General features: G+C 66.3%; 51 protein-coding genes and 1 tRNA gene (2 of these 52 cut by a window edge). 35 read left to right on the top strand and 17 right to left on the bottom strand.

Translation table 11 applies throughout. The features are described 5' to 3' along the window. A protein-coding gene (locus LFM09_RS03580) for an LLM class flavin-dependent oxidoreductase (RefSeq protein WP_414094785.1) crosses the window boundary here: on the bottom strand, positions 1-762 show its 5' portion. Its footprint begins 702 nt before the window's first position; 762 of the gene's 1,464 nt are visible here — the first part of the coding sequence; the start codon lies at positions 760-762; the stop codon falls past the left edge of the window. Between the two features lie 64 nt (positions 763-826). Between LFM09_RS03580 and LFM09_RS03575 the strand changes: the two genes are divergently transcribed. Both LFM09_RS03575 and LFM09_RS03570 read left to right on the top strand, forming a co-directional pair. Beyond that, positions 827-1,312: a MarR family winged helix-turn-helix transcriptional regulator gene (locus LFM09_RS03575; RefSeq protein ID WP_414094784.1), complete on the top strand. Its 486-nt coding sequence runs from the start codon at positions 827-829 to the stop codon at positions 1,310-1,312. Positions 1,313-1,474: 162 nt separating this feature from the next. Then, positions 1,475-3,646, top strand: coding sequence for an esterase-like activity of phytase family protein (locus LFM09_RS03570; RefSeq protein WP_414094783.1), 2,172 nt, complete (start codon positions 1,475-1,477; stop codon positions 3,644-3,646). Here LFM09_RS03570 and LFM09_RS03565 read toward each other — a convergent pair. Together LFM09_RS03565 and LFM09_RS03560 are read right to left on the bottom strand one after the other, a co-directional pair. Next, positions 3,643-4,215: a GNAT family N-acetyltransferase gene (locus LFM09_RS03565; RefSeq protein ID WP_414094782.1), complete on the bottom strand. Its 573-nt coding sequence runs from the start codon at positions 4,213-4,215 to the stop codon at positions 3,643-3,645. The genes LFM09_RS03570 and LFM09_RS03565 overlap by 4 nt on opposite strands. 308 nt (positions 4,216-4,523) lie before the next feature. Next, positions 4,524-5,837, bottom strand: coding sequence for a metallophosphoesterase (locus tag LFM09_RS03560; RefSeq protein WP_414094781.1), 1,314 nt, complete (start codon positions 5,835-5,837; stop codon positions 4,524-4,526). A gap of 165 nt (positions 5,838-6,002) precedes the next feature. Between LFM09_RS03560 and LFM09_RS03555 the strand changes: the two genes are divergently transcribed. Further along, positions 6,003-6,362, top strand: a complete 360-nt coding sequence (locus LFM09_RS03555; protein WP_414094780.1) for a hypothetical protein — start codon at positions 6,003-6,005, stop codon at positions 6,360-6,362. A gap of 125 nt (positions 6,363-6,487) precedes the next feature. On the opposite strand, the gene LFM09_RS03550 is transcribed toward LFM09_RS03555, so the two are convergent. Then, positions 6,488-7,084: a TetR/AcrR family transcriptional regulator gene (locus tag LFM09_RS03550; RefSeq protein WP_414094779.1), complete on the bottom strand. Its 597-nt coding sequence runs from the start codon at positions 7,082-7,084 to the stop codon at positions 6,488-6,490. Between the two features lie 123 nt (positions 7,085-7,207). On the opposite strand from LFM09_RS03550, the gene LFM09_RS03545 reads away from it, so the two are divergent. The 4 genes from LFM09_RS03545 (at position 7,208) to LFM09_RS03530 (ending at position 11,463) form a co-directional block, all read left to right on the top strand. Continuing rightward, on the top strand, positions 7,208-7,756 hold the full coding sequence (locus LFM09_RS03545; RefSeq protein ID WP_414094778.1) for an SDR family NAD(P)-dependent oxidoreductase: 549 nt from the start codon (positions 7,208-7,210) through the stop codon (positions 7,754-7,756). A gap of 1 nt (position 7,757) precedes the next feature. Next, the gene (locus LFM09_RS03540; RefSeq protein ID WP_414094777.1) at positions 7,758-8,762 is read left to right on the top strand and encodes an NADP-dependent oxidoreductase; all 1,005 of its coding nucleotides are present in this window, start codon (positions 7,758-7,760) and stop codon (positions 8,760-8,762) included. Between the two features lie 17 nt (positions 8,763-8,779). After that, on the top strand, positions 8,780-9,373 hold the full coding sequence (locus tag LFM09_RS03535) for an alpha/beta fold hydrolase (RefSeq protein WP_414094776.1): 594 nt from the start codon (positions 8,780-8,782) through the stop codon (positions 9,371-9,373). A gap of 422 nt (positions 9,374-9,795) precedes the next feature. After that, positions 9,796-11,463: an SWIM zinc finger family protein gene (locus LFM09_RS03530; RefSeq protein WP_414094775.1), complete on the top strand. Its 1,668-nt coding sequence runs from the start codon at positions 9,796-9,798 to the stop codon at positions 11,461-11,463. A gap of 27 nt (positions 11,464-11,490) precedes the next feature. On the opposite strand, the gene LFM09_RS03525 is transcribed toward LFM09_RS03530, so the two are convergent. Continuing rightward, positions 11,491-11,814, bottom strand: coding sequence for a WhiB family transcriptional regulator (locus tag LFM09_RS03525; protein ID WP_414095151.1), 324 nt, complete (start codon positions 11,812-11,814; stop codon positions 11,491-11,493). Positions 11,815-11,962: 148 nt separating this feature from the next. Here LFM09_RS03525 and LFM09_RS03520 point away from each other — a divergent pair, with 148 nt between their 5' ends. The 6 genes from LFM09_RS03520 to LFM09_RS03495 all read left to right on the top strand — a co-directional run bounded on the left by LFM09_RS03520 (position 11,963) and on the right by LFM09_RS03495 (position 20,574). Beyond that, positions 11,963-12,100, top strand: a complete 138-nt coding sequence (locus tag LFM09_RS03520) for a hypothetical protein (protein WP_414094774.1) — start codon at positions 11,963-11,965, stop codon at positions 12,098-12,100. A gap of 8 nt (positions 12,101-12,108) precedes the next feature. After that, the gene (locus tag LFM09_RS03515) at positions 12,109-12,693 is read left to right on the top strand and encodes a hypothetical protein (protein WP_414094773.1); all 585 of its coding nucleotides are present in this window, start codon (positions 12,109-12,111) and stop codon (positions 12,691-12,693) included. Between the two features lie 148 nt (positions 12,694-12,841). Further along, a complete protein-coding gene (locus tag LFM09_RS03510; RefSeq protein WP_414094772.1) occupies positions 12,842-14,320 on the top strand; it encodes a hypothetical protein in 1,479 nt (492 codons plus the stop codon). Continuing rightward, entirely contained in the window at positions 14,317-15,111 is a 795-nt protein-coding gene (locus LFM09_RS03505) for a hypothetical protein (protein ID WP_414094771.1), read from the top strand. The genes LFM09_RS03510 and LFM09_RS03505 overlap by 4 nt, the downstream gene beginning before the upstream one ends. Before the next feature lie 307 nt (positions 15,112-15,418). Beyond that, positions 15,419-19,555, top strand: a complete 4,137-nt coding sequence (locus LFM09_RS03500; protein WP_414094770.1) for a hypothetical protein — start codon at positions 15,419-15,421, stop codon at positions 19,553-19,555. A gap of 56 nt (positions 19,556-19,611) precedes the next feature. Continuing rightward, positions 19,612-20,574: a hypothetical protein gene (locus LFM09_RS03495; RefSeq protein WP_414094769.1), complete on the top strand. Its 963-nt coding sequence runs from the start codon at positions 19,612-19,614 to the stop codon at positions 20,572-20,574. Here the strand turns inward: LFM09_RS03495 and LFM09_RS03490 are convergent. Both LFM09_RS03490 and LFM09_RS03485 read right to left on the bottom strand, forming a co-directional pair. Next, positions 20,571-20,777, bottom strand: coding sequence for a DUF397 domain-containing protein (locus tag LFM09_RS03490; protein ID WP_414094768.1), 207 nt, complete (start codon positions 20,775-20,777; stop codon positions 20,571-20,573). The two genes, LFM09_RS03495 and LFM09_RS03490, sit on opposite strands and share 4 nt — an antisense overlap. 19 nt (positions 20,778-20,796) lie before the next feature. Beyond that, complete coding sequence (locus tag LFM09_RS03485; protein WP_414094767.1) at positions 20,797-21,657, bottom strand: DUF5753 domain-containing protein; 861 nt, start codon at positions 21,655-21,657, stop codon at positions 20,797-20,799. A gap of 129 nt (positions 21,658-21,786) precedes the next feature. Between LFM09_RS03485 and LFM09_RS03480 the strand changes: the two genes are divergently transcribed. From LFM09_RS03480 to LFM09_RS03445, 8 genes are all read left to right on the top strand, one after another. After that, on the top strand, positions 21,787-22,134 hold the full coding sequence (locus LFM09_RS03480; protein WP_414094766.1) for a hypothetical protein: 348 nt from the start codon (positions 21,787-21,789) through the stop codon (positions 22,132-22,134). Continuing rightward, on the top strand, positions 22,131-22,517 hold the full coding sequence (locus tag LFM09_RS03475) for a hypothetical protein (RefSeq protein WP_414094765.1): 387 nt from the start codon (positions 22,131-22,133) through the stop codon (positions 22,515-22,517). Before LFM09_RS03480 ends, LFM09_RS03475 begins: the two co-directional genes overlap by 4 nt. Positions 22,518-22,712: 195 nt before the next feature. Then, positions 22,713-23,324, top strand: coding sequence for a restriction endonuclease subunit S (locus LFM09_RS03470; RefSeq protein WP_414094764.1), 612 nt, complete (start codon positions 22,713-22,715; stop codon positions 23,322-23,324). Between the two features lie 238 nt (positions 23,325-23,562). Continuing rightward, entirely contained in the window at positions 23,563-24,834 is a 1,272-nt protein-coding gene (locus LFM09_RS03465) for an AAA family ATPase (RefSeq protein WP_414094763.1), read from the top strand. Beyond that, positions 24,831-25,511 carry an RloB family protein gene (locus LFM09_RS03460; protein WP_414094762.1) on the top strand — a complete coding sequence of 227 codons (681 nt, stop codon included), beginning with the start codon at positions 24,831-24,833 and terminating at the stop codon, positions 25,509-25,511. Before LFM09_RS03465 ends, LFM09_RS03460 begins: the two co-directional genes overlap by 4 nt. Before the next feature lie 13 nt (positions 25,512-25,524). Continuing rightward, positions 25,525-28,029, top strand: coding sequence for an N-6 DNA methylase (locus LFM09_RS03455; RefSeq protein ID WP_414094761.1), 2,505 nt, complete (start codon positions 25,525-25,527; stop codon positions 28,027-28,029). A gap of 20 nt (positions 28,030-28,049) precedes the next feature. Beyond that, complete coding sequence (locus LFM09_RS03450) at positions 28,050-31,454, top strand: type I restriction endonuclease subunit R (protein ID WP_414094760.1); 3,405 nt, start codon at positions 28,050-28,052, stop codon at positions 31,452-31,454. After that, positions 31,451-32,179 (top strand): M48 family metallopeptidase, encoded by a 729-nt coding sequence (locus tag LFM09_RS03445; protein ID WP_414094759.1) that lies wholly within the window; start codon positions 31,451-31,453, stop codon positions 32,177-32,179. Before LFM09_RS03450 ends, LFM09_RS03445 begins: the two co-directional genes overlap by 4 nt. A 14-nt stretch (positions 32,180-32,193) precedes the next feature. Here the strand turns inward: LFM09_RS03445 and LFM09_RS03440 are convergent, their stop codons facing one another. After that, positions 32,194-32,586, bottom strand: a complete 393-nt coding sequence (locus LFM09_RS03440) for a hypothetical protein (protein ID WP_414094758.1) — start codon at positions 32,584-32,586, stop codon at positions 32,194-32,196. A gap of 128 nt (positions 32,587-32,714) precedes the next feature. Here LFM09_RS03440 and LFM09_RS03435 point away from each other — a divergent pair, with 128 nt between their 5' ends. Continuing rightward, complete coding sequence (locus LFM09_RS03435; protein ID WP_414094757.1) at positions 32,715-32,924, top strand: hypothetical protein; 210 nt, start codon at positions 32,715-32,717, stop codon at positions 32,922-32,924. A 193-nt stretch (positions 32,925-33,117) separates the two neighbouring features. Beyond that, positions 33,118-33,255 (top strand): hypothetical protein, encoded by a 138-nt coding sequence (locus tag LFM09_RS03430; RefSeq protein ID WP_414094756.1) that lies wholly within the window; start codon positions 33,118-33,120, stop codon positions 33,253-33,255. 178 nt (positions 33,256-33,433) lie between these two features. On the opposite strand, the gene LFM09_RS03425 is transcribed toward LFM09_RS03430, so the two are convergent. The 3 genes from LFM09_RS03425 to LFM09_RS03415 all read right to left on the bottom strand — a co-directional run bounded on the left by LFM09_RS03425 (position 33,434) and on the right by LFM09_RS03415 (position 34,291). After that, positions 33,434-33,508: transfer RNA gene (locus LFM09_RS03425), tRNA-Arg, on the bottom strand. Between the two features lie 82 nt (positions 33,509-33,590). Then, on the bottom strand, positions 33,591-34,076 hold the full coding sequence (locus tag LFM09_RS03420; protein ID WP_414094754.1) for a DUF6346 domain-containing protein: 486 nt from the start codon (positions 34,074-34,076) through the stop codon (positions 33,591-33,593). Beyond that, positions 34,076-34,291, bottom strand: a complete 216-nt coding sequence (locus tag LFM09_RS03415; protein WP_414094753.1) for a hypothetical protein — start codon at positions 34,289-34,291, stop codon at positions 34,076-34,078. Before LFM09_RS03415 ends, LFM09_RS03420 begins: the two co-directional genes overlap by 1 nt. Before the next feature lie 176 nt (positions 34,292-34,467). Here LFM09_RS03415 and LFM09_RS03410 point away from each other — a divergent pair, with 176 nt between their 5' ends. After that, on the top strand, positions 34,468-35,376 hold the full coding sequence (locus LFM09_RS03410; RefSeq protein WP_414094752.1) for a cation diffusion facilitator family transporter: 909 nt from the start codon (positions 34,468-34,470) through the stop codon (positions 35,374-35,376). 271 nt (positions 35,377-35,647) lie between these two features. On the opposite strand, the gene LFM09_RS03405 is transcribed toward LFM09_RS03410, so the two are convergent. After that, a complete protein-coding gene (locus LFM09_RS03405) occupies positions 35,648-36,277 on the bottom strand; it encodes a hypothetical protein (protein WP_414094751.1) in 630 nt (209 codons plus the stop codon). A gap of 128 nt (positions 36,278-36,405) precedes the next feature. On the opposite strand from LFM09_RS03405, the gene LFM09_RS03400 reads away from it, so the two are divergent. Further along, the gene (locus tag LFM09_RS03400) at positions 36,406-37,092 is read left to right on the top strand and encodes a hemerythrin domain-containing protein (RefSeq protein ID WP_414094750.1); all 687 of its coding nucleotides are present in this window, start codon (positions 36,406-36,408) and stop codon (positions 37,090-37,092) included. A 46-nt stretch (positions 37,093-37,138) separates the two neighbouring features. Here the strand turns inward: LFM09_RS03400 and LFM09_RS03395 are convergent, their stop codons facing one another. Further along, positions 37,139-41,323: a GH92 family glycosyl hydrolase gene (locus LFM09_RS03395; protein ID WP_414094749.1), complete on the bottom strand. Its 4,185-nt coding sequence runs from the start codon at positions 41,321-41,323 to the stop codon at positions 37,139-37,141. A 199-nt stretch (positions 41,324-41,522) separates the two neighbouring features. On the opposite strand from LFM09_RS03395, the gene LFM09_RS03390 reads away from it, so the two are divergent. Beyond that, positions 41,523-42,692, top strand: coding sequence for an ROK family transcriptional regulator (locus LFM09_RS03390; RefSeq protein WP_414094748.1), 1,170 nt, complete (start codon positions 41,523-41,525; stop codon positions 42,690-42,692). Between the two features lie 219 nt (positions 42,693-42,911). Here LFM09_RS03390 and LFM09_RS03385 read toward each other — a convergent pair whose 3' ends face one another. From LFM09_RS03385 to LFM09_RS03375, 3 genes are all read right to left on the bottom strand, one after another. Next, positions 42,912-44,786, bottom strand: a complete 1,875-nt coding sequence (locus LFM09_RS03385) for an acyl-CoA dehydrogenase family protein (RefSeq protein ID WP_414094747.1) — start codon at positions 44,784-44,786, stop codon at positions 42,912-42,914. Between the two features lie 138 nt (positions 44,787-44,924). Then, positions 44,925-45,614 (bottom strand): DUF305 domain-containing protein, encoded by a 690-nt coding sequence (locus LFM09_RS03380; RefSeq protein WP_414094746.1) that lies wholly within the window; start codon positions 45,612-45,614, stop codon positions 44,925-44,927. Next, complete coding sequence (locus LFM09_RS03375) at positions 45,614-46,438, bottom strand: DUF3105 domain-containing protein (protein WP_414095150.1); 825 nt, start codon at positions 46,436-46,438, stop codon at positions 45,614-45,616. Before LFM09_RS03375 ends, LFM09_RS03380 begins: the two co-directional genes overlap by 1 nt. A gap of 169 nt (positions 46,439-46,607) precedes the next feature. Here LFM09_RS03375 and argS point away from each other — a divergent pair, with 169 nt between their 5' ends. From argS to rho, 6 genes are all read left to right on the top strand, one after another. Then, the gene (gene argS / locus LFM09_RS03370) at positions 46,608-48,242 is read left to right on the top strand and encodes an arginine--tRNA ligase (RefSeq protein WP_414094745.1); all 1,635 of its coding nucleotides are present in this window, start codon (positions 46,608-46,610) and stop codon (positions 48,240-48,242) included. Continuing rightward, positions 48,242-49,660 (top strand): diaminopimelate decarboxylase, encoded by a 1,419-nt coding sequence (gene lysA, locus LFM09_RS03365; RefSeq protein ID WP_414094744.1) that lies wholly within the window; start codon positions 48,242-48,244, stop codon positions 49,658-49,660. The genes argS and lysA overlap by 1 nt, the downstream gene beginning before the upstream one ends. Then, on the top strand, positions 49,657-50,958 hold the full coding sequence (locus LFM09_RS03360; protein ID WP_414094743.1) for a homoserine dehydrogenase: 1,302 nt from the start codon (positions 49,657-49,659) through the stop codon (positions 50,956-50,958). Before lysA ends, LFM09_RS03360 begins: the two co-directional genes overlap by 4 nt. Beyond that, positions 50,955-52,010 carry a threonine synthase gene (gene thrC / locus LFM09_RS03355; protein WP_414094742.1) on the top strand — a complete coding sequence of 352 codons (1,056 nt, stop codon included), beginning with the start codon at positions 50,955-50,957 and terminating at the stop codon, positions 52,008-52,010. The genes LFM09_RS03360 and thrC overlap by 4 nt, the downstream gene beginning before the upstream one ends. Further along, complete coding sequence (gene thrB / locus LFM09_RS03350) at positions 52,007-52,852, top strand: homoserine kinase (protein ID WP_414094741.1); 846 nt, start codon at positions 52,007-52,009, stop codon at positions 52,850-52,852. The genes thrC and thrB overlap by 4 nt, the downstream gene beginning before the upstream one ends. A 321-nt stretch (positions 52,853-53,173) precedes the next feature. Next, complete coding sequence (rho, locus tag LFM09_RS03345; RefSeq protein ID WP_414094740.1) at positions 53,174-55,159, top strand: transcription termination factor Rho; 1,986 nt, start codon at positions 53,174-53,176, stop codon at positions 55,157-55,159. Positions 55,160-55,388: 229 nt separating this feature from the next. Here the strand turns inward: rho and LFM09_RS03340 are convergent, their stop codons facing one another. After that, positions 55,389-55,775 (bottom strand): hypothetical protein, encoded by a 387-nt coding sequence (locus tag LFM09_RS03340; protein ID WP_414094739.1) that lies wholly within the window; start codon positions 55,773-55,775, stop codon positions 55,389-55,391. A 255-nt stretch (positions 55,776-56,030) separates the two neighbouring features. Here LFM09_RS03340 and rpmE point away from each other — a divergent pair, with 255 nt between their 5' ends. From rpmE to LFM09_RS03325, 3 genes are all read left to right on the top strand, one after another. Continuing rightward, on the top strand, positions 56,031-56,243 hold the full coding sequence (rpmE, locus tag LFM09_RS03335) for a 50S ribosomal protein L31 (protein WP_086664588.1): 213 nt from the start codon (positions 56,031-56,033) through the stop codon (positions 56,241-56,243). Positions 56,244-56,331: 88 nt separating this feature from the next. Further along, a complete protein-coding gene (gene prfA, locus LFM09_RS03330) occupies positions 56,332-57,396 on the top strand; it encodes a peptide chain release factor 1 (protein ID WP_414094738.1) in 1,065 nt (354 codons plus the stop codon). 22 nt (positions 57,397-57,418) lie between these two features. Continuing rightward, a protein-coding gene (locus LFM09_RS03325; RefSeq protein ID WP_414094737.1) for an acyl-CoA thioester hydrolase/BAAT C-terminal domain-containing protein crosses the window boundary here: on the top strand, positions 57,419-57,671 show its 5' portion. 956 nt of this gene lie beyond the right edge of the window; only the first 253 of its 1,209 coding nucleotides appear in the window; the start codon lies at positions 57,419-57,421; its stop codon lies beyond the right edge, outside the window.

The following is a 57,671-nucleotide window of genomic DNA, read 5'->3' as shown; positions in this document are numbered from 1 at the left end:
GACCATGAGGATGAACCCGCTGATGCCGTGCGTCAGCGCGAGTTCCGCGAGCTGCTCGGCGTTGAACGTGGGAGCGATGTTGTAGAGCCGTCGGACGTCCGCGGGCGATCGGCCGGCCTCCAGCGCGGCCTCGTCGATGATCGCGTTCATCCCGGCCAACTGCTCCGGCGGCGCGTACGGGCTCGACGGCAGCCACCCGTCGGCGCTGCGGCCGGTGAGCTGCAGCATCCGCTTCTTGTACGCCCCTAGCCAGATGCCGATGTCGTGCGCGGGCAACGGTCCGGGCTTGGCGCCGTTGAGCGAGTAGTGCTTGCCGGGCAACCGGATCCCGCGGCCGGGCGTCCACAGCGCCCTGATCACCGCGATGGCTTCCTCCAACGCCTCGACGGACTCCGCCGGCGTGCGATGAGGCCCGTCCATGGCAGCGATGGCGTCCCAGAACGCCCCGGTGCCGAGCCCGAGCTCGACCCGGCCGCCGGTGATGACGTCGAGACTCGCCGCCGCGCGCGCAAGCATCGCCGGTGGTCGTAGCGGCAGGTTCGCCACGTTGGGGAACACACGGACGTTGGTCGTCGACGCTGCGATGACCGACAACGACGTCCACGTGTCGAGGAACGCCGCGTTGTAGGGGTGGTCCTGGATGCTGACGAGCTCCAGTCCCAACGCGTCAGCGTCCTGCGCGAGCCGCAGCGTGTCGGCGAACCGGTCGGCGGCGGGCGGCAGGAACACACCGAACTCGAGCGAGTGGCCGTAATCTGGCATGCCGAAAGTATGCCACACAGATGTTCTGTGTTGCAGACGTTCTGCTCGGGCTATCATTGGCCTGGTGACCGCCCTGGACGAAGACTTCGGCTGGACCCTCGGTGTGGTCTTCCGCGCCTACATCAAGGCGACCAACGTGGCGGTCGGCGACCTGCCCGGCGGCCACCGCGGCTACCAGATCCTCACCGCCGCCACCCGTGACCAGCCAGAAAGCCAGTCCGCGCTCTGCCAGCAGCTGGGCATCGACCGCACGGTCATGACCTACCTGCTCGACGACCTCGAACGCGCGTCGCTGGTCGAACGCCGACCGGCGCCGACCGACCGCCGCACCCGCCTCGTCGTGGCGACCGAGACCGGTCGGACCCGCTTGGCCGAACTCGACCGGCGGCTGGCACTGGCCGAGGCGCACGTGCTGGCCGGGTTGGCGCCAGACGAGCAGGTCGGCTTGAAGGCGTTGCTCTGCAAGCTCGCCGCGCACGCCAACGCCGCGGACCCGGTGGGCGACGCCTGCCAGGTCGTGCAGGACATCGCCGCCAGCACGCCGCAGTAGTCCCTGCTCCGCATCGCCCAGCGCCGCGGCGTCCTCATCGGCCGTTGCGACCTCGCCACGGCACATCAGGTGACCACCGACTACCTGGAAGCCACCTTCGCCTCGTAGAACGTTCATCTCCGCCAGTCACACTGCGCGCCTCCAAGCCCCTGAGGAGGACCAGTGGTCCGGTTGTGCGCAGGCCTGGTGGCCTCCGTGTTGATCCTGTCGGCCGCACCCGCCGCGGCGACGGGATCCGCGCGGTTCCAGCGTTTCGACACGATGCCGGTGTTCCGGAACAGCGCGGCGGCCGAACACACCGCCGCCGAGATCGCCGCCGCCACCGCGGACGGCAAGCTGGTCGTCTACACCGACTCGCCCGCGCGCCGAATCGGGTTCGCCAAGGCAGGCCAGAAGCTCACGCCGGACGGCGTCCTGCCGATGCCCGGCGAGCCGACCTCGGTCGACATCCTCGGCGGCCTCGCGCTGATCGCGGTCAACACCTCGAAGTCGCACGCCGAACCGTCCGGCCAGCTGGTCGTCGTCGACCTCGGCAGACGCGCGATCGTCGCCACACACGACCTCGGCGGCCAGCCGGACTCGATCGACATCTCCAAGGACGGCCGCTACGCCGCCATCGCGATCGAGAACGAGCGCGACGAGGACGTCAACGACGGCGAGATCCCCCAGCTCCCCGCGGGCTATCTGACGATCGTCGACCTGGCCGGCCGCACGCCGTCCGCCTGGCAGCTGCGCGAGGTCGAGCTGACCGGCATCACCCAGGTGGCGCCGTCCGACCCGGAGCCGGAGTACGTCAGCATCAACGGCCGCAACCAGGTCGCCGTCACGTTGCAGGAGAACAACCACATCGCGATCGTGGACCTGCGCTCCGGCAAGGTCGTCCGTCACTTCTCCGCAGGCACCGCAACGGTTCGCGGCGTCGACACGAAGGACGACGGCAAGATCGCGCCCACCGAGACCATCACCGCCGCCCGCGAGCCGGACGCCGTCGCCTGGCTGGACGACCGCACGCTGGCCACCGCCGACGAGGGCGACCACGTCGGCGGCTCCCGCACGTGGACGATCTTCGACGCCTCCTCCGGCGACGTCGTGTTCTCCTCGGGCAACGAGCTCGACCAGATCGCGATCAAGCAGGGCCAGTACCCGGACGGCCGCTCGGACAACAAGGGCGTCGAGCCGGAAGGCCTGGCCGTGGCCACCTTCGGGCACGACCGATACGCCTTCGTCGGCATGGAACGCGCCAACCTCGTCGCCGTGTACGACGTGAACAACCCGCGCAAACCCCGCTTCCTGCAAGCACTGCCCACCGGCGTCGGCCCCGAGGGCCTGCTGCCGATCCCCGCGACCGGCACCCTCGTGGTCTCCGCGGAAGAAGACGCGGCCTCTGACGGCATCCGCTCGTCGCTCAGCGGCTACCGCCTGACCCGCAAGCCACTGGCGCTGTCGTTGGCACACAACCAAGGCACGCCGTCGATCGTGTCCGACGGCATCGGCTTCGGTGCCCTGTCCGGACTTTCCGGCATCCCGGGCAACTACCGCGACGTCGTCTCCATCACTGACGCCGCCTACAACCCGACCCGGATCCTGACCATCGACACCGTCTCCGCACCCGCGCGAGTCCGCCGCGAGCTCACGCTGACCAAGGACGGTCAGCCCGTCGGCTACGACGGCGAAGGCATCGCCGCACGCAAGGGCGGCGGCTACTGGCTCGCCGTGGAAGGAGACGGCAAGCAGAAGCCGAACCTGCTCGTCGAAGTGGCTGCCTCAGGCGCCGTCGTGCGCGAGGTTCCGTTGCCGGAAGCTGTCGCGAAAACCGCTACCAGCAACGGTTTCGAGGGCGTGACCGTGGCCGGGGAGCAGGTCTGGCTGGCCGTGCAACGGGAGTGGAAGGCCGACAAGCCCGGCCAGGCCACCCTGGCCCGCTACACCCCGGCGACCGGCGAGTGGGCTTTCGTCGCCTACCCGCTCGACACCCCACAGGCAGGCGCCTGGATCGGTCTGTCCGAGGTGACCGCGCTGAACGACCACACGTTGCTGATCCTGGAACGCGACAACCAGCGCGGCGACGCGGCCAAGTCGAAGAAGGTCTACCGCGTTGATCTCCGTGGCGTGACGCCGGTTGCCGCCGGCGCCGAGAAGCCGTTGGTGTCCAAGACCTTGGCCAAGGACCTGCTGCCTGCCTTGAGGGCAGACGGCGCCACCGCGCACGACAAGCCGGAAGGCCTGGCCGTGCTGGGCCACGGCCCGTTCCAGCGCCTGGTGGGTGTGGTCGACAACGACGGCCTGGACGACGCGCCCGGCGAGTCCGTGTTCCTGAGGCTCGGCCGGATCTAGTCGGTGCGCAGCCGCGCGTGCGTGTGGACGTCGTGCCACCCGTCCGCGTGAAGGAACGCGCTCCGGTGCGTGCCTTCGAGGCGAAACCCGAGCTTGGCGGCAACGCGGCACGACGCCGCGTTGCCCGTCGAGTGCTGCAGGAACATCCGGTGCAGGCCCACGACGTCGAACGACCACCGCGTCACGGCCAGTGCCGCGCGCACCGCAACCCCTGTTCCGCGCGCCTCGGGCAGCACCCAGTACGACAGCTGCGCCGAACCTTCTGACAACGAGATCGTGCGCAGCCCGACCTGGCCGACCGGTTCGCCCTCGTCGGTGATCGCCCAGCTGGCGTCGGTCTCGTCGTGCCAGGGCTTTTCCCAGCCAGCGGTCCACTCGCGGGCCTCGTCCCGGGAGTCCATGCGCCGCACGTGCCAGCGCTGGATTTCGGGGCAGTCGAACGCCTTCTGCACCGCCTCGGCGTCGCTCTCGCGCCACGGCCGCAGCACCAGGCCGTCAGCGTCGAGGTCCGGCTGCTTCAGGCTCTGCAGCGCACCGGCGGGGACAGCGGGTCCGACCAGGGAAGGCACCCGTTCATGATCGCACCGTCCCCGGAAGAGCGACCGACAAGCGCCTGGTCAACGCGCGACAGGCGTTTGTCTGCTTGTGCCCCAGGCAAGGCACCATGCAGACCTGACGGCGCGCAGTCGGTACAACCAAGGCCGGCCGAGCGGTCCGGTGCCCACGGAGGGGACATCGGCCTGCTCGGGGGTGAGCTCGGCCCGGCGGGAGGTCAGGAACTCGCGGACCTCCGTGCGGTTGTCCATGCCTTCACAGCAGGTGCCCGCCGTGGTGGCGGGGAGACTCTGCCAGTACCCCTCACCGCCGTTTCCGCAGTTCACGCCTGTGTCGAGGCGAGCTCGACGATGGTGATGTCCGAGGGCGCGCCGACCCGCACCGGTGGTCCCCACGTGCCGACACCGCGGGTGACGTAGAGCTGGGTGTCGCCGTAGCGCTCCAGACCGGCGACGGTCGGGTTCGCCAGCCCGGCGAGCAGCTGCCCCGGCCACATCTGCCCGCCGTGGGTGTGGCCGGACAGCTGCAGATCCACGCCGTAGCTCATCGCGTCGTCGATCACGACGGGCTGGTGGGCCAGCAGTACCGCCGTGCGGGACCGGTCGCGGTCGCCGAGGGCGCGGGCGAAGTCCGGACCGTGGTCCTCCCTTTCGCCGGTGACGTCGTTGACCCCGGCCAGGTCGAAGCCTGGCAACTCCGTGCGGGCGTTCTCCAGCGGGCGCAGCCCCAGTTCGCGCACCTTCTCCACCCATTGCGCGGCGCCGGAGACGTACTCGTGATTGCCCGTGACGAAGTAGGAGCCGTGCCGTGCCCGCAGATCTGCGAGTGGCTCGACCGCCGAGGCGAGGTCGGTGACCGAGCCGTCGACGAGGTCTCCGACGACGGCGATCAGGTCGGGCTGGGTGCTGTTGATCGTGTCGACGACCCGCTGGCTGAAGTCGCGGCCGAGGATCGGGCCGAGGTGGAGGTCGCTGACGACCGCGATCCGGAACCCGTGCGCTGTCCGGGGCAGTTTGGCCAGCGGGATGGTGAGCCGCTTGATCTGCGGACCGGCGAGGACGTTGTAGGTGCCGTAACCGGTCGTGCCGAGGGCGACCACCCCTGCGGCACCACCCACCACCCGTGAGACGAACCGGCGCCGTGAGAGCAGCGCAGGCGAGGCGAGACCGCTGGGGCCGGCCTCGGGTTCTGTCGCTGCGGCGTTCGGGAGCTGTGCCGGGTCGGGGTGGGAGACACCCGCCGACACCAGTTCGCTCTGGCGTGCCACGGTCTTCGGCGCTGAGGCCGCTGCCATCGCGTCTGCCAGGCGGGCATCGCGGCGCACCAACCACCGCAGCAGCACCGGCCTGACCGCCTCACCCACCGCCAGCGCCAGGAGCAGGTACAGGAACAGGGCCAGCCACATGAAGCCCGGCCAGTCCACGGCGCTCTCCCACGCGAACGGCAACCCCGGCATGTCGTCCCGGACCGCGGCCAGGCCGAGCACCGCACCCGCCACAACCACGACGGTGCCGGCGCGACGCCACGCCGAGCCTTCAGCGGTGGTGTCGCGCACGAGGCGACGCCAGAGATACCAGTGCAACGCACCAAACACGCCGACCAGCACTACGAGAACGAGAATCTGAACGATGATCACGCCGGTATGGCCTCAACTTCGGGTCAAAGGAGACGGTCGCCGCTGCCATCGGCGACGCTACGGCGGTTTCCAGCGGGCTGGCAGTCACTGCTAGTACCCCTATAAGCAGTGCCTCCCTCGCCGGGTCTTCCGCGGATCGTCAAGCGTCGAGCGTGAGGACATGACGTGGCCCGCCAGAGCGCCTCCAGCGACAGCGCCGCTGATCGTGGGCGCCGCCGGTTCCTGTTGGGCGCAGCCGGGCTGGCCGCGACCCCGCCGCTGGGCGGAGTGGCCAGTGGCGCACCGGACGAGCGAACGGGACGAGGCAACCGCGTCACCGCGGCCACCGCGGTGGCTGGGACATCGACGACTCGGGCCAGACGGCTGCGCACCGACCGCGTTGCGGAGAACCTCGACGCGTTCGACTTCGAGCTCACCGACGAGCAGATGACCCACATCGCCGCGCTGGACACCGGCAGGTCGATGTTCTTCGACCATCGCGATCCGACGATGGTCAGCCGGCTCGGCACGGCCCGCGTCGACTGAGCACCGGTCGAACGCGTCAACGTGCTTCGGCTAGAGATCCACTGCGACTGCGAAACGAGGACTGCCGACGGGAACAGCTTGATCTCGTCGCCGCTCGAAGTCCGCGACGCGGCTACGTGACTTCGTCATTTCCTGGAGGCAGCACTTTCACCGTCCAGTAGCGCCAGCGCGTTGCGGATGCCCTGCTCGAGGAGCTCGTCGGCGAGTTGCCGGTCGGTCAGAGCACGTGACAGCTGCAACGTGCCGACCATCAGGGCGTAGACGCTGAGAACCGTGGTGCGAGCCGACTGCGGATCATGTGGTGCGAGGCGGCCGGCGAAATCGTCGATGATCGCGAGCACGCTGTCGGTGTAGGCCTGCCTGGTCGGGTCCCCGCACCGGCCGATCTCGTCGAGCAGGGCCGCGGACGGGCAGCCCTCTTCCGGACTGTCGCGGTGCTCGGGGGAGAGGTACGCGCGGACGATCTGCTCCACTCCGGCGCGGCCGGGTGCGACGGCCGCGAGTTGCTCACGCTGGTCGCGCAGCTGGTCGGAGACCGCGGTGGCGACCAGGTCCTCTTTGGACTCGAAGTGCGCGTAGAAGGCGCCGTTGGTCAGTCCCGCGTCCGCCATGAGCGTGGCGACCCCGGAGCCGTCGATGCCGCTGCGCTTGAACCGGCGGCCCGCGGTCTCGATGATCCGCTGTCTCGTGGCCAGCTTGTGCTCTTTGCCGTATCGCGCCATGTGCTCCTCCGCTGCCCGCCCCGATGTTAGTACGATCATAATCTAAATCTGCCGGTTCTCTTGCTCTGGACCCCCGTCTCATCTTATGGTCGTACGATCGTAATCCAATGGCTGGAGGCCACGATGACAACAGCACCGCCTGCAGCGCTCGTGACGGGCGCGTCGTCGGGCATCGGAAAGGCGGCCACGCTCGCGCCTGCGAACGCCGGCTTCCGCGTGGTCGGCACGAGTCGGGACACCTCGAGGATCACCCCCAGCGACGGCGTGACGTTCCTGGACCTCGACGTCACCAGTGACGAGTCGGTCAGCGCCGTCGTGGGGCAGGTGCTCGAACGTTTCGGGCGCCTCGACGTCCTGGTGAACAACGCCGGAGTCGGCGCCAACGGTGCCGCGGAGGAGATCTCCGTGGCTCAGGCGCAGACGGTCGAGGGGTACTCCGAGTCACTGGACCACGAGGTCCGCGAACACGGCATCCAAGTCCTGCGTGTCCAGCCCGGTCCCATCAACACCCCGTTCGACGCCAGGGTGATCGCCACGGCGGCCACTGACCCCGATCCGAAGCGGCGCTACACCGCAGGCTCGACCGCTGCGCGCGTCAGTGTGCTTCGCCGCGTCGCCCCCGCGTGGGTCTTCGACAGGAGCGTCCGCAAGCTCAACAGGACGGTGGGCTGACATGCGGGCGTTCATCGTCGATCGCTATGGGAAGAGCGGCAACACCCTTCGGGCCGGCGACATGCCGGAGCCGGCGGTGGGTGACCACGACGTGCTGGTCCAGATCCACGCCGCGGGCGTCAACGCCCTGGACGCCAAGATCAGGGACGGGGAGTTCAAGCTCGTCCTGCCCTACCGCCCGCCGTTCATCCTGGGCAACGACGTCGCCGGTGTTGTGATCCGGATCGGTGCCGGGGTGCGGAAGTTCAAGCCCGGCGACGAGGTCTACGCGCGACCGGACAAGGACAGGATCGGCACCTTCGCGGAGCTCATCTCCGTCAACGAGGACGACCTGGCGTTGAAGCCGAAGCGACTCACGATGGAGGAGGCGGCCGCCGTCCCGCTGGTCGGCCTGACCGCCTGGCAGGCGCTGGTCGAGATCGCCGACCTGCGCAAGGGGCAGAAGGTCTTCATCCACGCCGGTGCCGGCGGCGTCGGCACGTTCGCGATCCAGCTGGCGAAACACCTGGGCGCCACGGTGGCCACGACGACCAGCGCGACCAACGTCGATCTGGTCAAGCGGCTCGGCGCCGATGTCGTGATCGATTATCGCAAGGACGACTTCGAAACCGTGCTGCACGACTACGACGTGGTGCTGAACAGCCTCGACAACGAGACGCTCAAGAAGTCCCTGCGCGTGCTGAAGCCTGGCGGAAAGCTCATCTCGATCTCCGGCCCACCGGACCCCGCCTTCGCCAGGGAGATCGGCAAGCTGTGGGTCCTGCGGCCGATCACGCGTGTCCTGAGTCATGGGATCAGGAAGGCGGCCCGACGTCGCCAGGTCAGCTACTCGTTCCTGTTCATGCGAGCCAGCGGGAAGCAACTGAGCGAGATCACCTCCCTCATCGACGCCGCGATCATCACGCCGGTCCTGGACCGGATCTTCCCCTTCGAGTCGACCAACGAAGCCATGACGTACGTCCAAACAGGACGCGCCAAGGGCAAGGTCGTCATCAAGGTCAAGTAGAAACCTGAGGAGACATCATGACCGTGATCACCGCTTACAAGGACACACCGACCAAGACCATCGACATCGGCGGAGAGACGTTCGCCTACCGGGAACTCGGCCCGGTCGGCGGCACGCCGGTGATCTTTCTCAACCACCTGGCCGCGGTGCTGGACAACTGGGATCCCCGCGTCGTCGACGGCATCGACAAGGTCACGCCGATCACTCTGCTCGACAGCGTGAAAGCCGCATTCACTTTCAAGGACCCCAAGGAGTACCTCTTCTTCACCCGGACGGCCAACGGCAAGGCGACGGCCCGGCAGTTCGTGAACCGGCTGAAGGAACGAACGGACAACCGCGACAAGCCGATCTCCGTCAGGGCGTTCCGCAACCAGCTCAAGGCCATCCACAACTGGGGACGTCAGCAGCCCTCCGACCTGACAGTCATCCAGCAGCCGGTCCTGGTGGCCAACGGTGACCACGACAGGATGGTGCCGAGCAGCAACTCCGCAGATCTGGCCCGGCGCCTGCCCAACGCCCAGCTCACGCTCTACCCCGACGCCGGACACGGCGGCATCTTCCAGTACCACGACGAGTTCGTCGCCGAAGCTCTGACGTTCCTCGAATCGTGACTGGATGCTGTTCTTCCTCAGGTCTGCCGCTGATCGGCAGACCTGGACGGCGTGAACCTGCGCACGTCATCCAGCAAAAATATGCTCGGTAGCGACCTATCGCTACCGAGCGCAACTATCCTGACCTGCAGAAAAGCTTGATCAAATCGGTGCCCCGGCAGGGCACACAGCAGATGGGAACAGCTCCGACCAGGGGTTTCTTGATGGGACGCCTCGTCGTGGAGCACCTAATGTCACTTGATGGGCGTAGTCGGGCAACTTCGGATGAACCCACAGCGCGGTGCCGACACAATGGAGGCTGACGATCGCCGGATCGGCCTGATGGTTGCCGTCACTACGGTTCGTTGACCTTCAACGCCGACTCGCGAGCGCCTGTAGCTCTCCGACTCGACGGCGCGCGGTTCCTGGCAGGATGCCCTGCCGTGGTCGTGAGCAAGAGTGCGGTACGGAAGCTGACCGACGCGAGGTCGTTCGAGCGAGGTGAGCGGTACTTCGCGGCCGGTCAGGTTCGGCGGGTGACGGTGGACGGATCGACCGTGACCGCCATGGTCGACGGCACCCGCACGTATCGGGTGCGGCTCGACGTCACACCGGCGGGCTTGAGCGGCCGGTGCTCTTGCCCATATGGGTCTGACGGCGTGTTCTGCAAACACTGCGTCGCCGCCTCGCTGGCGTGGCTGGACCACGGTGGTGAGGTCGGGCAGCAACGGCCGAAACCGCTGTCGGACAAGCGCTTGCGGTTGTTCCTGCGCGGCCGCGACCAGGAGTGGCTGATCGATCAGCTGATGACGGCCGCGAAGTCCGACCGGCTACTGCGCGCCCGGCTCGCTGCCGCGGCAGGCGACGAGGACGCCTTCGATGACCGGGACATCAGAGCCCGTCTGGAACGCGCCATCGATATCCCGGACTTCGTGGACTACGGCGCGGCGTACGGCTACTTCCTGCACGTCGGTGAGGCGTTGGATGAGGTCGAGCGGCTGGTTGACGCTGGGTTTCCCGATGCCGCGATCACCCTCGCCGAGTACGCGCTGGAACTGCTGGAGTCGTCCGCCGAGCGGGTGGACGACTCCGACGGTGGGCTCTCCGAGGCGATCGCCCGCGTAGAAGAGATCCATCTGGCGGCGTGTGAGATGGGCTCTCCGGACCCCGTCGAACTGGCCGGGCGTCTCGTCACGCGTGCGGTGAGCAGCGACCACGAGGTGTTCATCGACGTGTTGCCCGAGTACGAGGAGGTGCTCGGCGCGCCAGGCCTGGCCCGCTACCGCGAACTCGTCGAGGAGGCGTGGCGAAAGCTGCCGCCGAAGAAGCCGAACGACTACAGCGGCGGCCGATTCATCATCACCCACCTCATGGAGAACCTGGCGGAGTCGTCCGGCGGGGCGGACGGGCTGATCGAGGTGCTGGCAAGAGACGTGGCCAGCTCCTACGACATGCTGCGCATCGCCGAGCGGCTGTGCGCCGACGGCCGGGACGATGAGGCGCTGACCTGGCTGGAACGCGGCCTGACCGACTTCGCACCCGATTTTCGCCTGCGTAGTCTGGCTGCCGAGATCCACGTGCGTGCGGGTCGGCGCGACCAGGCAGGCGAGATGCTGTGGGCCAACTTCACCGATCGTCCCTCGCTGGAGGCCTACCGCGCGCTGCGTCAGGCCACGGCCGAGGGCTTTCCACCCTGGCGGGATCGTGCACGCACCTTCCTCGCTGACAAGCCGCCCGCCAAGGAGTCTTGGTCGTCGGGCCGCTCGACGCTCGTCGAGATCCTGCTGAGCGACGACGAGGTCGATGCCGCCTGGCAGGCCGCAGTCGATGGTGGTTGTACGGACGGCCTATGGCTCCGCCTCGCGCGTGCCCGCGCCGCGACGCACCCGGCCGACGCGATCCCGATCCTGCTACGCGCCGCCGACCAGGCGATCGAGGTCCGCAACCGCGACTCCTACCGGTCTGCAGCCCGCCTACTGGTCGATGCCAGGTCGCTGTTCACCCGCTGCGGCAGCGACGAGGAGTTCGGGAACCACATGGCTGCCCTGCGCGACAGCCACCGTGCCAAGCGGGCTCTGCGTGAGGAACTCGACCGGGCCCGCCTGCCCTGATGTCACGACGGTGGAAGGGAAACTCGGCTATGCAATGCCCGCCAGCGACGGGGCGGCAGCAGCACGGTCCCGCGCCTCGCCCTGCGGAGGTAGGTCCGGTAGCGAGCCTTGACCGGACTCTCGTGCCAATGCTGCTCGGTCATCTGCGTCCAAGCCTCCCCACACGCCTCCCTGCTCCGCCGCCGAGAGTGCCGTGATCGCACAAATCAGGCGGACCGGGCAGCATCGGCACACCGCCTTGCACGCCTCGGCGTCGTCCCCTGGCCAGGCCTCGATCCAATTCAGATCCTGTCGGCTCCGGCATGCCGCGAACTCATGCCATTCGGGCACGTTGATCAACCGTTGTTGCATCCTGTTCACAGGAATTTTCCTTCCGTTTGCATGTCAAGTGCGACACGCCGAACCTCAGCCACTCGATCCGGTGATTCGTTTCATGATCCGGTGGTTTGGTGCCGTATTTGGGGGTGTCTCGCACTCAAACGACAAGGAGCAAGTGCTGATGCGCGAATGTCTGCGGCCCACGACGTTGGAGGCCGTTGAACGTCAGTTCAACGAGCTGGCCGCACCTCCGCAGCCACTGACGCTGGACGGCTGCGCGATCGGGTACGGATTGCCGCAACCCCGCTCGATGAGCTGAGGATTCTGTTGCTGAAGCGCAAGACGGTGTGGCCTGCGAAGAACGCGGTGTGGGCCGAGCTGGTCCGCCGGGCACAGACAGAGCCTGAACCGTGGATCACGGTGGCCATGGGGATGATGATGCCGGCGCTCAAGAAGATCGCTGGTACGGCTGCGCGCAGCTTCCGGGGTGACATCGCCGACTTCGACTCCGAGATTGTCGAAGGAGTCCTGTACGCACTCAATTCGGTTCAGGCGGATTCTCCGACGGTCTACTCGTCGCTGCTCTTTATGGCGCGTAGGTACGGCCATGATGCGCGGATCAACGCGGACCGACTCAACGGTCGCAGTGGCAGTTACAACGAGACAACCATCGCGAGGCACCAGCCGCGTGCAGGTGGGCATCCTGATCTTGTTCTCGCACGTGCCGTGCGTGACCGCGTGCTGAGCAACGAGGAGGCGGGGCTCATCGCGGAAGCGCGCCTCGACGGTGAAGGAACCTCGCGCTTGGCCGAGAAGCGGGGCCTTTCGCCTTACTTGGTGCGTCGGCAACTGGCGCAGGCGGAGAGCCGCCTGGTGAACTTCTTGTCAGGCACGCTGCCGCACGCGGCGTAACTGACCTCAGATCGTGGTGGGGCACAAACGCCGTGGTCTGTGCCTCACCACGAAGGGTGACCGGATTGACGAATGGTTTTGGTCCATACAGGTGAGTTTGAAGGTCTTCGGGGGCAAACAAGTCGGTGCTCACGCATATGGTCGAGCTATGGCCGGTGGGGAGTACGCGATAGTGGGCGACCAGGACGAGGCGTTGTCGAGACGCCTCAAAGCGCTCGCCTGTACCGCACCACTTCATGGTCTGGACGCACGTAAGGGTCGCCTTGAACTGGCGGACGCTGATGTCTATCAAATGGCGGAGATCGCACTTCAGGCGATCGACCAGGTCACGATCGCGATGGATTTCGATCGCGGTGCCGACCATGACCAGGTCGTGGTTCGATTGCTGCCGTTCGTCGCGGCTCAGGCGCCCGAGCGTGGCCGTGCGGAGCACGAGAAGATCGCTCGTTGGGTGCTCGACAACTTGATCAATGTCGGTACGACGGATCGAGGATTCCGGTCGATCTACGGTGTACTCGGCAGTGATGGCGTGTACCAGCGCCGTTCGTTCGACTTCAAGCTGCTCATCGAACTGATGTCGCCTGAGGGCGACGTCTACCTGCGAGCCAGCGATGAGGCGATCAACGTCCTGGTCGGTGCGCTCGACACCGACGTCGAGTCGGCGCAGATCGCCGCCGAGGTCAAGCTCGAGAACCTCATCAAACGTGGCCGGCTGTCGGATGCCAGGCTGGCTGCGGAGCAGGCTCGATATCGGACCGTTCAGTACGCGGAGACGTTGCGGCGCAAGCTCGATGCGACCAGACGTGATGTACGCGCGGTCGACTGGGAGCACGAGGTTCCTGACCTCATTGAGGATGCGCTCGCGCACATACAGGGTCGCTTCCGCGCCGAGAACGCGATTCTGAAGAACATCACGGCTACGCGCGATGACGCGGAGGACATCGATCGAAAGCGGCGTGCTGCCGAGCTGGTCGAGATCGTTCGTGACTGCATCCGCAGGCACACCCAGCTCCAGGCGAGACTGCTGGAGGCAGGAGCGACGTTTCGCGCCGAGCAGGACCGGCAGCAGTTCGCCGGGACGGTGCGACGGTCAGCCGTCGACCTGTTCGGTCAGCTTCTCGTACCGAGCCTTGAACTTTCCCTGGCTGACGCCGCCGGGCCGACCGATGTGTTCTTCAAGGCAAGTGCCGGTGTGAAGGTCCCGAGTGCGCCCGGACTCAGCTCTCTCGTGCAGATGTTGTTGGTCCCTTCGGCAGAACGTGAGCACCTGGTCGGCGAAGTGCCAGAGCTTGACCTTGCCCCGCCATCCGATGCCGACCGCTACACCGAGGAGCACTGGCAGCAGTCAGAAGGACTGCTTGCCCTTGACGGTGCACCACGACGGTTGTCGGGTTTGCTGGACGAAGCCAGGGAGATCGACCCCGACCTGCCGAAGCTGGTGGCGCTGCGCGTCCTGCACGCCTTCTCGCCAGAGGTCAGCAGCGCGCGCATCCAAGGCGAAGAGTTGCTCTTGGTCGCGGTTGACGACGGCACACCGCTTGACGACGTGGAGTTCGGCGGCGCGGATCTCGTGGTGGTCCAGGCGCGGGTGGCAGGGGCCGGGAACGAGGAAGGTGGTGCGGCATGACGATCTCCGCCTTGGATGCCGAGGCAGCCGCAAGACTCGTGACCTTGGGGCTACGCCCGAAACAGCTGCCGATGCGAGACGCGGTGTATGCGGAGCTGGTGCGGCGCTTTCGTGAGGACGACGAGTTCAAGGACGTCGTGCACGCCGTCGCGGCGGGAATGGGCCTGCTTGTCCTCGATGTGGATCCGCGAACCGGCACGGTGCTGGCCGCCACGGACGACTCCGTCTTCGAAATGCGTATGGAGGATTACTCGAGGCGAGCCTTCACCGGCGAGCGGCAGGGGGTGCAGAAGGTGCTGCACGGCCTCATCCACCTGGCTGTTGCCGCGCTGGCGTTTCCTCGACCTGACGACCTGGCTGAAGACACCTACGTCGGCAGGGTGTCGGTCGAACAGATCGACGGAGTATTGCGTGAGGCATGCCGGATGCTCGACGAGCGGGCCCGTGCGGCGGAGGAGAACCAGGATCCACTGGATGATGCGCCTGAACTCGAACGGGCCTGGCGTGCATACATGCGGCGACCAGAGGTCGTCGCCACCAAGGACAACCGGCTGACGGCCGACTCGACCCGCGGCATGATCACGAAGGCACTGAAGTTCCTTGCCGAACAAGGGTTTCTGACGTTCGTGAACGGCGAACAGGGAGGCACCTACCGCACCACTCCCCGTTACCAGATCCAGGTTCGTGAGCTGGCTGCGGAGCGCGCCTTCAACGACCTCCTCGATCTTGGCGTCGTGTCCATCACCGACTCGACCGGCAGCTTGCACACCACGTCCACCGAGTCGATTTGAGGAGGAGTCCACTGTGTACGAGCTGACGAGGGTGCGACTCCATGCGATCGGTCCGGCCACCGCCCGGTACCAGGACATCGTGCTCGACCTTCGTGGCGTGGGGCTGCCTGTGCCCAAACCTGCGAAGCAGACGAGCTTGTTCTCGGACGATGAATCGAGCACCGTGCGACGGCCGTCGCCGGCCACCGTGTTGTTCCTGGAGAACGGCGGTGGCAAGTCGGTACTGATCAAGCTCATCTTCTCGGTGATCCTGCCGGGCCGTCGGCAGGTCGTAGGCACGACGAACACCCGTGTGCTGGAGAACTTCGTGGCGGCCAAGGACGTCGCCCATGTCGCGCTCGAGTGGCAGCACTCCGTTACCGGACAGCGAGTCATCACCGGCAAGGTGTCTGAGTGGCGCGGGCACGCGGTGTCGTCCGATTCCACCAAGCTCATCGACCGCTGGTATTCGTTCCGGCCGACGGAGTCGCTGGATCTGGAGTCACTTCCGTTGGCGCACGACGGTCGGCTCGTCACCCTCACCGGATTTCAGGATCGGCTCAACGAGGCCAGTCGTGCGCAACCTCAGCTGCAGTTCGCCTGGGAGAAACACCAGTCGGACTGGACGAGCCATCTGATCGACCTCGGACTCGATCCCGAGCTGTTCAGGTACCAGCGGGCCATGAACGCAGGCGAGGGTGAGGCGGCGGACGCGTTCAACTTCAAGACCGACCAGGACTTCGTCGACTTCCTGCTCAAGGCGGTGACAGTCGAGGACGATCCACGCGGTCTGGCCGAGGTACTCGGCAACTATGCAACACGGCTGTCCCAACGGACTGGTCTGCAGGCCGAACGTGACTTCGTAGCCGGTGCCCTGGACAAGCTGGGGCCGTTGGCGGTGCTGGAATCCGAAGCCGAGACCGCACGTGCCATCGCTCAGAAAGAGAGGAGCGGTGGCGAGCGGTTCGCGACCGAGGTGTCTGCTCGGCACGTTCATGAAGTCGACCTGCTGGCAGTGCTGCGAACGCACCATTCCGAGATCAAGGACGCCGAGCAGAAAGCAAACCTGGAACAGGATCGGCTCCAGTCCGTTGTGTACGAGCTACGGCGGCTCGTAGCCGAACTGCGGCTCGCCGACGCGGAACGGGTGATGTCCGATCTCAAGGAAGAACTTGAGAAGGCCAATCTGCGCTGGACCGCGTGGCGTGATACGCCGATCGAGCTGCGCTTCCGTGTGGCGCTGGACAAGACGGCCACACTTGAGGAGATCGTAGGGGAGAAAGAGGAGCTGGCCAGACCCGCGTTGCAGGCGAAGGACACCGCCGCCAAGCGGCTGGCCAGGGCACTCCTGGCGCTTGCCGTCGCAGCGGATGCCGATGCCGCCCGACACGACAGCCTTGCCGCGTCTGCCAAGACCGGAGCAGACAAGGCTCAAGAGGAACACAACGAGGCGATCGCCGAGGAACAGCGCCGGCTCGCAGCGAAGCGCGAGGCTGAGAACAAAGTCGCGCAGGTGCGGCGGGAGGTCGAGGACCAGGTCCAGGCCGGTGTGCTTGCCGCAGACGCGGATGTATCTGTTGACGCCGAGATGGCCAGGCAGAGCGCCTTGGGCGCGAAGCTGGAGGTCACCGAGGCGCACGAAAAGCTCAACTCGCTGCGGCAGGAGCACAAGCGCGCCATCGGCGATGTGCGTGCAGCAGAACGTGTTCGAGGCGATGCTCAGCGGTCGATGAAGGAAGCCGTTGGCAGAGTTGAGGAAGCGCAGAAGAAGGCCCTGCGTCTGACTGGTGACGAGCGGCTCATCGAGCTGTTGGGTGCCGAGAGCATCGCGCTCGACACCGACGCACAAGCCGCGAGCGAACAACTGGACGATGCGATCCGCAGCGCGGAAACAGAGCAGGTGATCCTGCGAGGCGAGAACGTCGATGACGAACGCGTCCTCGACGAGCTTGGCAAAGGTGGTCTCCTGCCCCCACCCGGCGATGTCACGCGAGCGCTGGAAGTCCTGGAGGGCTGCGGCATACCCGCGTATTCGGGCTGGCGTTACCTGTCGAACCTGGAGGTCGCGGAGCGAACGGAAGCGCTGGCGAGACTTCCCCATCTGATCAGCGGTGTGCTGCTCAACAGCGCTGATCATCTTCCGAAGGCCGAACGTGTCCTCGTTGAAGCGCGGCTGTTTCCTCGGTCCGTAGTCCCGGTCGGGGACACGGCCGCGATGCTGGAACTGGATGTGGCAGAACCGCCTGGTGTCGCCTTCCTGGTGCCGCCGAACCCCGCGATGTACGACGACGAGGCTGCCGAAGCCGAACGCGAAGCGATACAGGCGAACCACGCAGCTCGCAACGAACGTCTCAAGAGTCTGGCGACGCAGCTCGACAACGACCGACTGCTGTTGAACCTCGTACGGGCGTGGCAACACGACTATCCACCGGGCCGCCTCAACGAGCTTATCGAGGCGAGGGGCATTGCCTCGAACACTTTCGAGGAGAAGGACCAGCTGTACGAGGCCGCCCAGAAGGCAGCCGAGCTGATCGAGTCGGAAGAGAGCGACCTGCGGGAAGCGCTGCCACAACTGCGGCAGAACGAGACCGATACCCGCGAGCGCGCGGACCTGCTTGCCCGGCTCGCGAATCAGGTCGAACTGATTCCAGGCTGGACGGATCAGGCAGTCTCCGCTGGTCATCTCGCGGACGAGGCGCGGCAGCTTGCCGCAGATGCCGCAGGTCGGGCTCAGACCTTGCGGGAGAAGTCCGCCGAACATGTGCGGACCGCTGACGACCATCGGCGAACCGCACGAACCTGCCGCACTGAGTTCGGCCAGGTTCCCGGTGGGGGCGCGGTCACCGACGCTGATCCGGTACCCGCGGAACCGGTCGAAGTCCTGCGACAGACCTTCAGGTCCGCTGAGGCCGCCTACGATCAGGTTCGAGTCGGCAACGACCTCTTGACGGAGCTGGAGCACGCCAAGACGGAAGTATCCAACGCACGCGAGGCCGTCGAGGAGCTGCCAGAGCCCGAACGCGTCCTCATCGCAGAGTTCCTTGGCGGACCAGACGGAGCCGACGCGCCCGCAAGAGCGGCGGCAACCGAACGAGCGAAGCGCGCCGTCGACCAGCTCGGCGCCGAACACAGCGCCGCGGTCGCCCAGGTCGGCTCGTTGCGCACGGAGTTCAAGCAGCTCAAGCCTCAAGACCGCTCGCTCGATCCATACGGTCGTCCCAGAGACATCGCGCACGGCGAGCAGTTGATCTCCGAGGCGTCCGAGCACCGGGACGTGGCTGTCGCCGAGTACAGCGAGCTTCGCGACAAGCGGGCCGCGCTCGACGAGAAGGTCAGCGCCGCATCTGAGGCCGCCCAATGGTTCGGCAGTCTGGAGGAGTCCCTGGCGGATTTGTCCCCAGAGTTCCCAGACGAGACGACGCCCGCGTTCGTCGGGACCGTCGAAACCGCGAGGGCACGCCACGTCGCTCTGCGAAACGCGCTGAAGGACGCGAGCGACCTCTGCGCAGAAGCTGATGGAGCGGTGCGTGCGGCTGCCAGCGAGCTTGCGCGCTATGCGGCGCGCCCGGAGTTCGACAAGGTCGACAGTCATGTCCGGCGGCAGCTGCTGGCCGTCGGCCCCGACCAGCTTCCTCAGTACGCCGAGGAGTGGGAACGGGCGCTGCGACCGCGGTTGCGCACGCTCAACGACGATCTGGCGCAGATCGACATTCATCGCGCCGGCATCGTCGCGCGGCTGAAGGGAATGGTGGAAACTGCCCTCGGCACACTGCGCTCCGCGCAGCGCCTGTCCCGGCTGCCCGAGCACCTCGGTGACTGGTCGGGGCAGGAGTTCCTGCGCATCAAGTTCGAGGACGTGGAGGAGAACGTCCTGGTCGATCGGCTAGGTGACGTGGTCGACGAAGCGTCCGAAAAGGATGGACAGAACAAGAAGCGGGACGGACTCACGCTCCTGTTGCAAGGCGTCAAGGCGGCCATGCCCAAGGGCGTGCGAGTCGAGATGCTCAAGCCCGATGCGGTCCTGAGGACCGAACGGATGCGCGTGTCGGAGATCCGGGATGTGTTCTCCGGAGGCCAGCAGCTGACCGCCGCGATCATTCTTTACTGCACGATGGCCGCGCTGCGCGCCAACGACCGCGGCCACAGCAGACAACGACACTCCGGTGTGCTGTTCCTCGACAACCCCATCGGCAGGGCCTCCGCGGGCTACCTACTGGAACTGCAGCTGAAGGTTGCCGCGGCGCTCGGCGTACAGCTGATCTACACAACCGGCCTGTTCGACACGGACGCACTCAGCGTGTTCCCGCTGATCGTCCGGCTGCGCAACGACGCCGACCTGAGGAAGGGCATGAAGTACCTGTCGATGGACTCCGCCGTGAGCCGGCCGTTGGAGGAACTCGGCGAGCACGACGGCAGCGGCCGCCTCAGCGCGACCCGGCTCTTCACCCGTCCGGCTCAGCCATGATGTCGCCACGGGCGGAACGGGTCTCCTCGGCGCTGGCAGATTGGCCTCGGCGTCGCGTGACGCTGGAGGAGCTTTGGCAGGTGCTCGATGCCGCTGATCCGTCGAGCAGCGGCAGCTCCGGCCGAAGGCGCCTGCTGGCCGACACGCTCGACGAGCTGGCTTCGCTCGGCCTGGTCGAGCTGCCGTCGTCGCGCTCGTACGACAGGACCGCGAACCCACCGTTGCCTCGCTTCGTCACCCGGCCAGCCGTCGCAGCGCCGACGCGCAAGTCCACGGCCGTCATGTGGCATCCCAAGCTGGCCTGGGCCGCGTCGGCACGCCTGACAGCTGATCAGGAGCAGCTGCTGGTCAAGGTCAACCGGTGGCTCTTCCGCAGCCGAGGCGACCTCGTCGTGCCACTGCGCGAGCGCTCGCTGGAGATCCTGGGTGACGAGAAGGCACTGGACGGCAAGCTGGCGACGAGCCTGTTTGCAGAAGGTCGCCTGTCGCTCGACCTTCTCCGGGCTCGGCGGGCGGTGCCACGGCTGTACACCGAGCGCGTCGGCGTCGGCGATGTCCTGCTGGTCGTGGAGAACAGCGACACCTTCGACTCACTCGTCCGCGTGCTGACCGACCGACCGGGTCGCATCGGCTCCGTCGGCTGGGGTGCCGGTGGTGGCTTTGAGGCGTCTGTGCTGTCGATCAGCCCCGACGTGCGCGAGATCCTCTACTTCGGCGATCTCGATCGCGACGGACTGCGCATCCCCGCCAACGCTTCCCGTCTGGCGGTGCTGTCAGGCCTTCCGCCTGTACAGCCAGCTACCCCGCTCTACGACGCCCTGTTCGAGGTAGGGCAACCGCAACCAGGCCAGCCCGCGTTGTCGGAGAGTGTTGCTGGGCCTCTTGTCGAGTGGCTCGACCTGCCCCAGCGAGAGCCGGTCCGTGCCCTGCTTGCATCCGGCCGCCGGCTGGCTCAGGAGGCCGTTGGCCTGGCCTACCTGCAGAACAGGGCGGTCTCCTCGACCGCCCCGCTCCTCTAGTCGTACGTCCCGCGCTTGATTGCCCCGACGAACGAGGTCAGCGCGCCCGGTCCAACTCGCAGAGCTGGGCCGATCGGGTCCTTGCTGTCCCGAACTGCCAGCAGATGCACGCCGTTCCCGCCCAGCTCAACACACTCACCATTGGCTTGGGTGTACGTGCTCTTGCGCCAGGTCAGGCTGAGTGGATCATGGGCTGTGGCCATGCCACCCTCCACTTGATCGTTATGTGCTGAGCTCGGCCGCGACCCGGCGGATCAGCTTCGCTGTGCCGGTGCGGCCGAGGGCTTTCGCCCACACCCGATCATAGGCGAGTTGAAACCTCTGAACTTCGGGCTCGTCGTCCTGGAGCACAAAGAACGAGACGTTCTCGGAGAAGATCATCTCTGCCTCGGTGCTTCCGGGGAATCGCAGCGTGATGAAGTGCCTACCTGATGCCGGGTGGGCTCCTGCGGACCAGGGCAACACGCGAAGATCGACATTCGGAAGGTCGTGGTGAACCGCCAGAAGGTGGTCGAGCTGGCGTTTGAGCACGGCCCTGCCGCCTACTTCGCAGTGCAGTGCGGCTTCACCGAGGACCACCTGAAGCTGCAGCGGATTCTCGCTGGTCAGCCTCTCCTGCCGGGCCATTCGCAGTTCGAGGTAGCGCCCGACCTCTGCCGGCTCCACATAAGGATCCCCGCCGGAGATGAGGGCATGCGCGTACTCCTTGGTCTGCAGGAGGCCGTTCACGACATCACCTTCGACAACCTGGAGAAGGTCGGCTTCCTCCTCAAGATCGAGGTACTCGGCGAACGTCCTGGCCACCAGGTCGTAGTACGGCTTGGGTGGTGTGCCGCGCCGCCGCTTCTCCTTGGCCAGCAACACCATCTCAGTGATCAGGCCCTGCGGCGCGCCATAGAGCTCAAGTGCGGCCTTCACTCGGAGCGGTTCGGCGCTCTCGCCGCTCTCCATGCGGTGCACCGTTCCCATGCCGCAGAACAGCGCCTCGGCAACGCTCTCGATCGACAGGTTTGCCTCATTCCGCCAGGCGCGAAGCGTCCTCGCGAGCCTGCGGCGATGCAGGGCCTTGCCTGAGACGGCCAACGGTCTTCCTCCTTGTGGAGCAGTCGAGGACAGTTTGCCGCCAACCTGCCAATCGTGGGCATCGCCCAATAGGATGGAGTTAGGATGGAAGCTTCCAGCAAGGTTGCTTCCGATGGTAGTTCTGGTTGCATGCCGAGCGGAGGACTCACGGAACTGGCCGCACTCGCTCAAGATGGTGGCTGGATCTTCCCTTTGCGCGGCAACGAGGATGCGCCGCTCTTCGGAGTACGCGAAGGCGGCGAGGTCACCGAGACGATCTGCATCCGCTCGGAGAAGGAAGTGATCGTGGCGCGCCTGCTGACCGAGGACTGGCTGAACGCGCAGCGCGGAGGACTCCGGTGGGTGCTCTGGCATTTCACAGGTTCGCTCGCGGACGCGATCGGCGAACTCCGGACACTGCCACCACATGGCGCCCCGAAGGCGCCGAGACTCCGCATCGCCGCACCAAGTCAGCTGTGGACACCGGAGACGAGATGACCGAACCGAAGCACGCACGCCACGACGAGGTGCTCAGCGTTGCGTACCTGATCGAGCAGGGAGCCGCCGTAATCGGCGGAATCGCACCCGTCGAGCGAGAGGCTGGTCATGACCGGCTGATCGAGGAGAGCTCGACCTACTACCGTGCCGCACACGCCGCCTCGCGCGCGACCGGCCTGCTCTGGTTCGTGTTCGGCTTCGGCCTCTCGGCGTTCCTCGCCCTGACCGTCGGCTGGCCTCGCGTCGCGGTCGGGCTGAGCCTGGCGGGTTGCCTCGTCTCGGCGGGCGCAGTCGTGGTGCAACGGAGACCTCTGCACCGGTTGCTCGACTCACTGACCGGCGCCGACCTCGCTGGCTCGTCAGGCGTGCACCGCTTCCTGTGACCATTGTCGGTCGTCTTGTTCTGATATGAAGCACTTGCGGCCAGGCGTGCGAGGCAGAGTGGGGCGGGATCGATTCCATCTACCCTTCTCGACTGGCCTGGCCTGTTGTTGAAATACTCGGTCTGTTATCGTTTCGATGACTGCGGGTTGATCGATGGATCCGAAAGAATTCGATTGAGCGATAGGAGTTGGGGTGTGTTCGAGTGCCCATCGAGCTGGAATGAGACCACTGTAGGGGAAGTGCTGGTGGAGCGACCCAAAAATGGGTACAGTCCTAAACCGTCGGATTCGTTTTCTGGCGTATATATGCTGGGGTTGGGTTGCCTAACTGACGAAGGATTCAATCCGGTACAGCTTAAGTATGCGCCATCCGGCGACCCGTTCGTCGAGCGTGCCATCCTTGCTGACGGCGATCTCTTGATTAGTCGCGCTAACACGAGGGTGCTCGTGGGCATGGTGGGGCGGTATTTCGATATCGGGCATCCATGTATATATCCAGATCTGATGATGCGCCTCCAGGTCGATAGTGTGGTGCGGCCGGAGTTTCTTGAGCTGCTACTTAGGTCGGCGCGGTGTAGGCGGCAGATTCAAGCGCTCGCGTCGGGCACGTCCGAGAGTATGGTAAAAATCAGTTCCGAAACAGTTATGGGGATAAAGATTGCAATACCGGAAATTGATGAGCAGGACAGAATTGTAGACGCTCTGACATTGGTTGACGAATCGGTCCGATCGATGGAATTCGAAGTGGCTAAACTTCGAAGGATTAAGGCGGCGATGGTCGACGATCTGTTGACTGGGTCCGCGTGAAGTAGCAAGGACGCAGTTGGGGTACGCCTGTCATCCCGTGCTGGAGCTTCTGTCGTTGTGGCCGTACTACGTCGCCGGGGGTGGCGCGGTGCACACGTTCGGGTTGTGGCTACCTGCGCGGAGCCTATCCGGTCTATGGTGTGACCAGGGCAGATGCAGGGTTTTCGGGCCTGTTCTGCAAGCTTTCGACGTGAGACACTGTAAAAGACGGCCCGAACGCGGGTGGAGGAGGTGAACCGTGCTCCTAAGGTTCCGTGTCGCCAACTACCGCTCGCTCCGTGACGAGCACGAGCTGTCGTTCGTGGCCTCGGACGTCGACGACGAGATCGTCCGGCACACCGGGGTCGAGTCGGGAGGCAAGGAGATCGGTGTCATCCCCGCGGTCGGGATCTTCGGCGCCAACGCCTCCGGCAAGTCCAACCTGCTCAGCGCGCTCGTGGCGATGCGCGCAGCCGTGCGCGACTCGGTGGCGGACTGGGCGCGAGATGACGGCGTGCCGCGGGACCCGTTCGCACTCGATCCCGCGTGCCGGCGCGAGAACACGCTGTTCGAGGTAGACCTTCTGCTGGGGCAGAGCAAGGTCCGCTACACCTACGGCTTCGAGCTGTCCGACGAGCGCGTCGAAGCCGAGTGGCTACACGCCTACCCTGGCGGCCACAAGCAGGTGTGGTTCGACCGGGAAGCCGACCGAGCCGGCGGCGAGGAGTTCCGCTTCCCCAACGAGAACTTGCGGGGAGCCAAGAAGCTGGTCGAACTTGCCCGGCCGAACGCCCTCTTCCTCACCGTTGGAGCGAGCTTCAACAACAAGCAGCTGCGTCAGCTCCATCGGTGGTTCTCGAACAACTTCTGGGTGGTGGGGTCGGACGATGCTGGCATTGCGCAGCGAAGCGACTACACCAGGGAGCGGCTGGTCGATCCGGGTCGTGGAGACGACTACCGCAAGCGGGTGGAGTCGCTGCTGCGAGTCGCTGATCTGGGCATCGTCGGATTGGAAGTCGATGCATCACTGCCGAAGGACCATCAGGTCAAGCTGCTGCATCGCACCGGACGCGGTAAGCCGCTCCCGCTCGATTTCCGCAAACAGGAATCGCTCGGCACGCACGCCTGGTTCGCTTTCCTCGGCCCGGTGCTGGAGATGCTGGAACGAGGTTCGGTGTTGCTGGCCGACGAACTCGACTCCAGCCTGCATCCAGTTCTGGCCGCCGAGGTCGTCAGGCTCTTCCAAGATCCAGAAGCGAACCCGAACGGCGCTCAGTTGTTGTTCACGACTCACGACGCGACGCTCTTGGGTAAGGGCGTGGTCGGGCGGCCGCTGAGTCGCGACCAGGTGTGGATCACGACAAAGCGCAACACCGGCGAGACCGAGCTCTATCCGCTCACCGACGCCGGCCCGCGGACCACTGACAACCTGGAACTCGGCTACCTGCGCGGGCGCTACGGTGGCGTGCCGCGGGTGACGGCCGGTGAGCTGGCCCGCGAGGTGACGGAACTCGTGTCGGGGGGCGTGTGAGCAGGCGCAGCAATCCGAACGCGGACAAGCCACTGCACAAGACCAAGGGCGCTTCTCGCGAGCATCGCGTCATCTATGTCGCGGTCGAGGGAGAACGCACCGAGGTCGACTACCTCACCTACCTCAAGAAGGATCTGCTCGACTCGAAGCGGATCACGCTGCACGTTCTGGCCAAGCGGAACGGGATGAAGCCTCTTGAGGCCGTCGAGCACGTGCTCGCTCAGGCCGAGGATCCGCGGCGCGACGAGCTCTGGGCGATGTTCGACCGCGATCAGCACGAGGGCATCCCGCAAGCGTTCGACAAGGCCGGCGCGAAGAACGTCAACCTTGCCTACTCCAGCCCCTCGTTCGACTTGTGGCTGCTCCTGCACTTCACCGGGTTCAACTCGGGGCAGCAGAGCGGATCCAGCGCGATCGTGCACGAGCAGCTGCGCAGGCAGCCTGGGTTCGAGACGTTCGACATCCGGGGCGACAAGAGCGTCAGGAACGAACGCGTCGAGGCGCTCCGGAACAAGCACGAGGCAGCCACGCGCAATGCGAAGAAGCTGGCAAACGATTGCCCCACTACGACGTGCTCTCATGACACTGGACACGACGACCGTTGCCCGCCGCTGAGGCGGGATCCCTGCACCGAAGTGTGGCAGCTACTCGTCTCACTGAAGATCATCGACGCCTGAGTAAGGTTCGCACGTGGCAAAGCTGACCCTCTCCCAGCTGGAACGGCATCTCTTCACCGCGGCGGACATCCTCCGCGGCAAGATGGACGCCTCCGAGTACAAGGACTTCATCTTCGGGATGCTGTTCCTGAAGCGGTGCTCGGACGAGTTCCAGCCCGAGTGGCAGCGCGTCTACGACCTGATGATGGAGCGCACCGACCACGATGTCGAACAGTCGCTGGCCTGGGCGAACAACTCCGACGCGTACGCGGAACACATCTACGTGCCGCCGCACGCCCGCTGGTGGAAGGGACCGCACCTTCGCAGTCACAAGGATCTGGATCCGCCGAGGGGATTGAACCAGCTCACGGTTGGGGACACGGTCGCCACAGAGCTCGACAAGGCGATCGCCAACCTCGAGAGCCACAACGGTGCCAGCCTGCGCGGCGTGCTCCGGCACATCCAGTTCAGCCGGGAGACCGGTCAGACGAAGCTCACCAACCGTGAGCTGGTCGACCTGATCCACCACTTCGACCGGTACCGCCTCCGTGACGTCGACTTCGAGTTCCCGGACATGCTCGGCGCGGCCTACGAGTACCTGATCGCCGAGTTCGCCGACTCCGCGGGCAAGAAGGGCGGCGAGTTCTACACCCCACGCTCGGTGGTGCGGATGATGGTGCGCCTGGTCGACCCGCAACCGGGCGACAGTGTCTACGACCCGTGTGCGGGCTCGGGTGGAATGCTCTTGCTCGCCAAGGAGCACGTCGAGGAACACGGCGGCGACGTCGAACAGCTCGCTCTCTACGGCCAGGAGAAGAGCGGCACCTCCTGGGCGATGGCGAAGATGAACCTTCTTCTCCACGGGGCGCGCGATGCCGACCTCCGCAATGGCGACACGCTCGAAGAACCGTTGCATCGCGACGGCGACAAACTGAGGCGGTTCCGGAAGGTTCTGTCCAACCCGCCGTTCTCGCTGAACTACCGGACCGAGGACGTGAAGTTCGCCGACCGGATGATGTTCGGGTGGGCGCCGGAGACCGGCAAGAAGGCCGACCTGATGTTCGTCCAGCACATGGTCGCCGTGCTGACCCAGAACGGCATCGCCGCGACCGTGATGCCGCACGGTGTCCTGTTCCGCGGCGGAGCAGAGCGCACGATTCGCGAGAAGATGCTTCGCTCGGACGTCATCGAGGCGATCATCGGCCTCGGCCCCAACCTCTTCTACGGCACCGGGATTCCCGCCTGTGTGCTGGTGTTGCGTAGCCCAGGGGGCAAAACGGACCCTCGCAGGCAGAAGAAGGTTCTGTTCATCAACGCCGATCGCGAGTACACGAGCGGTCGTGCACAGAATGAACTGGGACCGGAGCACACGGAGAAGATCGTCAGCACGTTCCGGGACTGGCAGGAGATCCCCGGCTACTCGCGTGTCGTGTCGGTCGACGAGTTGCTGGCCGAAGAGGCCAACCTGAACATCCGTCGCTATGTCGACAACGCACCGCCTCCTGAGCCACAGGACGTGCGGGCGCACCTGCACGGCGGCATGCCCAAGGCCGAAGTCGAAGCAAAGAGCGATCTCTTCTCCGCGTTCGGCGTCGAGGCGCAGGTGTTGTTCTCCGAGCGGGAGCCCGCCGATCCGGACTACTACGATTTCCTGCCTGAGGACGCGAAGGTCACAGCGGAGCGGATCACCCAGCTCGCCGCACAGCGTGAAAGTGACCTTCGAACCGCTTATCAGCAGTGGTGGGACAAGGAAGCCAAGCTTGTCGTCGAACTGCCGGAGCACAGGAAGCTGATGCTCCTCCGCGCCGACCTGCTCAGCGGCTTCACCGGCGCGCTTGTTCCACTGGGAGTACTGGACGAGTTCACCACCGCGGGCATCGTCGCAGGGTGGTGGATGGACAACCGCCACGATCTCAAGGCGCTTGCCGCCGGCGGGTTCGAGCGCGTGCTGGACGGCTGGGTCGACACCATCGAAGCCATGCTCGAACCGGTCGAACAGCCGAACGGCAAACTCAAGCAGCCGACCGCAGTTGAGCGACGCAAGGCCCTCGATCATCCTGTCGTTCCCTACCTGCTGCCGGACTTCCTTGCGGAGCTGGAGAAGGCGGAGGCCGAATACGCCGAAGCCGATGCCGCGCACAAGGCTGCCAAGGCCGCGCTCGACGGCAGTGACGAGGAAGAAGCGGACGACACCGAGGAGTCCGAGGTGACCCCGGAAGAGGTGGCTCGGCTCAAGAAGGTCGCCACCGCCGCCCGGTCCAAGCGCACCAAGCTGGAGAAGCTGTTCAAGGAACAGCTGAAGCTGGCAGCGCAGCGAGCGCCGGTCGAAGGCACCGTCACCGAGATCGTGCTGCAGGTGTTCGAACGTGACCTCGCGCGTCGACTCGACAGGTATGTCGCCGCCGGGCGTGCTGAGCTCGTCGCCACGTTCAACCGTTGGAGTGACAAGTACCGCGTGCCGCTGTCACAGCTGGAGGCCGAACGTGACGCCGCGACACGCAAGCTCGCCGAGTACCTCACTCAGCTGGGTTACGCATGATCAAGACTAAAGTGTGACGGATGCGGCACCCGGAACGGGACGAGGTCGAACGGCCCCTGATCGACCAGCTGAAGGCGATGGGGTGGACCCATTTGCCGTTCGCCGGCCCAGGTGAGGGGCGGCAGACCTACAGCGACGTGATCCTGCTGGACCGCTTCCGCGATGCGGTCCAGGCGATCAACCTGGGGCCGGACGGTCAGCCCTGGCTCGATGAGGACCGGCTCACCTCGATCGTCAACCGGGCCATCCGCGATCCGGAACACGGCGTGCAGGGCAACATCGCCTTCACCGAGTTGCTGACGGGTTCGACTCTCACCGTCGAAGGACTCCCGGACTGGGATGACGGCGTGCGCCAACCGGTCAAGCTGGTCGACTGGGAGAACCCCGAGCGCAACGAACTGCTTGTCGTGTCGCAGTTCAGGATCGACACGTTCGAAGGGCGTCATCCCTACGTCGTTCCTGACCTCGTGCTGTTCGTGAACGGTCTGCCGTTCGCGGTGATCGAGTGCAAGGATCCGGGACCGACCGCGGTCGACGAAGCCATTGCCCAGCTGCAGCGCTATGTGAGCGACGCGCCGGATCTGCAGAGGTTCGCTCAGCTGCTCATCGCGACAGATCGCGAGACAGCGCAATACGGCACTATCACTTCACCGCCCGAGTACTTCGCCGCGTGGCGGTCGGTCGAGCCCGACATCGAGCAGACCATCCGAACTGAGATCGGCAAGCCGGAGGGACAGCCGCTCCACAGCCAGGAGATCCTCGCAGGCGAGATGCTGCGACCAGCGACTCTTCTCGAGCTGATTCGCGACTTCACCGTCGGTCAGGTCGTCAGCGGCCGTCAGGTGAAGATCGTGGCTCGCTGGCAACAGCTTCGTGCGGTCCGCAGCATGGTTCGCCGGCTACTCGAACGCAAGCGCGACTTTGCCGCCACGGGTACCCCCGATCACCGTGGTGGCGTCACCTGGCACACGCAGGGCTCCGGCAAGAGCCTCACGATGGCCTTCCTCGTGCGAGCCCTACGACAGCATGACAATCTGCGCGATTTCAAGGTCGTGGTCGTCACTGACCGGCTCGACCTGGAAGAGCAGATTCTGAAGAGCCTTGGCACCACAGGAGAGACGCCACGGCGCGCGAAGTCCGTTGTCGACGCTCACCGGCATCTCGCCAGCCAGACGCCAGACCTGGTGCTGGTGACCATCCAGAAGTCCCGCAACGAGGACGAAGACGACGAAGTCGACGAGTCCGGCGTGAAGCAGGTCGACGCTCCGTCGCTGAACGACAGCGACGCGATCGTCGTCCTCGTCGACGAGGCACACCGGTCACACTCGTCGTATCAGCACGCGAGGTTGCGTCGGAACCTGCCGAACGCGGTGCTCATCGGGTTTACCGGTACGCCGATCCTCAAGGGGGACAGGAAGACCACGCGCGAGATCTTCGGCCCGTTCCTCGACGTGTACGCGTTGAAGGACGCGGAGGAGGACCGCGCTGTCGTTCCGATTCGCTACGAGTCTCGGGAGATCCCCGGTGCGGTGATCGACCGGGCTGTCCTGGACGCGGGTTTCATGGCGTCTGTGCCGGTGGACGACGCGGATCGGGAGAAGCTCGTCCATCAGTTCGCCAGGCATCGTGAGGTCCTGGAAGCCGCCGCGCTCATCCGCGCGAAAGCGGACGACATGCTCCGCTACTGGGTGCGCCACGCCTTGCCTGATCGGTTTTCCGCCCAGGTTGTCGCAGTGTCCCGCAAGGCGGCAGTCCGCTACCGCCATGCCCTCCTGGAGGCACGCGAGCGACTGCTCGCCGACGTCGACGATCTTGGCCCGGCTGTTCTGCATGACCCGATGGCGTGGGAAGACGCCGACGAGCACACGCAGACACTTCTCGAAGCTGCTGAGCACCGTGAGCTGCTGACGCGGATCACCACCGTTGCGGTGATCTCGAAGGGGAGCACCACGGAGGACTCCGAGTGGGAGGAATGGACGAGCTCGGACCGGCACCGCGAGTACATCACGCGCTTCAAGGACGGCCTCGGCGATGTCGCGGAGCTGGAACCGGATCAGAACTGGGAGACCCATATCGGCGCCCTGCACCACTCGCATCCGATCCAGCGCGGTGGCGGCGAACCGTGGCGCCGGAACATCACAGGCAGTGAACCCGAGACCGTTCCTGCGACTGCGGTACCCACCGTCGACCCGATCGCCTTCATCGTGGTGAAGTCCATGCTGTTGACGGGTTTCGACGCGCCGGTCGAGCAGATCCTGTTCGTGGACCGGCCCATCCGCAAGAGCGCTGAGCTGTTGCAGGCGATCGCCAGGCCGAACCGGCCCCGCAAGCACAAGTCGTTCGGTCTCATCGTCGACTACGTCGGCATCTCGGCCGATCTGGTGCGGGCTCTCAACGAGTACGACACCGATCATCTGGACGAAGTCGTCGGTGACGCCGACTCCCGTTCGCTGATGATGCCGTTGGACGAAGCGGTTGTGCCGGAGCTGCAGCTCCAGCACAACAGGGTGACGAACTTCCTTGCTCAATACGGCATTCGTGCTCTGGGCACGTCGGCAGAGCGCGAGGACTTGCTGGCGCGGCTGGATGATCCCGAGTTGCGGGCAGAGTTCGACGATGTCACCAAGTCGTTCCTGACCGCGCTGAACGCGGTGCTTCCTCGCCCGGAAGCCTTGAAGTACCAAGGGATTGCGCGCAACCTCGGCATAGTTCAGTACCTGGCGCGCCGGCGCTACCGGGATGCTCGTACACACTTCAGCCCGTACCGGTACGGCGCCAAGATCCGGCAACTCATCGATGCGCACATCCGTGCGGAAGGCATCATTCAGCGCATTCCTCCGGTGGAGATCACCGCGGCCGACTTCGCTGAGAAGGTTGACGCGCTTCCCGACGACCGGGCTCGCGCGCTGGAGATGAAGCACGCGATGAGGGAGCACATCAGCACTCGGATGGCTTCCGACCCTCATACTTACCGACGGCTGAGCGAACGGCTCGACGAGATCCTCCAGCAGATGGAGCAGGACCACGACTTCGGCCAGACCTACCTGGAACTCGTCGGGTTGCGAGCGCAGACGTTGGCCGAGGAAGAGGCCACGACCGAGCTGGGACTTGACCGTTGGACGGAGAAGCCGATCTACAGTCTTCTCGAGGAGGCAGTCGCCAATCGGAAGCCGGGTCTCGCTCAAGTCGACGTCTTCACGGCCGCACGTGGGTTGGCACTGCAGATCAGTGCCGAGGTGTTGCGGCCGCACTTCCTCTACAACGGTCACGTGCGGGACACCGCGCGCAAGCGGTTGATCAACACTCTCGTAGTGGAAACTCGCCTGGCTCCATCGGATGCTCAGCACATCGCGGACAAGTTGGTCGACTTGGCCACGAGTAACCGTGAACGCTTCTTGCGGCTGGTGGATCGGCCGCGACAGTGACCCAGGTGTTGAACGCGGCGGTTCGCGAGGCAGGCTTGCCAGGCCACTGGCCATGGCGGGTGGAGGTTCGGCCTCGACGCCGCACACTGGGGCTGGATGTGCTGCCCGACGGGACGATTGTGATCGCAGTGCCGACGCGAATCACCCCTGACGAGCTGACCAACGCCCTGCAGGATCGTCGCTTGTGGCTTGCCAGGGCGATCCGGCGCCGCGCCGAACTGGCCGCGGATCATCCGGCCAAGGAACTGGTGGACGGCGAGGGATTCACCTACCTGGGGCGGCACTACCGCCTGCTCCGGGTCGCAGCGCCGGCAACACCTGTGAGGCTGCGAGGAGGCTGGTTGCAGCTGAGCAGCGAGGCGGGCGGCCCCGAGATCATTGAGTGGTATCGGACCCGCGGGCAGGCCTGGCTGACGGAACGGGTGCGATCGTGGGCCGGTCGTGTCGGCGTCGAGCCACCGCACGTGGTTGTTCGCGATCTCGCGACCCGTTGGGGACTGCGTACTCGTGACGGCTCGGTTGCCTTCCACTGGGCGACGATTCAGCTGCCGCCGGACTTGCTGGACCTGGTGGTGGTGCACGAGCTGGTCCACCTGGTCGTGCCGCGCCACGACGAAGAGTTTCGACGTCGACTGATGATCGCGTTGCCTGAGGCCGCCGCCCTGGAGGCGAGGTTGGGGGAGGAAGGCCGTCGAGCGTGGATGGGCACCGTACGAGATCTCTAGAATGCTATGTTTCGCTAGCGGTTCCTGATGGTCTGAAGCGCTTGGCCATTCTCGGCAAGGAACCAGAACGACCACCCGTTGCGGTTGGGATGCACGTTCGGGTTGTGCGCTTGAACCACTCCGATAGCTGCGCCGCTCGGGCTCTTGTATGAGCGCCCGCTGAGCGCACCGCTCGTGATGTCCATGCGCTTGGTTGACGGGTAGTAGACCGCTTCGATGTGGTTGCCCTCATAGTCGGCATAGACTGATACGCCGTCGAGTGCCTTGCCGTCGGAGGATGTCGTGTGGCTGGGCTTGGCGAACTCGTCGAGCAGGCGCCGCACGACTTCGCCTTCGGTCGCCTGCCAAGCCCGTGCGAGCAGCGTGACACGTTCGTGGTCCCGATCGGCGACCTCGATGAGTTTCAAAAATCCTCCTCGGGCTGAGATGGTGTGGAGAGGGTAGCTCTAGGTGTACGGTGTCCGCAACGTGACCGGTTGCCGCCTCCGGGTGTTCGGTCCGCTCAACGTGGAGTCCACGGAAGGGACATGAGTTCATGGCGAAGCGGCCTGTCAGTCCGAGCGGCTACCGAGCCCTGCTTGTCGCGCTTGCCGTGCTCGCTGCCGTGGTCGTGGCGATGATCGTGGGCATCCTCGTCGCGGTGAGCGGCGCTGGGATGGTCTTCGTACTGGTGGTCGGTGGGGGCGCCTTCGTCGCCGCAACGAGGTCGGCGCTTCACGTGCTGAGCAAGCTTCGGCTTCTCTGATCAGTCGTCACACGCGCCGACCGGGTCGACGTCTCTCGGATCGAACAGCCCAAGCGTGCCTGGGTACTTGAAGAGCACAGCGAGGGTGAAGCGGACTTTGATCACTTACCAATCGCGGTTGCCGTCGTGGCCGAGGCTGCCGCAGCGGGATCCAGTTGTGGTACCGGCGGACCGCTGCGACGCCAGGTAGACCGTGGGACACGATGGTCGGTGGGGAGCGTGGACCTGCGCGCAGGCCGGCCACTCGCTGGAGATCCTGTTCAGGATCTACCGGCACGTGTTCGCAGAAATCGACGAGGGCTTCATCGAGGCGGCGCTCGGCGGCGCCTGAGTCTGTTGCTTCGTCGGCACAGCCGGGTCTGAGGACAGCGTTCGAGCTGGGAAATCGGCTGGATTTCGTCGGCACACCATCGGCACGCGCCCGCCAATGGCCGGTTTTGGTCGGATCACAGCCGGACATAGCAAAACACCCGTCGAGCGAGTTTGCGCTGCTCAACGGGCGTTTTGGCTGGTGCCCCCGGCAGGATTCGAACCTGCGCACCCGCCTCCGGAGGGCGGTGCTCTATCCCCTGAGCTACGGGGGCCGTAGCTATGTGGAAGATCCTAGCGCACGCAGGCGACCCCGTTTGACGCCGACCCCCACCAAGCGGTGAAGCGTGGTCCCCGTCACGTCGTCGGCGGCTCGTACCGCTTGGGCATCCGGCGCCCGCGTCGGCCCTCGGGCAGTGCAGGTCCGGCGATCTTGGCGAACGCGATGATGAAGACGATCGCGAAGACGAGCGTGAACAACCAGCCCATGACGACCTGGCTCTGCGGCCGTGCCTGCGGGTGCAGGTCCCTGCCGCGTTTCGCGGTGTTGGCGGCGTACTCCTTGCCGATGTCCGAAGGCTCCAGCCAGCCGGTCACCGCCCACGTGCCGACTGAGCCGTCCGCCTTGTCCCTGGCTTGGGTCTGACACCGGTAGTAGTAGCCGAATCCGCGCAGGGTGACCGGGCCGTGGCGCTCGCAGGACTTCGCGGTCGCGATGTACGGCGCGTTCGCCAGGTCGCCGGGTTCGACCTCGTCCCAGAAGTGGTTGAAGATCGTGGCGCCGAGCAGGTAGCCGAGTGCGGGAACGAGCAGGAAGGCGAAGATCCGGTGAAGTACCTTCATCAGCCCTTTTCTTCCTCTTCCTTCAGTTCGCGCCACGACTTCCAGCCGCCGTTGTCCACGATCTTGGCGCCCTCCTTGGCGAACTCCTCGCCCAGTTTGGGGCCGATGTCCTTGGGGAGGCCGGTGACGCCGTCGACGATGACCTTCTTCGCGCCCGCGCCCGCGTCCTTCATCATGTCGGCGAAGTGCTTGAGCAGTTGATCTGGATCGGACACGCGTCCCAGGTCGCCTTGCTGACTGAACGTAACCGGAGGGTAGCGAACGGCGTTGCTCCACGCAGGCGAACGAGACAGGCGCTGATCGGGCGTCGAACGTGGCGCTGGTCACCTTCGCCGCTGGTCAGGAATACCGACGATTGCACTCATGCGCATATCGCTATATGTTCCCAGCCATGGGTCACGGGCATGGACACGGATCGGCGTCCGCGAGCGGGCAGCACGCCGGCAAGCTGTGGATCGCGTTCGGCATCGGCGCGGTGTTCATGGTGGTCGAGTTCGTCGTGGGGTTCGCGACCGGGTCGTTGGCGCTGATCTCCGACGCCGCGCACATGCTCACGGACGTGCTGGGCGTCGGGATGGCGCTGGCCGCGATCATGGTGGCGCGCAGGGCCAAGGCCGGGAAGAACCGGACGTTCGGGTTCTACCGCGCCGAGGTGCTGGCGGCGCTGGCCAACGCGGTGCTGCTGTTCGGTGTGGCTGGCTATGTCATCTACGAGGCGGTCGGGCGGTTCCAGGACCCGCCGGCGGTGCCAGGGTGGCCGGTGCTCATCGCGGCGACGCTGGGGCTCGCGGCCAACCTCGTCAGCTTCAGCGTGCTCAAGGAAGGCGCCAAGGACAGCATCAACGTCAAGGGTGCGTACCTGGAGGTGCTGGCTGACCTCATCGGCTCGGTGGGTGTGCTGATCTCCGCGCTGATCACGATCACCACCGGCTGGAAGTACGCGGACCCGATCATGGGTGTGATGATCGGCGTGTGGGTGTTGCCGCGGACGTACGGGCTGGCCAAGAACGCGTTGCACATCCTGTTCCAGCACGCGCCGGAGCGGCTTGACGTGACGGAGATGCGGAAGGCGCTCACTGAGCTGCCTGGGGTCACCGAGGCGCACGACCTGCACGTGTGGACGCTCACCAGTGGCATGGAGGTGGCTTCGGCGCATCTCACGACCGCTGAGGACGCTGATCACGAGAACGTGCTCAAGGCGGCGCAGTTGTTGCTGGCGACCAAGTACCACATCGAGCACGCCACGTTGCAGGTCGAGGGCGGGTCGTCAGCGCAGCGGTGCCGGGAGCTTTCGTGGTGAGCCCGGCAGGTCGCGGATCTCGTCCTTAGTGGACGGCGTTCCGGTTCGTGACGGAAGCGGGCTGCGCGGTTGTGGCACGGCCACCCAGACGCGGCCTCGTTCGAACGGCACCACAACAGCCTCCCCGATCACCCGCCACATGAATTGCCAAGATCCCATCGAAGTATGTCCGAACGGGATAGATCCTTTCAGGTGAACGGAAAAGGCCGCGTTCCGTGACGGAACGCGGCCTTTTCGGTGCAAACGACATCGATGTACGGCCCGCTGGTCGTTACAGCCCAGTGGGTTGTCCTGCCTTCGGTCCCTTCGCGCGCGTCAGGCCGCCGACACCGACCGCGGCGAACCACAGCGCCATGAGCATTCCGATGATGAACAACACGTCGAGCTGCTCCAGGCCCAGCGGTCCCACGGCCCACGGGCCCAGGCTCCACGCGATCCCGCCGACCACCGCGCCGACCGTGAACAACGGGTTGGTCAGCTTGCCGAGCACGGCCAGCGCGGCGACCGAGAGCCCGAAGACCGGGAACGCCAGCAGTGCCAGCACCTGGTGCGTGTTCAGGAACGGCGTGGAGTGGCCGGCGGCCGCCGCGTCGCTCTCGAAGTGCGCCACGAGGTGCGGCACGTTCTCGACCACGCAGAGCACAGCGCCGGCCACCGCGATCCAGCCCGCACGACGGGCCGCGGCGGGCAAAGGCTTGTCGCGCAGCAACCCGGTCAGACCGAGAGCGAACAGGATCGAGCTCAGCAGGATCAGGCTGTGGGAGGGCACCCACAGCGGGTCGCCGATCCAGGCTGCCTCGGCGGCGTGCCCGGTCAGCGACGGATCTTCCTCCGGGTGCAGCATGCCGCCGCTGACCAGCGCGACCGCCCCCGCAACCAACGTCCAGGGCCACCACTTCATGACGGAAGTGTCCCGCTCACCCGCCTTGATCACCGGAAATCTGCCAAAGAGGTCCACCGGGCGTGGAAACGGGACGGAATCGGCGTTCCGCTGGCAGGGTTCGGAGCACCGGCTTACCGTCCCCAGCCATGGACGCCGCAGGACAGCCCCGCACCACCGGGGAGACAGTGGACACCTGGGAGATGGTCGTGATCCACAGGTGGTTCAAGCGCGAGTTCGCGCAGATGCCCGCCCTGGTCCGGGGCGTGGCTCCGAGCGATCACGGCAACGTGCGGTACGTGGCGGACTTCGTCGAGATGATGGCCGGTCTGTTGCACCACCACCACGTGGGCGAGGACGAGATGCTCTGGCCACGGCTGCTGGAACGCGTGGGCGGCCTGGACAGCGAGCTCGTCCAGCGCATGGAGAAGCAGCACGACGTGGTCGGCAAGGCCCTCGAGCAGATCGATGAGCTGCTGCCGCAGTGGAGGCAGCGAGCCGACGCGGCCACCCGCGATGAGCTCGCCGATGTCCTCGAAGGCATGTCCGGTCCGTTGATCGAGCACCTGGGCGAGGAGGAGAGCAAGGTGCTCCCGCTGGTCTCGGTGTACATCACGCAGGCCGAGTGGGACGCGCTGGGACGCAACGGCGCGAGCAGCATGCCCAAGGGCGCCAAGGGTTTCGACACGATCGGGATGATCCTGCAGGAGACCACGCCTCAGGAGCGGGCGGGGTTCCTGCGCCTGCTGCCGGCTCCGGTCCGCCTGCTCCACAAGCTCGTCGGCGCCGGAATCCACCAGCGCGCCAAGGTTCGCCGACGCGAGATCGCCGCATAGAAAAGAGCCGCGCTCCCACAGGAACGCGGCCCCTCTTCAGTTCAAACTACAGACCGGTGCACTGCCCGGCCTTCGGTCCCTTCACGTCGTTCGGGAACCCGTTGTTGACCGGCTCCGGGTTGTTGCCCGTGCAGGACAACGGCCCGCCCACCGTCGAGAACGCCACGACCGACCTGGTCTTGTTCGACGTCAGCGACACCGGACCACCGACCGAGGCGTTCTCGAGAGCGACCTCGGTGGCGGAACCGTGCACCGTGATCGGGCCGCCGACCTTGGTCCCGATCAGCACTACGGAACCGGCGTCCGCGGCCGAGATCGGGCCCTTGATCTCGCCACCGAAGACGTACAGCGTCGCACCGCGCGCAACGGTCACGGGACCGTTGATCGTGGCACCGTCCACATAGGTCACACCCTTGACCTGCAGTGGACCGTTGACGTTGCCGGTCACCGTGGTGGCGGGCTTCGGCAGCGGCTTCGACATCAGCTCGAACTCCGCCAGTGCGACGTCCTGCGAGAACTCCAGGCGGTAGAAGTTGTAGCGGCCCGGCGAGGCGATCTTGAACGACCGGGTGTACTGCTGCCACTGGAACTGCTCGCCGGAGCGCTTGTCGACCGTCGCCCACGTCTTGCCGTCGTAGGAGGCCTTCAGCTCCCACGACGACGGCGACGTGCCCGTCTTCGCGTTGGTCAGCGTGTAGAACTCCGCCTTCTCCTTGGCGTCGGCCGCCTTGAAGTCGAACGAGCGGACCACCGCCGACGTGCCGGAGTTGTTGTCCACCAACGCACCTGTGGACACACCGCTGGAGACGTCACGCAGAGGCGTCGGAACCGCGTCACCGCTGGTGATCGAGTCCGGCACGTCCTGAGCGCCCGTGCCCCACGCCGACGGCGCCGGGCCCATGTCGAAGTCGATCGTCGCACCGGCCGCGAGCACGTCGTGCGGCAGCGACGTCTTGTTCCACGCCTTGCCGTTGACCTTCACGCCCTGCACGTAGATGTTCTTCGCGCTGTTCTTGGGCGCGTTGATGACGAGCTTCTTGCCGTTCTCCAGCTGGACCGTGGCCTTGGTGAACAGCGGCGAACCGATCGCGTAGGCCGGCTTGCCCATCTGCAACGGGTAGAAGCCCAGCGACGAGAACAGGTGCCACGCGGACATCTCGCCGTTGTCCTCGTCACCGGCGTAGCCCTGGCCCTGCTCGGAACCCACGTACAGGCGCGACAGGATCTCGCGCACCTTCTCCGCGGTCCGCGCCGGCTTGCCCGCGTAGTTGTACATGTAGGCGATGTGGTGCGAGGGCTGGTTGGAGTGGCCGTACTGGCCCATCCGCACGTCCCGCGCCTCGATCATCTCGTGGATCACGCCGCCGTAGCCGCCGGGGAACTTCGCGGTCTCCGGCAGGGTGAAGAACGAGTCGAGCTTCTGCGCCAGCTTGTCCCGCCCGCCGTACAGGTTCGCGAGACCCTGCCCGTCGTGCGGCACCGTGAACGCCATGTTCCAGCCGTTCGTCTCGGTGTAGTCGTAGCGCCAGTCCTGCGGGTTGTACTTCGCGGGGTCCTCGACGCGCCACGAGCCGTCGACGTTGCGGCCCTGGAAGAAGCCGATCCGCTCGTCGAACGTCAGCACGTAGTTCTGGGCGCGGTTGAGGAAGTACTCGTGCTCCTCCGCGTACCGCTTCTCGCCCGTCTTCTCGTGCAGCGCCTTCGCCATCGACGCGATGCCGAAGTCGTTGAGGTAGCCCTCGATCGCCCACGACCACGCCTCGTGCAGCTGGTCGTTGCCGGTCCAGCCGAGGAAGATCGACCGGTCCATGCCCTTGCGGCCGACGTTGTTGCTCGGCGGCACGACGGACGCGTTCTTCACCGCGGCGTCGTATGCCGCCTTGATGTCGAAGTTGCTGACGCCCTTCAAGTACGCGTCCGCGAACGCCACGTCGGAGCTCGTGCCGGTCATCAGGTCGGCATAACCGGGGGAGGACCAGCGCGAGATCCAGCCGCCGTCCTTGTACTGCTGGACGAAGCCCTCGGCCATCTCGCCGGCCTTGGACGGCGTGAACAACGAGTAGGCGGGCCACGTCGTGCGGTAGGTGTCCCAGAAGCCGTTGTTGACGTAGATCTTGCCGTCGACGATCTTCGCGCCCGTGCGAGTGGGCGTGTTCTCACCGACCGCCGGCGACACCGGGGACGCGTACTGGATCTTGTCGCCGACCTTCTCGTAACCCGAGTTCGGGTACAGGTAGAGCCGGTACATGTTGGAGTACAGCGTGATCAGCTGCTCTTCGGACGCGCCCTCGACGGTGATGATGCCGAGCACCTTGTCCCACGCCGCCTGCGCACGGTCGCGCACCGCGTCGAACGAGTCGGAGCCCGAGATCTCCTGGTCGAGGTTCGACTTCGCCTGGTCCACCGAGATCAACGAGGTCGCGATCTTCAGCTGAACGGTCTTGTCCGCGAACGAGAAGTAGCCACCGACCGCGTCACGACCGGCGCCCGTCAAACGGCCGCTCGCCGTCACAGGCTTGTCGACCTTGCCGTAGACGAACAGGCGCGTCGCACCCGTGGACAGGCCGCTCTTGACGTCCGAGAAGCCCGTGACGACACCGGAAGCGGCGTCGAGGGTGAGACCACCGAGGTTGTTCACGTTGTCGAAGACCAGGTTCTTCTCACCGGAATCGGCGAACGTGAACCGGAACACCGCCGCGTGGTCCGTCGGCGCGATCTCGGTCTTCATGCCGTTCTCGAAGGTCACGCCGTAGTAGTGCGCCTTCGCGATCTCGTTGTCGTGCTTGAACGGCAGCGACCGCAGCGCGCGGTCCTGCGTCGGCGCCTTGTCCGACGGCATGACCTGGAACGTCTGGCGGTCACCCATCCACGGGCTCGGCTCGTGCGACGCGGTGAACGCCTGCAGCGTCGGCAGGTTCTGCGCGTTGTTGCGCTGCTGGTACTCGTACAGCCAGCTCTGCGAACCCGCGTTGGTCATCGGGGTCCAGAAGTTGAAGCCGTGCGGCACCGCGGTCGCCGGGAAGTTGTTGCCCCGCGAGAACGAGCCGTTCGAGTTCGTGCCGCGCGTGGTCAGCACGTAGTCCGACGGCTTCGCGTACTGCTTCTTGACGACGTCGCCGATGCGGATGTCGTCGAACCAGGCACCGAACTCCGTCGGGCCCTTGGGACCGTCGTAGGCCACCAGGATCCGCTTGATCGTCTTGCCGGCCGCGACCGCGCCGATCGTCGACGCCACCTTGTTCCACTGGTTGGCGTACAAGAACTTGCCCGCGCCCTGGCCCTGCGGCGACAGCACGGCGCCGTGCTGGTCCACCGCCTTGAGGTCGCTCAGGTACGTGCCGTCGGAGAACGCCAGGTCCACCGCCGAGTACGTGCTCGGGTAGTTCAGGTTGTCGGTCACGAAGTCCGGGAAGACCATGTAGGACAGCTCGGTCTGCGGCCCGACCTTGACGTCGACGTCGAAGACCTTGTTGTAGCTGTAGGCGCGTCCCTCAGCGGTGTGCTTGCCCTGGGCGCGGAACGCCTTGACACCCGTCCATCCGACGCGCGCCTTGGACGTGTAACCGCCAGTGGGGCCGTTGCCGACGACACTGCGCATGTTCGGCGCAGGGGACGTGGTCTCGCCGTTGGAGAACTGCACCTCGGCGAGCTGCACGATGTTCGAGGCGCCGTTGTTCAGCGTGATGTCGAGCTTGTAGTACTGGTACGACACCGGCGCCGCGAGCTCGTAGACCTTGGTCTGGAAGCGCTCGGCGAACGTCTCGCCGGTGCGGGTGTCGACGACCGTCCAGTCCGTGCCGTTGGCCGAGCCCTGCAGAGTCCAGTTCTTCGGGTCGCGCTCCGGGGCGTCGTTGGCCGAGGAGAGCGCGTACCTGACGACCTTCTGGGCCGCGGGGAACTCGAATGCCGCCCAGGCGGTGTTGGTGAAGACCAGCCACTTGGTGTTCGAGGTGCCGTCGACGAGGTTCTCCTTCACCTCGCCCGCGTCCGCGAACTCGCCGTTGGCCGTCACCTTCCGGATCTGCTCGGAGACGTTGCCGGGGATGCCGGAGCCGTCCGAGCCGATCACGCCGGACGCCTTCGGGTTGCCGGCCGCGTCGGTCTCGACGGTGTTCGCCCACGTCGGTTGGGGTTGACCGTCCTCAAAGGACGACGAAAAGCCCACGCCTTGCTCCTCTGGTGCGGCGGCCGCGTAGCCGTTGGTGACGCCGCACACCAGTGTCGCAGTCATCGCAACGCTCAACAGGGTTGTTGTTCGTCTCTTGCGCAGGTGCCTCATTGCAACCCTTCCGCCGCCTTACCTGCCCCATTTGCGTGGGAGCGTTTCTGCACGTGACATCGTTGTCAAGGGACCAGCCAGAAATTGTCTTCGAACCTGTCCTCTCAACAGTTGCGCGCAGGGACCAGTGCTCAAGATCTAGACTCGATCGGTGACCGACCGCAAGCCGCCAGAGGTGGGCACACCAGCGGGCATGCGCGTGCTCAACCAACGCGCCGTGCTCGACAGACTGCGCCGACTGGGTGCCGCCACCCGGCCGCAGATCGCTAAGGACACCGGGCTGTCCAAGCCGACGGTCGGTCAGGCTCTGCTGGATCTCGAACGCCACGACCTGGTGCGCCCGATCGGTCGCACGACTGCGGGTCCCGGCCGGTCTGCCGTGGTGTACGAGCCGAATCCGGCCGCGGGGTACGTGCTGGGCATCGACATCGGCCGCGAACGGATCAGGGCCGCGGTGGCCGATCTGGGCGGCTCCGTGGTGGCCCGCGTGGACGAGCGCAACCGCAGCCGGTCGGCGTCTTCATTGGTGCGCACGGTGACCGACCTGGCCTCACGCACCGTGGCCGACGCGGGGATCGCGCTGGCGGACGTCGTGGTGAAGGTGATCGGCAGTCCCGGCGTGATCGACCAGCGCTCGCGGGTCGTGCGGCACGCGCCCAACCTCCCCGGCTGGGAGTCGGCCGGCGTGCTCGACGGGCTGGAGTCGTCGCTCGGGCCGGTCGTGGTCGTCGAGAACGACGCGAACCTCGCTGCTCTCGGCGAGCACGTCTACGGCGTGGCACGGGATGCGCGCGTGTTCGTGTGCGCGACGGTCGGCACGGGCATCGGGATGGGGATCGTGGTCGACGGCGTGCTGTTCCGCGGCGCGCACGGAGCGGCGGGCGAGGTCGGCTTCCTGCCGTTCGGGAAGTCCGCTTCGGACGTCCAACGTGGACAGTTCGAGGACGCCGCGGCGGCGGAGTCCGTGGTGGCGCTGGCTCATGAGCGCGGCTTGCCCGCTAGATCCGCCCGTGAGGTGTTCTCGGCTGCGCGTTCCGGTGAGGCTCAGGCGCTTGAGGTCGTGCGGGTGGAGGCGGAACGGCTGGCGTTCCTCGTGGCGTCGGTGGCCGCGGTGATCGATCCGGAGCTGGTCGTGCTCGGTGGTGGCGTCGGATCGAACGTTGACTTGCTGCTCGCGCCGATGGAAGCTGCTCTGCGCACGATGACCCCGCTGTCGCCGCGGATCGCGGCCGGCTCACTCGGTGACGGCGCGGTGCTCTCCGGAGCCATCGCGATGGGCCTCGAAGCGGCCCGTGAATTGGTCTTCGAAGTTACTCTCTGAGAGTAGTTGAGTGCCCCTCACCTGGTAATTCACTCAATTGTCGTAACTGTTAACGGCGTTTTGTGGCTTAGCGTTACCGGAACCTCCACCTGGAGGGGTTGTGTCCTTCCGTTGCAAGGGGAGTCGGTAGGGGGATGCGGGGGACGTAGCCCCCTACCGGCCGTGCACTGGGCAGGTGCCGCGCCCGCACCATCAGCCTGCCCAGTGCAGTAACGGGTCTCAGCGCGGTGTCGGCCGGTGAACGTTCTCCGCCGTCGACTCGCGGTGCGTCGAGTCCGCGATCCACCTGCCCGGGATGGACGCGTCGATCACGCCGTCCTCCAGCCACGTGAACTGGTTGTCCATGACCTGGCGAGCGATGTCGACGTCGCTGTCGTCGGTGTTCTTCCACAGCTTCTCGAACAGCTCGTCGACCCTGACGCGAGCCTGCTTGGCGAACGCGTCGGCCAGGAGTTGGGCGTTGGAGTTCTTGTCCTGCTGGGCGCGGACGCACGCGGCGCTGATCGCGAACAGTTCGGCGCCGATGTCCACGATCCGGCTGAGGAAGCGCTGCTTGCGCTCCATCTTTCCCTGCCAGCGGGACATCGCGTAGAACGTCTGCCGCGCAAGCTTGCGTGCCGACCGTTCGACGAACCGCAGGTGCTTGGCGAGCGGCCCGAACTCCGTGTAGCCGGCCGGGGTTTGGCCCTTGCCGACGATCAGGGTGGGGAACCACTTGGCGTAGAAGCCGCCTGCTTTTGCCGCGGCCTTCATCTTGGCCTGGCGGTCGGCGTCCGGGTCGATGATGTCGCCTGCGACGGAGAGGTGGGCGTCCACGGCCTCGCGGGCGATCAGCAGGTGCATGATCTCCGTTGAGCCCTCGAAGATTCGGTTGATTCGGAGGTCGCGGAGGACCTGCTCGGCTGCGATGCCTCGTTCTCCGCGGGCTGCTTGGCTTTCTGCGGTTTCGTAGCCTCGGCCGCCGCGGATCTGGACCAGCTCGTCGGCTACCAGCCAGGCTTTTTCTGATGCGTAGAGCTTGGCCAGGGCTGCTTCGATGCGGATGTCGTGCTTGCCGGCGTCTGCCAGTTCGGAGCTCAGGTCCAGTACGGCTTCCAGGGCGTAGGCCGTGGCTGCGATGTAGGCGATCTTGCCTGCGATTGCCTCGTGTTTGCCTACTGGGAGGCCCCACTGGGTGCGTTCGGTGCTCCACTCCCTGGCGATCTTCAGGCACCACTTGGCGCTGCCTGCGCACAAGGCCGGGAGGCTCAGCCGTCCCGTGTTCAGGGTGGCCAAGGCGATCTTCAGGCCGGCGCCTTCCTTGCCGATGAGGTTCTTCTTCGGCACGCGGACGTTGTGGAACCTGGTTACGCCGTTTTCCAGGCCCCGCAGGCCCATGAAGGCGTTGCGGTTCTCGACTGTGATGCCTGGGGCGTCGGCTTCCACCACGAAGGCGGTGATGCCTCGGTCTGGGACCTGGGCCATGACCACCAGGAGGTCGGCTACTACTCCGTTGGTGGTCCAGAGTTTTACGCCGTTGAGGATGTAGTCGTCGCCGTCCGGGGTTGCGATGGTGCCCAGCCTGGCCGGGTCACTGCCGACGTCTGGCTCGGTCAGCAGGAAGGCGGTGATCTCGCCCTTGGCGCACCTTGGGAGGAACTCTTGTTTCTGTTCCGGGCTGCCGAACATGGCGATGGGCTGGGGGACGCCGATGGACTGGTGGGCCGACAGCATTGCGCCGATGGCTGGGCTGGCGCTGCCTACGAGCATCAAGGCCCTGTTGTAGTAGACCTGGGTCAGGCCTACGCCGCCGTACTCGGGCTTGATCTTCATGCCGAACGCGCCGAGATCCTTGAGGCCCTTGAGCACGTCGTCCGGGATCTGGGCGTCTCGTTCGATGACGGTGTTGTCGATGTGGGACTCGGTGAACTTGCGGAGCTTCTCCAGAAAGGCTTCGCCTCGTTCGCGGTCTTCCGCTGTGCCGGACGGGTGGGGGTGGATGAGGTCCACGCGGAAGTGACCGAGGAAGAGCTCTTTGCCGAAGCTCGGTCGCTGCCAGCGGGTTTCCCGTGCTTGTTCGGCGACCTGCCGGGCCGCGCGCTCGTCGACGGTCATGGTTACCTCCGAGTAGGGGTGTGACCCACGTTACTCGGCGGTAGGCGGATGTCCACCGGCCCGGAGGGTGAAAGCCATGAGGGTGACCTTCATGGACCTCAGGTCCATGAAGGTCACCCTCATGGCAAGAACGCCGGGCTACGGCAGCGGGGCGGCTCCGCGCTTTGCCAGGTAGTCCTTCATCAGCTCGGTCTCCGAGGACTGCGACTTCAGCATGTTGTCGGCCAGCGTCCGGACGACCGACTGACCGGCGGCCGTGGACGCGTACTCGGCCATCGGTGCGCCGCCCATGTGGTGGCGGAGCATCAGCTGCAGGAAGTAGACGTCGAGCTCGCGTCCGGACAGGTTCCGCAGCTTGGTCAGCTCGTCGGTCACGGCCATGCCGGGCATCACCGGCTTCCCGGCCTCCGGCGTGGTGGCGCCGTGGCCGTGGATTCCGGCCGCGTTCATCCACGCCATGTAGACGCCGGACACGTTCTGCTCGTGTTCGTTCCACATCATCAGCCAGCCCTTCATGCGCCCGACCTGTTCGAGCTGGGTGGAGGCGATGTCGAACGCCAGTTGGCGGATCTCCGGGTCGGTTGAGCGGTCCCGGGCGATGTTGGCCATCTGGATGCCCTGCAGGTGGTGCATGGACATGTCCTGGCAGAAGCCGACGTCCACGGAACCGGAGGCCGGTGCCGAGGACGTGGAGGTCGAGCCGGGCAGCTTCACGAGCAGGCCCACCGCCGCGCCGAGAAGAAGAACAGCGAGCACGGCGGCGCTGATCACGAGGGTCCGAGCGACCCCGGAAGGGCGCTCGGACGCCTCGTCTTCAACAGAAGTCATCAGCTGGACGGGGGCGTCGAGGCGGAGCCCGACGGGGGCGTGCTCGGGTTCTGCTGCGGGAGCTCGGTCTGCGAGTCGTCCTTGCCGCCGTCCATCGGCTCCGCGTCGGGGCCCGGCGGCTCGGCCACGAACGGGGCCGGGTTCGACAGGAACTGCGTGTTCTCGCAGGACGCGCCGACCTCGGGGTACGTGTTCGGGTTGCGCAGCAGCGAGGAGATGAACTGGTCGATGCGCTCGTCGTCAGCGTTCTCGAGCTTCAGCTGGTGGCCCCAGGACTGCAGGGAGATCGGCTTGTCGAGGCCGGGGTACGGCGACAGCATCATGTACGGGATGCCCTCGGCCTTGGCCTTGAGCTTGGTGAGCGCGTCGTCCTTGACCTGGTCAGGGTTGTACGCGATCCAGACCGCGCCGTGCTCCAGGCCGTGGACCATGTTCTCGGTGCGGACGGCCTTGTCGTAGACGACACCGGTGCAGTCGGCCCACTGGGCGTCGTGCGGGCCGCCGAAGGACGGGGTCTGGTCGTACGCGACGCGCTTGGTGGGCTCGACGTGGCGGGAGCCCTTGTACTCCTTGATCACGATGCCCGCGAGCTGCGTCGACGGGTCCTTGTTCGTGTCGGAGGGCTTCCACTTGGCCAGGGCGGCCTCTTTCACGTTGTTCGCGTGGATCTGCGAATACGCATAGCCGAACACGCCGCCCGCGAGGCCCAGCACGGCGATCACCGCGATGATGGTGCCCCACGGCTTGGGCTTGCTCGCCACCACCGAGGAACGGGCTGCGGCCACGCTGTTGCGTGTGGCCTTCGTCTTCTTGCCGCTGGTCATGTCCGCCTCAGATGTCGTCCTGGTCAACCGGCGCCAGTGTAGGGACTTCGTGTCTGATCACTGTCAGCACGTGGCGATACCACGTGGTCGTTAACACTTGCCGTCTCACCCTCCGAGACCCGGTAACCCGGTCGAGACCTGCGACAACGCTTCTCTAGACTCATGCGTCGTGACCCCTGAAGCGCTCGCCGATCTGGTCCGGACCGCGGTGGCCCAGTTGCTGGCCGACCGAGGTTTGGACACCGCTGCTCTGCCCGAGCAGGTGACGGTCGAGCGACCCAGGAACCCCGAGCACGGCGACTACGCCACGAACATCGCGCTCCAGCTCGCCAAGAAGGTCGGAGTCGCGCCGCGCGACCTCGCGGGGTGGCTGGTCGAGGCACTGCAGAGTCAGAAGGCCATCGCGAAGGCCGACGTCGCTGGTCCGGGCTTCATCAACCTGACGATTGCCACCGAGGCGCAGGGTGCGATCGTCGAGGACGCGCTGAAGGACGGTTACGGAACCGGCGGTGAGCTGCAGGGAAAGAAGATCAACCTGGAGTTCGTCTCGGCGAACCCGACCGGGCCCATCCACCTGGGCGGCGCGCGTTGGGCGGCTGTCGGTGACGCGCTCGGCAGGATTCTTCAGGCCCGTGGCGGCGAGGTCACCCGTGAGTACTACTTCAACGACGCCGGCGCGCAGATCGACCGGTTCGTCCGGTCCCTGATCGCCGCCGCGAAGGGCGAGCCGGCCCCCGAGGACGGGTACGCGGGCACGTATGTGAGCGACATCGCAGCCGAGGTCCTGCGGCGTGAACCGGGGGCGCTCAGCGACCCCGAGACCGTGCGCAAGGTCGGTGTCGGGCTGATGTTCGACGAGATCAAGCGCAGCCTGCACGACTTCGGCACGGATTTCGACGTCTTCTTCCACGAGGACTCGCTGCACCAGAGCGGGCGCGTGGAGGAGGCGATCACGAAGCTCAAGGCCAACGGCTCGCTGTACGAGAAGGACGGCGCCTGGTGGCTGCGGTCCACGGACTTCGGTGACGACAAAGATCGCGTCGTCATCAAGAGCGACGGCAACCCGGCCTACATCGCCGGCGACATCGCGTACCTCGTGGACAAGCGTGGCCGTGGCTTCGACCTGTGCATCTACATGCTCGGTGCGGACCACCACGGCTACATCGCGCGCCTCAAGGCCGCGGCGGCCGCGCTCGGCGACGACCCGGACAGCGTCGAGGTCCTGATCGGCCAGATGGTGAACCTCGTCAGCAACGGCCAGCCGGTGCGGATGAGCAAGCGCGCGGGCACCGTCATCACGATGGAGGACCTGGTCGACGCGGTCGGCGTGGATGCCGCGAGGTACGCCATGATCCGGTCGAGCGTCGACTCCAGCGTCGACATCGACCTCGATCTGCTGCGCAAGCAGAACAACGAGAACCCGGTCTACTACGTGCAGTACGCCCACGCGCGCACGTCGTCGATCCTGCGCAACGGCGCCGACCTCGGCGTCACCCCCGGTGAGGACTACTCGCTGCTCACCCATGAACTCGAAGGCAAGCTCATCCGCACCATCGGCGAGTTCCCGCGCGTGGTGGCATCCGCCGCCGAGTTGCGCGAACCGCACCGAGTGGCGCGCTACCTCGAAGACCTCGCGGGTGCGTACCACCGCTTTCAGACCCACGATGAATGCCGCGTGCTGCCGCGCGGCGACGAGGAGACAACTCCGTTGCACCAGGTCAGGCTTCAGCTCGTCAGCGCGACCAGGCGCGTGTTCGCCGCGGGCCTCGGCCTGCTCGGCGTGACCGCCCCGGAGCGCATGTGATGCGCGCGCACCCGGCCGGACCCCGGCACGCCGACGTGATGGTCCCCGGCAACACCGCCGGCGACCGCCCCTCCACCGCCGACCAGCTCGACTACCTGCACCCGACGGTGTGGCCGCGCAACGCCTCCCGCAACGACGCCGGCGTCGTCGAGCTCGCGGGTGTGGACGTGCGCGGACTCGCGGAGCAGTACGGCACCCCGTTGTTCGTCATGGACGAGCAGGACTTCCGCGCGCGTTGCCGTGAGCACGCCGAGGCGTTCGGCGACCCGACGCTCGTGCACTACGCCTCGAAGGCGTTCCTCAGCGTGCAGGTCGCGAAGTGGGTGGCCGAAGAGGGCCTCTCGATCGACGTCTGCAGCGGCGGCGAGCTCGCCATCGCGCTGAAGGCGGAGTTCCCCGCCGAGCGCATTGCGTTGCACGGCAACAACAAGAGCGTTCCCGAGCTGATCGCGGCCGTCGAGGCCGGTGTCGGCGGGATCGTGCTCGACTCGTTCCACGAGATCGCGCGCCTCGACCAGATCGCGCGTGAACGTGGTGTGGTGCAGCCGGTTCTGATCCGCGTGACGGTCGGCGTCGAGGCGCACACGCACGAGTTCATCGCGACCGCGCACGAGGACCAGAAGTTCGGCTTCTCGTTGTCTTCGGGCGATGCGGCCGAGGCGGTGCGCCGCGTGCTCAAGGCGTCGGGTCTCAAGCTGGTCGGCCTGCACAGCCACATCGGCTCGCAGATCTTCGACGCGTCCGGCTTCGAGGTCGCCGCGCGTCGCGTCATCGGACTGCTCGCGGAGATCCGCAAGGAGCACGGCGAGATCGACTCGTTGAACGTCGTCGACCTCGGCGGCGGTCTCGGCATCGCGTACACGCCGGACGACGACCCGCCCCCGCCCGCCGAGCTGGCGCGGCAGCTGCACAACATCGTGCAGAAGGAGTGCGAGCACAACGGCCTGGAGATGCCTCGCATCGCGGTCGAGCCCGGCCGCGCGATCGTCGGACCCGGCACGGTCACCGTGTACGAGGTCGGCACCATCAAGGACGTCGAGCTGGACGGTGGCGCGCGGCGCCGGTACGTCAGCGTCGACGGCGGGATGAGCGACAACATCCGCACCGCGCTCTACGACGCGGTCTACGACTGCAAGCTGGTCTCGCGTGCCGCGGAGCCCGAGTCGCGCGCCGTGCTGTGCCGCGTGGTGGGCAAGCACTGCGAGTCCGGTGACATCGTGGTTCGCGACTGCTGGCTGCCCGATGACCTCGCGCCGGGAGACTTGGTGGCGATCGCTGCGACCGGGGCCTACTGCTACTCGATGGCGAGCGGGTACAACCGACTTCCACGGCCCGCGCTCGCCGCGGTGACCGGTGGAGAGGCGCGGCTGCTGCTGCGTCGAGAGACCGAGGACGATCTGTTCCGTCTGGAGGTATGAGAGCCGTGAAACCGATTCGGGTCGCCTTGCTGGGTTGCGGCACGGTGGGCACGGAGGTAGTCCGGCTGCTGACGGACCAGGCCGAGGACCTCACCCAGCGCATCGGAGCGCCGGTTGAGCTCGCGGGCATCGCCGTGCGCAGGCCGAACAAACACCGTGAAGTACCTGAGCACCTGCTCACCACGGACGCCGCCGCTTTGGTGGCGTCGGACGACGTGGACGTGATCGTCGAGGTCATCGGCGGTATCGATCCCACGCGTGGACTGCTGCTGGACGCGCTGAAGGCGGGCAAGTCCGTCGTCACCGCGAACAAGGCGCTGCTCGCCGAGCACGGCTCGGACCTGTTCGAGGCAGCCGACGCGTCCGGTGCGGACCTCTACTTCGAGGCCGCCGTCGCCGGTGCGATCCCGTTGCTGCGCCCGTTGCGGGAATCCCTTGCGGGAGACCGGATCACGCGCGTCATGGGCATCGTGAACGGCACGACGAACTTCATCCTGTCCGCGATGGACGCCACGGGTGCCGGCTACGCCGAGACGCTCGAGGAAGCCTCGCGGCTCGGTTACGCCGAGGCCGACCCGACCGCGGACGTCGACGGGTTCGACGCCGCGTCGAAGGCGGCAATCCTTGCGTCCCTTGCGTTCCACACGCGAGTGACGGCTGCGGACGTGTACCGCGAGGGCATCCGCTCGGTGTCCGCGGCGGACATCGCGGCGGCCAAGGGCCTCGGCCGCACGGTGAAGCTGCTCGCGATCTGCGAGCGCGTCACCGCACCGTCCGGCCAGGAATCAGTCGCCGTTCGAGTGCACCCGGCCATGATCCCCAAGACGCATCCGCTGGCTTCGGTCAACGGCGCGTTCAACGCGGTGTTCGTCGAAGCAGACGCGGCGGGGGAGATGATGTTCTACGGGCAGGGTGCCGGTGGCGCCCCGACGGCGAGCGCGGTCGTCGGCGACCTGGTCGCCGTGGCGCGCAACAAGGTCGCGAGCGGACGTGGTCCGCGCGAGTCGGCCTACGCCGCGCTTCCCGCGCAGCCCATGGGGAACACGCCCACCCGCTACCACATCAGCCTCGACGTGGCGGACAAGCCCGGTGTCCTCTCGCAGGTCGCCGCGGTGTTCGCCGAGCACGACGTGAGCATCGCCGCGGTGCGCCAGGAAGGCCGCACCGAGGACGCCAGCCTGGTGATCGTCACGCACGCGGCTACGGACGCCGCGCTGCGGTCCACTGTGGACAAGATCGGCGGTCTCCCGGTGGTGCGGGAGGTCGTGAGCGTGATGAGGGTGGAGGGCGAGGAATGAGCGGCGCTGCGAGAGCTGGCTGGCCCGGTCTCATCAACGCTTACCGGGACCGCATAGAGATCCCCGAGGGCGCGGAGGTCGTGACGCTGCACGAGGGCGGCACGCCTTTGGTGCACGCTCGAAGGCTTTCCGAGGCCACCGGTTCGGACGTGTGGGTGAAGGTCGAGGGCGCGAACCCGACCGGTTCGTTCAAGGACCGCGGCATGACCGTGGCGATGACGTACGCGCTGGCTTCGGGTTTGAAGGCGGTCATCTGCGCCTCCACCGGCAACACGTCCGCGTCGGCCGCTGCTTATGCGGCCAAGGCGGGTCTGACGGCGGCCGTGCTGGTGCCCAGCGGCAAGATCGCGATGGGCAAGCTCGCGCAGGCCGTCATGCACGGCGCGAAGATCCTGCAGATCGACGGCAACTTCGACGACTGTCTCGAGCTGGCGTCGAAGACCGCGGCCGAGTACCCGGTGACGCTGGTGAACTCGGTCAACCCGGTGCGGCTGATCGGTCAGCAGACCGCCGCGTGGGAGGTCGCCGACGTGCTCGGGCAGGCGCCGGACGTGCACTGCCTGCCGGTCGGCAACGCGGGCAACATCACCGCGTACTGGAAGGGCTACACGTCGTACGACCGCGGCCTGCCGCGGATGTTCGGCTTCCAGGCCGCCGGTGCGGCGCCGCTGGTCAGCGGTGAGCCGGTGGCGAACCCCGAGACCATCGCGACCGCGATCCGGATCGGTTCGCCGGCGTCGTGGACCGGTGCGATCAACGCCCGGGACGAGTCCGGTGGCCTGATCGACGCCGTGACCGACGACCAGATCCTGGCCGCGTACCGGTTGCTGGCGTCGTCCGAGGGCATCTTCGTGGAGCCCGCGTCGGCCGCGTCCATCGCCGGTCTGCTGATGACCGCCGAGGACGGCCGGCTCCCCAAGGGCTCGACGGTTGTGTGCACCGTCACTGGACACGGTCTGAAGGACCCCGACACCGCGTTGCTGGGCGTCACCGAGGTCGAGCCGGTTCCGGTCGACCCCGGTGCCGTGGCACACGCGTTGGAGCTGGCGTGAAGTTCCTGGTTTCCGTCCCCGCGTCGACCGCGAACCTCGGTTCGGGGTTCGACGCGCTGGGCATGGCGCTCGGGATGTACGACGACGTCGAGGTGGCCACGGCCGACGGCCTCTCGATCGCCGTCGACGGCGCCGGGGCAGGCGAGGTCCCGCTCGACGAGAGCCATCTCGTCGTGCGGGCCGTTCGTGCCACCGGGTACACCGGTGGGCTCGCGTTGCGCTGCCGCAACACCATTCCGCACGCACGCGGGTTGGGCTCGTCGGCGGCAGCGATCGTGGCGGGTGTCGCAGCCGGATTCACCCTGATGGGTCGCGAGTTGGACACGGACGCGTTGCAAATCGCTGCCGAGTTCGAAGGTCACGCGGACAACGCGGCGGCCTCTTTGTTCGGCGGCGTTGTCGTTGCGTGGTCTGAAGGAGAGCGTTACCGCGCGGTCCGGATGGAGCCCGACGCGCGGGTGCGCCCGGTCGTGTTGATTCCATCCCAGGAGTCGTCCACCAAGACGACGCGCGGCCTGCTTCCGGCCGAGGTGCCGCACGCGGACGCCGCGCACGCCGCGGGAAGGGCCGCCCTGGCGGTGCACGCGCTGACGTCGGATCCGTCCGTTCTCCTTGCTGCGACTGAGGATCGCCTCCACCAGAACTACCGCGAGCCCGCGTGGCCCGACACCGTTCGGGTGATCAACGATCTTCGCAAGCTCGGTGTTCCCGCGTGCGTGTCCGGAGCGGGACCCACCGTGATCGCCTTCGGCGACCTGCCGGCCGAGGTTGATGTACACGGCTTCGACGTGCGGAGACTCGACGTCGACACCGCCGGCGTGCGCGTTCGTCCATTGGACTGACACGCCCGACCCCGGTTGTTGCATGCAGGAGGACCGGCGTCTACCCTCGGGGGCGATCAGTCACCGCGCGCACGGGCGCCGGTGTCGCGCCCGGACACTCGTTCCGGGTCGCAATCCTTTTGTGTTCCGGCTCTGTGCCGTGCGGGCGGGGCGGACGCAAAAGAGGCACCCGATCGCCGTGTGACCTGAGAAAAGTCCCGTGCTTGCCGGAAGCGGTGTGTGCTTCCGTCTGCATCGGACTGACCGTCGTTCCCCAGTTGAAGCGGGAAGACGGGTCCGCTGGGCCGCGTAGGAGGCGGGGCCTGGTCAGGAAGGACATGTGTGAGCAACACCGATTTGCTGAGCAGCGATGTCGCAGCTGCTTCTGGTTCTGGAGCCGAGGAGAACGCTCTGTCCACCCCTTCGAACGGCACGACGCCGCGCCGCCGCGCGGGTCTGTCCGGCATGGTGCTCGCTGAGTTGCGCGAGCTCGCCGGCCAAATGGGCATCACCGGAACCGCAGGCCTGCGCAAGGGCGACCTGATCGCGGCCATCAAGGAGAAGCAGGGCTCTGGCGCCCCGGCGAAAGCCGAAAAGCCCGCGAAAGCCGAGAAGGCTGTCGCGAAGGCCCCCGCCGCCGAGAAGCCCGCGGCCGCTGAAAAGCCTGTTCAGCAGCAGCTCGAGGTAGCGGAGAAGCCCGCTGCCGCAGCTGCCCCCGCCGAGACCGGTGCCCCGGCCGAGGAAGGTGGTCGCCGCGGTAACCGGCGCCGTCGTTCCGGCCGCGGTGGTGGCAACGCCGAGGGTGGCGAGGGCCAGCAGTCCGAGCAGCGCGCCGAGCGTTCCGACCGCTCTGACCGCTCTGACCGCTCTGGTGAGCGTCAGGAGCGCGGCGAGCGTCCCGAGCGTTCCGAGCGTCAGGACCGCGGTGAGCGTTCCGAGCGTCAGGACCGTGGCGACCGTCAGGATCGCGGCGAGCGCCAGGATCGCGGCGAGCGCCAGGACCGTGGCGAGCGCCAGGACCGGGGCGACCGCGGTGGTCGTGACCGCAACCGCGACCGTCAGGGCGGCCAGTCCCAGGGCGACGACGACGGCGATGGCCGTCGTGGCCGCTTCCGCGACCGCCGCCGCCGCGGTGGCCGTGGCGAGGGCGGCGAGCGTCCGGACCGCGAGACCGAGGTGCGCGAGGACGACGTCCTGCTCCCCGTCGCGGGCATCCTGGACGTGCTGGAGAACTACGCGTTCGTCCGCACGTCGGGCTACCTGGCCGGCTCGAACGACGTCTACGTCTCCCTGTCGCTGGTCCGCAAGTACGGCCTGCGCCGCGGTGACGCCATTACGGGCGCCGTCCGCCAGCCGCGCGACGGCGAGCAGCAGCGCCAGAAGTTCAACCCGCTGGTCCGCGTCGACAAGATCAACGGCCTGGACCCGGAAGAGGCGCGCAACCGCCCGGACTTCACCAAGCTGACGCCGCTCTACCCGAACGAGCGTCTGCGCCTGGAGACCGAGCCGCACATCCTCACCACGCGTGTCATCGACCTGGTGATGCCCATCGGTAAGGGGCAGCGTGCGCTGATCGTGTCGCCGCCGAAGGCCGGTAAGACCTCGGTTCTGCAGTCGATCGCCAACGCGATCACGAAGAACAACCCCGAGTGCCACCTGATGGTGGTGCTGGTGGACGAGCGGCCTGAAGAGGTCACCGACATGCAGCGGTCCGTCAAGGGTGAGGTCATCGCCTCCACCTTCGACCGGCCGCCGTCGGACCACACGACGATCTCTGAGCTTGCGATTGAGCGGGCGAAGAGGCTTGTCGAGATGGGCCACGACGTTGTCGTGCTGCTCGACTCGATCACTCGTTTGGGCCGTGCTTACAACTTGGCGGCGCCGGCCTCTGGCCGGATTCTGTCCGGTGGTGTCGACTCGACGGCGCTTTACCCGCCGAAGCGGTTCTTGGGTGCGGCTCGGAACATCGAGGGTGGCGGGTCGTTGACCGTCATCGCTACGGCGCTGGTCGAGACTGGTTCCGCTGGTGACTCGGTGATCTTCGAGGAGTTCAAGGGCACGGGTAACGCTGAGCTCAAGTTGGACCGGAAGATCGCTGACAAGCGGACGTTCCCGGCTGTGGACGTTGACTCGTCGGGTACTCGTAAGGAAGAGCTTCTGCTCTCGCCGGACGAGATGGCGGTCACGCACAAGTTGCGTCGGGTGCTGCACGCTCTGGATGGGCAGCAGGCGATTGATCTGCTGCTTGACCGGCTGCGGAAGTCTCGGACCAACATCGAGTTCCTGATGCAGGTCGCGAAGACCACGCCTGGGGCTGAGCAGGACTGATCGGCTCTGTAAGTTTCACGTGAAAAGACCCCCGCTGCTGGTCAGCGGGGGTCTTTTTGCGGTTGGTCACTCTAATGTCGTAGCTGCTTGTCGCCTGGCCGCGGGTTGCGTAGGTGCTTGCGTCCGTTGGTGGCTTCGTGGGCGGTGACGGGATCCCCACCGCCGGGACCACACGGGAAAGACGGCTCGCCTTCGGCATCGCATAAGAGCGGCGGGCTCACCCAGCTGGCTAGCGGCAGTCTGCCGTTGGGCGGCTCTCGTCGTTCTGCACCAGGCACTGGAACACCAGGCCCAGCAGCACCGGCAAGCCCACCACCGTTGTGGCCAGCGCGGGGACCTCCACCGCGCCTACCAGCACCCCGAACGCCAGCACTGCCGCCAGGTACGGCCAGCGCAGCCAGGTTCGTTGCCAAGGGCGGCGCCAGCGGACGCCGCCGGACACCGCTGCGGCCACCGCCACGCCAGCCCCGGACACCACGGGTGACAGTGGCACCGTGGTCCAGGACGCGGTGATCAGCCCTGCCGACCCCATCAGGCCGAACACGGCGAAAGCGAACAGGAACGGCACTGCCAGCCACACGCGCTGGTTCATGGGCCGTTCGGTGGTGCAGAACACGGCACACAGTCTGATGGACGTTCACCAACAACACGGAGCCGTATGTGGCCGAACGGCTGCACCTTGCGCCGAACGGCGTATCACGGCGGTTAAGCGGTTGTGACTTCGGCCACGCAAAGCCGCGAGGAAGACCCTCGGGAACAACCGCGTTTTTGCACGTGTTGAAGGGTCTGGCAAACTAAACGGTCGAGTCCGGCTCCGGTTCACCCGTTCTGCAACAGGGACCCGGCGGCCATCCTTGAAAGGGACAAGATCTTGAAGACTGGAATCCACCCGGAGTACACCGTCACCGAGGTGACGTGCAGCTGCGGCAACGCCTTCACCACGCGCAGCACCACCTCGGCGTCCGAGGTTCGTGTTGAGATGTGCTCGAACTGCCACCCGTTCTACACGGGCAAGCAGCGCATCCTGGACACCGGCGGTCGCGTCGCGCGCTTCGAGGCGCGTTACGGCAAGCGCAACAAGTAGCTGCTTCAACGGCGCCTGACCTCGGCAGACATGCCGAGGCAGGCGCCGTTTGCCGTCTTCGAGACCAACCATCTGAGGAGCCGAAGAAGTGTCGCAGTCGCTGGACAGCTTGCTCGCCGAGTACGACGAGCTCGAGAAGAAGCTCGCCGACCCCAGCGTGCACGCTGACCAGGTGGGGGCGCGCAAGCTCGGCAAGAGGTACGCGCAGCTCGGGCCGATCGTGAAGACCGCTCGGGAGATCGAGCAGGCCAAGAGCGACCTGGAGGCCGCCAAGGAGCTCGCGGCCGAGGACAAGGGGTTCCAGGAAGAGGTCGACCAGCTCGAGGAGCAGCTTCCCAAGTTGGAGGAGAAGCTGACCGAGTTGCTGCTGCCGCGTGACCCGCATGACGGGGACGACGTGGTGCTGGAGATCAAGTCTGGTGAGGGCGGCGAGGAGTCCGCGCTGTTCGCCGGGGATCTGCTGCGCATGTACACGCGGTATGCGGAGCGGCAGGGCTGGAAGGTCGAGATGCTCGACGGCACCGACTCGGACCTTGGTGGGTTCAAGGACGTCACGGTGTCCATCAAGACCAAGTCCGCGACTCCGGACGGGGTGTGGAGCAGGCTGAAGTGGGAGGGCGGCGTGCACCGGGTGCAGCGCGTGCCCGTGACGGAGTCGCAAGGCCGCATCCACACGTCCGCGGCCGGCGTTCTCGTGTTTCCGGAGGCCGAAGAGGTCGCCGAGGTCGAGATCGACGAGAAGGACCTGCGCGTCGACGTCTACCGGTCCAGTGGCAAGGGTGGGCAGTCGGTCAACACGACTGACTCCGCGGTTCGCATCACGCACCTGCCGACCGGCATCGTCGTGTCCTGCCAGAACGAGCGCAGCCAGTTGCAGAACAAGGCTCGCGCCATGATGGTGCTGCAGTCCCGGCTCGCCGCGCTCCACGAGGAGCAGAAGGCGCAGGAGCAGAGCGACGCGCGCCGCACCCAGATCCGGACCGTTGACCGGAGTGAACGGGTGAGGACCTACAACTTCCCCGAATCGCGAATTTCTGATCACCGGGTTGGGTACAAAGCGCATAACCTGGACCAGGTGCTCGACGGTGACCTGGACGCGGTGGTGGATGCATTGGCCGCCGCTGACCGGGCAGAACGGCTCGCAGGCGGGTAATCCGACGTGAGAGGGGCGCGTTGTGGCCGAGATCCTGGTGAATCCGCAGAACGCGCCCATCGACCAACCGGTCGACATCATCGTCGTGGGGCTTCCGCCCGGCGATGAGATCACCGTTCAACTGTCCACAGGCGACCGTGCGTCCCACGGTGTCTTCACCGCTGACGAACGCGGTGTTGTGGATCTCACCCGGCACGCGCCGCTTGAAGGCACCTACGCCGGTGTCGATCCGATGGGGCTGTTCTGGTCCCTCGAACGCACCGGTGGCAAGCAGG

It is taken from the genome of Lentzea alba (assembly GCF_047445655.1).
GTDB classification, from domain to species: Bacteria; Actinomycetota; Actinomycetes; order Mycobacteriales; family Pseudonocardiaceae; genus Lentzea; species Lentzea alba_A.
This window is presented reverse-complemented; position numbering and strand designations above follow the sequence as displayed.

Excerpts from the sequence above, each read along its gene's own strand:
- LFM09_RS03550 (WP_414094779.1), bottom strand. The coding sequence starts at position 7,084 with ATGGCGCGATACGGCAAAGAGCACAAGCTGGCCACGAGACAGCGGATC.
- LFM09_RS03545 (WP_414094778.1), top strand. The coding sequence starts at position 7,208 with ATGACAACAGCACCGCCTGCAGCGCTCGTGACGGGCGCGTCGTCGGGC.
- LFM09_RS03540 (WP_414094777.1), top strand. The coding sequence starts at position 7,758 with ATGCGGGCGTTCATCGTCGATCGCTATGGGAAGAGCGGCAACACCCTT.
- LFM09_RS03535 (WP_414094776.1), top strand. The coding sequence starts at position 8,780 with ATGACCGTGATCACCGCTTACAAGGACACACCGACCAAGACCATCGAC.
- LFM09_RS03525 (WP_414095151.1), bottom strand. The coding sequence starts at position 11,814 with ATGCAACAACGGTTGATCAACGTGCCCGAATGGCATGAGTTCGCGGCA.
- LFM09_RS03520 (WP_414094774.1), top strand. The coding sequence starts at position 11,963 with ATGCGCGAATGTCTGCGGCCCACGACGTTGGAGGCCGTTGAACGTCAG.
- LFM09_RS03510 (WP_414094772.1), top strand. The coding sequence starts at position 12,842 with ATGGCCGGTGGGGAGTACGCGATAGTGGGCGACCAGGACGAGGCGTTG.
- LFM09_RS03505 (WP_414094771.1), top strand. The coding sequence starts at position 14,317 with ATGACGATCTCCGCCTTGGATGCCGAGGCAGCCGCAAGACTCGTGACC.
- LFM09_RS03490 (WP_414094768.1), bottom strand. The coding sequence starts at position 20,777 with ATGGCCACAGCCCATGATCCACTCAGCCTGACCTGGCGCAAGAGCACG.
- LFM09_RS03480 (WP_414094766.1), top strand. The coding sequence starts at position 21,787 with ATGCCGAGCGGAGGACTCACGGAACTGGCCGCACTCGCTCAAGATGGT.
- LFM09_RS03475 (WP_414094765.1), top strand. The coding sequence starts at position 22,131 with ATGACCGAACCGAAGCACGCACGCCACGACGAGGTGCTCAGCGTTGCG.
- LFM09_RS03450 (WP_414094760.1), top strand. The coding sequence starts at position 28,050 with ATGCGGCACCCGGAACGGGACGAGGTCGAACGGCCCCTGATCGACCAG.
- LFM09_RS03435 (WP_414094757.1), top strand. The coding sequence starts at position 32,715 with ATGGCGAAGCGGCCTGTCAGTCCGAGCGGCTACCGAGCCCTGCTTGTC.
- LFM09_RS03420 (WP_414094754.1), bottom strand. The coding sequence starts at position 34,076 with ATGAAGGTACTTCACCGGATCTTCGCCTTCCTGCTCGTTCCCGCACTC.
- LFM09_RS03410 (WP_414094752.1), top strand. The coding sequence starts at position 34,468 with ATGGGTCACGGGCATGGACACGGATCGGCGTCCGCGAGCGGGCAGCAC.
- LFM09_RS03405 (WP_414094751.1), bottom strand. The coding sequence starts at position 36,277 with ATGAAGTGGTGGCCCTGGACGTTGGTTGCGGGGGCGGTCGCGCTGGTC.
- LFM09_RS03400 (WP_414094750.1), top strand. The coding sequence starts at position 36,406 with ATGGACGCCGCAGGACAGCCCCGCACCACCGGGGAGACAGTGGACACC.
- LFM09_RS03395 (WP_414094749.1), bottom strand. The coding sequence starts at position 41,323 with ATGACTGCGACACTGGTGTGCGGCGTCACCAACGGCTACGCGGCCGCC.
- LFM09_RS03385 (WP_414094747.1), bottom strand. The coding sequence starts at position 44,786 with ATGACCGTCGACGAGCGCGCGGCCCGGCAGGTCGCCGAACAAGCACGG.
- LFM09_RS03380 (WP_414094746.1), bottom strand. The coding sequence starts at position 45,614 with ATGACTTCTGTTGAAGACGAGGCGTCCGAGCGCCCTTCCGGGGTCGCT.
- LFM09_RS03375 (WP_414095150.1), bottom strand. The coding sequence starts at position 46,438 with ATGACCAGCGGCAAGAAGACGAAGGCCACACGCAACAGCGTGGCCGCA.
- lysA (WP_414094744.1), top strand. The coding sequence starts at position 48,242 with ATGCGCGCGCACCCGGCCGGACCCCGGCACGCCGACGTGATGGTCCCC.
- LFM09_RS03360 (WP_414094743.1), top strand. The coding sequence starts at position 49,657 with ATGAGAGCCGTGAAACCGATTCGGGTCGCCTTGCTGGGTTGCGGCACG.
- thrC (WP_414094742.1), top strand. The coding sequence starts at position 50,955 with ATGAGCGGCGCTGCGAGAGCTGGCTGGCCCGGTCTCATCAACGCTTAC.